Origin of the sequence: Rossellomorea sp. FM04394 (assembly GCF_041889765.1) — a bacterium.
In the GTDB taxonomy this organism is placed as follows: Bacteria; Bacillota; Bacilli; order Bacillales; family Bacillaceae_B; genus Rossellomorea; species Rossellomorea aquimaris_B.
In genome coordinates, this window is the sequence record NZ_CP168654.1 from 350,172 (window position 1) to 407,842 (window position 57,671).

The 57,671-nt window shown below is 42.1% G+C and carries 55 protein-coding genes, 1 pseudogene, 1 riboswitch and 1 other annotated feature (1 of these 58 only partly in view); of the genes and pseudogenes, 33 read left to right on the forward strand and 23 right to left on the reverse strand.

Translation table 11 applies throughout. From position 1 onward, the window contains the following. Positions 1-56 precede the first annotated feature (56 nt). Positions 57-241, reverse strand: a pseudogene (locus tag ACCB35_RS01875) (SDR family oxidoreductase); the annotation flags it as partial. Positions 242-555: 314 nt separating this feature from the next. Between ACCB35_RS01875 and ACCB35_RS01880 the strand changes: the two are divergent. The 5 genes from ACCB35_RS01880 to ACCB35_RS01900 all read left to right on the forward strand — a co-directional run bounded on the left by ACCB35_RS01880 (position 556) and on the right by ACCB35_RS01900 (position 3,242). Next, complete coding sequence (locus tag ACCB35_RS01880) at positions 556-861, forward strand: antibiotic biosynthesis monooxygenase (RefSeq protein ID WP_044339055.1); 306 nt, start codon at positions 556-558, stop codon at positions 859-861. Continuing rightward, positions 861-1,235, forward strand: a complete 375-nt coding sequence (locus ACCB35_RS01885; RefSeq protein ID WP_374055514.1) for a hypothetical protein — start codon at positions 861-863, stop codon at positions 1,233-1,235. The genes ACCB35_RS01880 and ACCB35_RS01885 overlap by 1 nt, the downstream gene beginning before the upstream one ends. A 134-nt stretch (positions 1,236-1,369) precedes the next feature. Continuing rightward, positions 1,370-2,746 carry a 23S rRNA (uracil(1939)-C(5))-methyltransferase RlmD gene (gene rlmD, locus ACCB35_RS01890; protein WP_374055515.1) on the forward strand — a complete coding sequence of 459 codons (1,377 nt, stop codon included), beginning with the start codon at positions 1,370-1,372 and terminating at the stop codon, positions 2,744-2,746. A gap of 16 nt (positions 2,747-2,762) precedes the next feature. Further along, positions 2,763-2,993 (forward strand): excisionase family DNA-binding protein, encoded by a 231-nt coding sequence (locus ACCB35_RS01895; protein ID WP_044339058.1) that lies wholly within the window; start codon positions 2,763-2,765, stop codon positions 2,991-2,993. A gap of 54 nt (positions 2,994-3,047) precedes the next feature. Further along, positions 3,048-3,242, forward strand: coding sequence for a YwbE family protein (locus tag ACCB35_RS01900; RefSeq protein ID WP_044339059.1), 195 nt, complete (start codon positions 3,048-3,050; stop codon positions 3,240-3,242). A gap of 186 nt (positions 3,243-3,428) precedes the next feature. Here the strand turns inward: ACCB35_RS01900 and ACCB35_RS01905 are convergent, their stop codons facing one another. The 3 genes from ACCB35_RS01905 to pxpB are packed head-to-tail and all read right to left on the reverse strand — an operon-like array spanning position 3,429 to position 6,371. Further along, positions 3,429-4,619 carry an NRAMP family divalent metal transporter gene (locus tag ACCB35_RS01905; RefSeq protein WP_374055516.1) on the reverse strand — a complete coding sequence of 397 codons (1,191 nt, stop codon included), beginning with the start codon at positions 4,617-4,619 and terminating at the stop codon, positions 3,429-3,431. A 31-nt stretch (positions 4,620-4,650) separates the two neighbouring features. Then, positions 4,651-5,655, reverse strand: coding sequence for a biotin-dependent carboxyltransferase family protein (locus tag ACCB35_RS01910; protein WP_374055517.1), 1,005 nt, complete (start codon positions 5,653-5,655; stop codon positions 4,651-4,653). After that, entirely contained in the window at positions 5,652-6,371 is a 720-nt protein-coding gene (gene pxpB / locus ACCB35_RS01915) for a 5-oxoprolinase subunit PxpB (RefSeq protein ID WP_374055518.1), read from the reverse strand. The genes ACCB35_RS01910 and pxpB overlap by 4 nt, the downstream gene beginning before the upstream one ends. A gap of 566 nt (positions 6,372-6,937) precedes the next feature. Between pxpB and ACCB35_RS01920 the strand changes: the two genes are divergently transcribed. Both ACCB35_RS01920 and ACCB35_RS01925 read left to right on the forward strand, forming a co-directional pair. Beyond that, complete coding sequence (locus ACCB35_RS01920; protein WP_374055519.1) at positions 6,938-8,131, forward strand: MFS transporter; 1,194 nt, start codon at positions 6,938-6,940, stop codon at positions 8,129-8,131. A gap of 246 nt (positions 8,132-8,377) precedes the next feature. Beyond that, positions 8,378-11,122: a GTP-binding protein gene (locus ACCB35_RS01925; protein ID WP_374055520.1), complete on the forward strand. Its 2,745-nt coding sequence runs from the start codon at positions 8,378-8,380 to the stop codon at positions 11,120-11,122. A 62-nt stretch (positions 11,123-11,184) separates the two neighbouring features. Here the strand turns inward: ACCB35_RS01925 and ACCB35_RS01930 are convergent, their stop codons facing one another. Continuing rightward, complete coding sequence (locus ACCB35_RS01930; RefSeq protein ID WP_374055521.1) at positions 11,185-12,048, reverse strand: STAS domain-containing protein; 864 nt, start codon at positions 12,046-12,048, stop codon at positions 11,185-11,187. Positions 12,049-12,307: 259 nt separating this feature from the next. On the opposite strand from ACCB35_RS01930, the gene ACCB35_RS01935 reads away from it, so the two are divergent. From ACCB35_RS01935 to ACCB35_RS01945, 3 genes are all read left to right on the forward strand, one after another. Beyond that, positions 12,308-13,123 (forward strand): basic amino acid ABC transporter substrate-binding protein, encoded by an 816-nt coding sequence (locus tag ACCB35_RS01935; RefSeq protein ID WP_044339066.1) that lies wholly within the window; start codon positions 12,308-12,310, stop codon positions 13,121-13,123. 159 nt (positions 13,124-13,282) lie between these two features. Continuing rightward, positions 13,283-13,939: an amino acid ABC transporter permease gene (locus ACCB35_RS01940; RefSeq protein WP_044339227.1), complete on the forward strand. Its 657-nt coding sequence runs from the start codon at positions 13,283-13,285 to the stop codon at positions 13,937-13,939. Next, entirely contained in the window at positions 13,936-14,658 is a 723-nt protein-coding gene (locus ACCB35_RS01945) for an amino acid ABC transporter ATP-binding protein (protein ID WP_374055522.1), read from the forward strand. Before ACCB35_RS01940 ends, ACCB35_RS01945 begins: the two co-directional genes overlap by 4 nt. A gap of 60 nt (positions 14,659-14,718) precedes the next feature. Here ACCB35_RS01945 and ACCB35_RS01950 read toward each other — a convergent pair whose 3' ends face one another. From ACCB35_RS01950 to ACCB35_RS01965, 4 genes are read right to left on the reverse strand one after another with little or no spacing between them, the layout of a single operon-like run. Continuing rightward, the gene (locus ACCB35_RS01950; protein ID WP_374055523.1) at positions 14,719-15,249 is read right to left on the reverse strand and encodes an RNA polymerase sigma factor; all 531 of its coding nucleotides are present in this window, start codon (positions 15,247-15,249) and stop codon (positions 14,719-14,721) included. A 19-nt stretch (positions 15,250-15,268) separates the two neighbouring features. Further along, positions 15,269-17,242, reverse strand: a complete 1,974-nt coding sequence (locus tag ACCB35_RS01955) for a DUF6449 domain-containing protein (protein ID WP_374055524.1) — start codon at positions 17,240-17,242, stop codon at positions 15,269-15,271. Next, on the reverse strand, positions 17,214-18,116 hold the full coding sequence (locus ACCB35_RS01960; RefSeq protein ID WP_374055525.1) for an ABC transporter ATP-binding protein: 903 nt from the start codon (positions 18,114-18,116) through the stop codon (positions 17,214-17,216). The genes ACCB35_RS01955 and ACCB35_RS01960 overlap by 29 nt, the downstream gene beginning before the upstream one ends. After that, complete coding sequence (locus ACCB35_RS01965) at positions 18,103-18,498, reverse strand: GntR family transcriptional regulator (protein WP_044339070.1); 396 nt, start codon at positions 18,496-18,498, stop codon at positions 18,103-18,105. Before ACCB35_RS01965 ends, ACCB35_RS01960 begins: the two co-directional genes overlap by 14 nt. A gap of 319 nt (positions 18,499-18,817) precedes the next feature. On the opposite strand from ACCB35_RS01965, the gene ACCB35_RS01970 reads away from it, so the two are divergent. Continuing rightward, complete coding sequence (locus ACCB35_RS01970) at positions 18,818-19,633, forward strand: ZIP family metal transporter (RefSeq protein ID WP_044339071.1); 816 nt, start codon at positions 18,818-18,820, stop codon at positions 19,631-19,633. A 79-nt stretch (positions 19,634-19,712) separates the two neighbouring features. Continuing rightward, positions 19,713-20,255: a histidine phosphatase family protein gene (locus tag ACCB35_RS01975; RefSeq protein WP_374055526.1), complete on the forward strand. Its 543-nt coding sequence runs from the start codon at positions 19,713-19,715 to the stop codon at positions 20,253-20,255. A gap of 36 nt (positions 20,256-20,291) precedes the next feature. Here the strand turns inward: ACCB35_RS01975 and ACCB35_RS01980 are convergent, their stop codons facing one another. Further along, positions 20,292-20,615, reverse strand: a complete 324-nt coding sequence (locus ACCB35_RS01980) for a general stress protein (protein WP_374055527.1) — start codon at positions 20,613-20,615, stop codon at positions 20,292-20,294. A gap of 128 nt (positions 20,616-20,743) precedes the next feature. Here ACCB35_RS01980 and ACCB35_RS01985 point away from each other — a divergent pair, with 128 nt between their 5' ends. From ACCB35_RS01985 to ACCB35_RS02020, 8 genes are all read left to right on the forward strand, one after another. Beyond that, positions 20,744-21,070 carry a thioredoxin family protein gene (locus ACCB35_RS01985; RefSeq protein ID WP_374055528.1) on the forward strand — a complete coding sequence of 109 codons (327 nt, stop codon included), beginning with the start codon at positions 20,744-20,746 and terminating at the stop codon, positions 21,068-21,070. Positions 21,071-21,289: 219 nt separating this feature from the next. Beyond that, a complete protein-coding gene (locus tag ACCB35_RS01990; protein WP_044339075.1) occupies positions 21,290-21,589 on the forward strand; it encodes a hypothetical protein in 300 nt (99 codons plus the stop codon). Between the two features lie 83 nt (positions 21,590-21,672). After that, positions 21,673-21,771: riboswitch (TPP riboswitch) on the forward strand. Between the two features lie 68 nt (positions 21,772-21,839). Next, complete coding sequence (gene thiT / locus ACCB35_RS01995) at positions 21,840-22,436, forward strand: energy-coupled thiamine transporter ThiT (protein ID WP_374055529.1); 597 nt, start codon at positions 21,840-21,842, stop codon at positions 22,434-22,436. Between the two features lie 150 nt (positions 22,437-22,586). After that, positions 22,587-23,177: a DedA family protein gene (locus tag ACCB35_RS02000; RefSeq protein WP_374055530.1), complete on the forward strand. Its 591-nt coding sequence runs from the start codon at positions 22,587-22,589 to the stop codon at positions 23,175-23,177. Positions 23,178-23,360: 183 nt separating this feature from the next. Beyond that, complete coding sequence (locus ACCB35_RS02005; protein ID WP_044339230.1) at positions 23,361-24,110, forward strand: threonine/serine exporter family protein; 750 nt, start codon at positions 23,361-23,363, stop codon at positions 24,108-24,110. 46 nt (positions 24,111-24,156) lie between these two features. Then, on the forward strand, positions 24,157-24,612 hold the full coding sequence (locus tag ACCB35_RS02010; protein ID WP_044339076.1) for a threonine/serine exporter family protein: 456 nt from the start codon (positions 24,157-24,159) through the stop codon (positions 24,610-24,612). 162 nt (positions 24,613-24,774) lie between these two features. Beyond that, entirely contained in the window at positions 24,775-26,964 is a 2,190-nt protein-coding gene (locus tag ACCB35_RS02015) for a beta-propeller domain-containing protein (RefSeq protein WP_374055531.1), read from the forward strand. Positions 26,965-27,123: 159 nt separating this feature from the next. Beyond that, on the forward strand, positions 27,124-28,692 hold the full coding sequence (locus tag ACCB35_RS02020) for a mechanosensitive ion channel (RefSeq protein WP_374055532.1): 1,569 nt from the start codon (positions 27,124-27,126) through the stop codon (positions 28,690-28,692). 74 nt (positions 28,693-28,766) lie between these two features. Here ACCB35_RS02020 and ACCB35_RS02025 read toward each other — a convergent pair whose 3' ends face one another. Together ACCB35_RS02025 and ACCB35_RS02030 are read right to left on the reverse strand one after the other, a co-directional pair. Next, entirely contained in the window at positions 28,767-29,657 is an 891-nt protein-coding gene (locus ACCB35_RS02025; protein ID WP_044339080.1) for a manganese catalase family protein, read from the reverse strand. A gap of 22 nt (positions 29,658-29,679) precedes the next feature. After that, complete coding sequence (locus ACCB35_RS02030; protein WP_044339081.1) at positions 29,680-29,904, reverse strand: YuzF family protein; 225 nt, start codon at positions 29,902-29,904, stop codon at positions 29,680-29,682. A gap of 221 nt (positions 29,905-30,125) precedes the next feature. On the opposite strand from ACCB35_RS02030, the gene ACCB35_RS02035 reads away from it, so the two are divergent. Beyond that, a complete protein-coding gene (locus ACCB35_RS02035; protein ID WP_374056926.1) occupies positions 30,126-31,814 on the forward strand; it encodes an ABC transporter ATP-binding protein in 1,689 nt (562 codons plus the stop codon). Beyond that, positions 31,807-33,588, forward strand: coding sequence for an ABC transporter ATP-binding protein (locus ACCB35_RS02040; RefSeq protein WP_374055533.1), 1,782 nt, complete (start codon positions 31,807-31,809; stop codon positions 33,586-33,588). Before ACCB35_RS02035 ends, ACCB35_RS02040 begins: the two co-directional genes overlap by 8 nt. A 570-nt stretch (positions 33,589-34,158) precedes the next feature. Here the strand turns inward: ACCB35_RS02040 and ACCB35_RS02045 are convergent. After that, complete coding sequence (locus ACCB35_RS02045; RefSeq protein ID WP_374055534.1) at positions 34,159-34,581, reverse strand: pyridoxamine 5'-phosphate oxidase family protein; 423 nt, start codon at positions 34,579-34,581, stop codon at positions 34,159-34,161. A 131-nt stretch (positions 34,582-34,712) separates the two neighbouring features. Between ACCB35_RS02045 and ACCB35_RS02050 the strand changes: the two genes are divergently transcribed. Beyond that, complete coding sequence (locus tag ACCB35_RS02050) at positions 34,713-35,372, forward strand: uracil-DNA glycosylase (protein WP_374056927.1); 660 nt, start codon at positions 34,713-34,715, stop codon at positions 35,370-35,372. Between the two features lie 28 nt (positions 35,373-35,400). Here ACCB35_RS02050 and ACCB35_RS02055 read toward each other — a convergent pair whose 3' ends face one another. After that, positions 35,401-35,649, reverse strand: coding sequence for an alpha/beta-type small acid-soluble spore protein (locus ACCB35_RS02055; protein WP_044339085.1), 249 nt, complete (start codon positions 35,647-35,649; stop codon positions 35,401-35,403). Positions 35,650-35,827: 178 nt separating this feature from the next. Between ACCB35_RS02055 and ACCB35_RS02060 the strand changes: the two genes are divergently transcribed. Together ACCB35_RS02060 and ACCB35_RS02065 are read left to right on the forward strand one after the other, a co-directional pair. Then, entirely contained in the window at positions 35,828-37,285 is a 1,458-nt protein-coding gene (locus ACCB35_RS02060; protein ID WP_374055535.1) for an alanine/glycine:cation symporter family protein, read from the forward strand. Between the two features lie 1,153 nt (positions 37,286-38,438). After that, positions 38,439-39,605: an acyl-CoA dehydrogenase family protein gene (locus ACCB35_RS02065; RefSeq protein ID WP_374055536.1), complete on the forward strand. Its 1,167-nt coding sequence runs from the start codon at positions 38,439-38,441 to the stop codon at positions 39,603-39,605. A gap of 52 nt (positions 39,606-39,657) precedes the next feature. Here the strand turns inward: ACCB35_RS02065 and ACCB35_RS02070 are convergent, their stop codons facing one another. The 3 genes from ACCB35_RS02070 to ACCB35_RS02080 form a co-directional block, all read right to left on the reverse strand. After that, complete coding sequence (locus tag ACCB35_RS02070; protein WP_374055537.1) at positions 39,658-40,731, reverse strand: aromatic acid exporter family protein; 1,074 nt, start codon at positions 40,729-40,731, stop codon at positions 39,658-39,660. 644 nt (positions 40,732-41,375) lie between these two features. Beyond that, positions 41,376-41,702, reverse strand: a complete 327-nt coding sequence (locus ACCB35_RS02075) for a cyclic-phosphate processing receiver domain-containing protein (RefSeq protein ID WP_374055538.1) — start codon at positions 41,700-41,702, stop codon at positions 41,376-41,378. A gap of 182 nt (positions 41,703-41,884) precedes the next feature. Continuing rightward, positions 41,885-42,826 carry a glycerophosphodiester phosphodiesterase gene (locus ACCB35_RS02080; RefSeq protein ID WP_374055539.1) on the reverse strand — a complete coding sequence of 314 codons (942 nt, stop codon included), beginning with the start codon at positions 42,824-42,826 and terminating at the stop codon, positions 41,885-41,887. Positions 42,827-43,133: 307 nt separating this feature from the next. On the opposite strand from ACCB35_RS02080, the gene ACCB35_RS02085 reads away from it, so the two are divergent. After that, positions 43,134-44,183, forward strand: coding sequence for a hypothetical protein (locus ACCB35_RS02085; RefSeq protein WP_374055540.1), 1,050 nt, complete (start codon positions 43,134-43,136; stop codon positions 44,181-44,183). A 182-nt stretch (positions 44,184-44,365) separates the two neighbouring features. Further along, positions 44,366-45,676, forward strand: a complete 1,311-nt coding sequence (locus tag ACCB35_RS02090; RefSeq protein ID WP_374055541.1) for an ATP-binding protein — start codon at positions 44,366-44,368, stop codon at positions 45,674-45,676. 54 nt (positions 45,677-45,730) lie between these two features. Here the strand turns inward: ACCB35_RS02090 and ACCB35_RS02095 are convergent, their stop codons facing one another. After that, entirely contained in the window at positions 45,731-46,330 is a 600-nt protein-coding gene (locus ACCB35_RS02095; protein ID WP_374055542.1) for a YitT family protein, read from the reverse strand. 100 nt (positions 46,331-46,430) lie between these two features. Here ACCB35_RS02095 and ACCB35_RS02100 point away from each other — a divergent pair, with 100 nt between their 5' ends. Then, positions 46,431-48,692: an ATP-dependent DNA helicase gene (locus ACCB35_RS02100; protein WP_374055543.1), complete on the forward strand. Its 2,262-nt coding sequence runs from the start codon at positions 46,431-46,433 to the stop codon at positions 48,690-48,692. A 35-nt stretch (positions 48,693-48,727) separates the two neighbouring features. Here ACCB35_RS02100 and ACCB35_RS02105 read toward each other — a convergent pair whose 3' ends face one another. Further along, positions 48,728-49,165, reverse strand: coding sequence for a ferritin-like domain-containing protein (locus tag ACCB35_RS02105; protein WP_044339095.1), 438 nt, complete (start codon positions 49,163-49,165; stop codon positions 48,728-48,730). A 148-nt stretch (positions 49,166-49,313) separates the two neighbouring features. On the opposite strand from ACCB35_RS02105, the gene ACCB35_RS02110 reads away from it, so the two are divergent. Further along, the gene (locus ACCB35_RS02110; RefSeq protein ID WP_172655736.1) at positions 49,314-49,469 is read left to right on the forward strand and encodes a hypothetical protein; all 156 of its coding nucleotides are present in this window, start codon (positions 49,314-49,316) and stop codon (positions 49,467-49,469) included. 61 nt (positions 49,470-49,530) lie between these two features. Next, positions 49,531-49,776, forward strand: a complete 246-nt coding sequence (locus ACCB35_RS02115) for a YkuS family protein (protein WP_044339096.1) — start codon at positions 49,531-49,533, stop codon at positions 49,774-49,776. Positions 49,777-50,016: 240 nt separating this feature from the next. On the opposite strand, the gene ACCB35_RS02120 is transcribed toward ACCB35_RS02115, so the two are convergent. Continuing rightward, positions 50,017-50,979, reverse strand: a complete 963-nt coding sequence (locus ACCB35_RS02120) for a S8 family peptidase (protein WP_374055544.1) — start codon at positions 50,977-50,979, stop codon at positions 50,017-50,019. Between the two features lie 384 nt (positions 50,980-51,363). On the opposite strand from ACCB35_RS02120, the gene ACCB35_RS02125 reads away from it, so the two are divergent. After that, entirely contained in the window at positions 51,364-51,885 is a 522-nt protein-coding gene (locus tag ACCB35_RS02125; RefSeq protein WP_044339098.1) for a superoxide dismutase family protein, read from the forward strand. Positions 51,886-51,934: 49 nt separating this feature from the next. Here the strand turns inward: ACCB35_RS02125 and ACCB35_RS02130 are convergent, their stop codons facing one another. After that, positions 51,935-53,278, reverse strand: a complete 1,344-nt coding sequence (locus ACCB35_RS02130; protein ID WP_374055545.1) for a sodium-dependent transporter — start codon at positions 53,276-53,278, stop codon at positions 51,935-51,937. Positions 53,279-53,356: 78 nt separating this feature from the next. Next, positions 53,357-53,566, reverse strand: a binding site (T-box leader). 209 nt (positions 53,567-53,775) lie between these two features. Here ACCB35_RS02130 and ACCB35_RS02135 point away from each other — a divergent pair. Both ACCB35_RS02135 and ACCB35_RS02140 read left to right on the forward strand, forming a co-directional pair. Continuing rightward, positions 53,776-54,933, forward strand: a complete 1,158-nt coding sequence (locus tag ACCB35_RS02135) for an NAD(P)/FAD-dependent oxidoreductase (protein ID WP_374055546.1) — start codon at positions 53,776-53,778, stop codon at positions 54,931-54,933. 62 nt (positions 54,934-54,995) lie between these two features. Next, positions 54,996-56,552: an ABC-F family ATP-binding cassette domain-containing protein gene (locus ACCB35_RS02140; protein WP_374055547.1), complete on the forward strand. Its 1,557-nt coding sequence runs from the start codon at positions 54,996-54,998 to the stop codon at positions 56,550-56,552. Positions 56,553-56,604: 52 nt separating this feature from the next. On the opposite strand, the gene ACCB35_RS02145 is transcribed toward ACCB35_RS02140, so the two are convergent. After that, a complete protein-coding gene (locus ACCB35_RS02145) occupies positions 56,605-57,297 on the reverse strand; it encodes a GntR family transcriptional regulator (protein WP_374055548.1) in 693 nt (230 codons plus the stop codon). 114 nt (positions 57,298-57,411) lie between these two features. Beyond that, positions 57,412-57,671 carry the 3' portion of a YitT family protein gene (locus tag ACCB35_RS02150; protein WP_374055549.1) on the reverse strand. It continues 586 nt past the right edge of the window, so only the last 260 of its 846 coding nucleotides appear in the window; the start codon falls outside the window, past its right edge; the stop codon is at positions 57,412-57,414.

Sequence of the window (57,671 nt, forward strand, 5' to 3'; positions counted from 1 at the left end):
TTAACATCATATCTAGTAAAATGAAGAATTACATGAACCTGTTAAAAGAATGGGTCTTATAGAATACTCTGGATGATTCCGCCTTCGATACGTTGAGCTGCACCGTTTATTGCCGGAGCTTTCTCGGAAGCCAGGAAAACAATTGTATCAGCCACTTCCTCCACTGTTGCATTGCGTTGTAAAAGGGAAGTTGGTTTTTAGAATATTCACTGATAAATATGTCCAGATCCTGACCGTTTTCGCTCGCTAAGTCTGTGATGAATGTGCGTCCATGTATCCAGGTCTCCTAGTTCGTTTACTCTCGAAATTAATTCGTCTGACTCATGTTTCTTCGAGACATCTGCGCGGATGCCATAAACGGTTCCAAAGACGGACAACTCTTTATGGGGAGAGAAGCATATCGAAAGAAATTTTGAAAATAAATATGACGTCTTAGAAGAAAGAATTCTCAATCGATAACTCCTGTTAAATTTTGTATTCCCCACCACTCCGCGACTATGTTACAGTGGATAAAAAGCATGTATGACAAACAGTGCCACTGGAAGGGTGAATTCAATGTATATCGTACATTCAACATTTATAGTTCCTGATGAGAAGGCTGATGAAGTGATTTCAATCTATCATTCCCGTTCAGGAATAGTCGACAAGGCTGAAGGGTTTCAACGCTTCCTGCTCTTGCAAAATGAGAAAAAACCGGGAGAGATCACAGTTCATATGGAGTGGGACACGAAGGAATATTTTATGACGTGGGTGCAGAGTGAAGACTATAAACGTATTCACGAATTGGAGAAGAAGTACCCTGACCAGGAGCTTGCTTCGATCATTCCTTCCATTCATCGTTTTAAGGTGGTGGCGTACTAATGGAAAATAAATATAAGAGTGTGATAGAAGATGCGGTGGCAAAACTGTACGAACAATATCCTGAATTGGATGAAAAGTATGGTGAGGTCGGACGGAAAAAATGCTATGAAGATAATATTCACCATTTCAACTATCTGGAATCGGCATCTGATGTTGGTGAATCAAAGGTTTTTTCTGACTATGCCCTTTGGCTCAACAGCGTGCTGGTGAGCAGAGGCATGAAATCAGACCATCTCATTGATAACTTCAAATGTATCAAGGAATCTATTAAAGAGAGCGATGTTGATAAAGGAGAAGAATTCAAACTTTATCTAAACGAAGCAATAGAGTCCATTCAAGCGGCAGATAGCGAAAATATGCCATTTCCTAAATGATAAAAGCATCGAACCACCGCGTTCGTTGCTTTTTTTACATAGAGAGGGACGGACCTTTATCCATTTCATTCTCGACCTCCATTTATGGTACAATCAGTAGAGTCTTAAAAAGGAATTCGTAAAGGAAGATATACGTGAGTAAAAATGCGCCAGTTCAAAAAAATGATTATATAGATGAAGCAGTATTTGAAGATCTGACCCATGACGGGAATGGGGTGACGAAGGTGGATGGATACCCGTTATTCGTTCCCAATGCCCTGCCAGGTGAGAAGGGCAAGGTCAAGGTCGTGAAAACGAGTAAAGGCTATGGGTTTGGGCGGCTGACAGAGCGTACCCAGGAAAGTCCGTTTCGCCAGGAGCCTCCATGTCCGATCTACAAAGAATGCGGGGGCTGCCAGATTCAGCACATGACCTATGAAGGGCAGCTGCGGGCAAAAGAAAAAAATGTCCGCGATGTGATGCAGCGCATCGGAAAGCTTCATGATGTACACGTTCACCAGGTTTTGGGAATGGAAGAACCTTGGCGCTACCGCAACAAAGCCCAAGTACCTGTAGGGGAAAAAGCCGGACGCTTTGTAGCAGGCTTCTATCAAAAACGAAGCCATGAAATCATCGATATGGACAAATGTATCATCCAGTATGAAAAAAATGATGAAGTGATTCAGCATGTAAAGGATATATGCGAGAAATTGGAGGTCCGTCCCTATGATGAGAAGAATCATAAGGGGACCCTCCGTCATATTATGACGCGGACGGCGTATACGACGGGAGAAGTAATGGTTGTGTTGGTCACTCGTACGCCGGAGCTTCCTCATAAGAATGCAATCATCGAAGCCCTCGTCGAGAATATTAAAGGGTTGAAATCGGTTGTTCATAATGTGAATCATAAGAAAACGAATGTGATAATGGGGGACACCACCCGCGTTCTTTGGGGAGAAGAAGTGATCTATGATTACATCGGAGACGTGAAATTTGCGATTTCCGCGAGATCCTTCTATCAGGTGAATCCTGAGCAAACGAAGGTGCTCTATGATAAAGCATTGGAATACGCTGATTTACAAGGGGAGGAAACCGTCATCGATGCGTATTGCGGAATTGGGACGATTTCCCTATTTCTTGCCCAAAAAGCAAAAAAAGTGTACGGGGTTGAAATTGTCCCGCAGGCGATAGAAGATGCGAAGAAAAATGCTGAGTTAAACGAAATGACCAATGTAGAGTTTAAAGCAGGACCTGCCGAGGTGGTCATTCCTGATTGGTATAAAGAAGGGATCAGAGCCGACGTGCTTGTCGTGGATCCTCCACGTAAGGGTTGTGATGAAGCACTTCTGAATACGATCCTGGCCATGAAGCCGAAGAGGGTCGTCTATGTATCCTGTAACCCCGGTACACTTGCACGGGACCTTAGAATTTTAGAAGATGGCGGGTATAAAACAAAAGAGGTACAGCCTGTTGATATGTTTCCGCAAACGATGCACTGTGAAGCCGTTGCGAAGATTGAGTTAGTAGAATAAGCGAGGAAGATAGCCGATGTATCTCACAATTGAAGAAACAGCCGAATATCTGTCTCTGCCCCAGTCGTATATTGAGAGCCTCATTCAGCAAAAGAAAATACGGGCAGTACATGACGGAGAGCAATATTTAGTATACAGGGACCAATTCAATCAGCACCTGGAGCAAATGGAAAAAATGAAGCGTCAGCTTGCTGAATATTTGAGTGAACCGATTCCGGAAGATATCGATGTGAAGGATGAAGACTAGCTTCTCCCTTGGCTAAAGACTTTCGGAAACCACCTTATGAAATGGAGAAATACAATGAGCGGACAACAGCGTTCCAATATTAAACAGGGTCTTGAAGTGGATATCGTCCTGAAAAAAGACCAAAGAACAAATAAACTTACACGTGGGATTGTTAAAGATATTTTAACCAACTCACCGAATCATCCCCACGGTATTAAAGTCCGTTTAGAAGATGGACAAGTCGGGCGAGTGAAGAATATTATTCAGTAGTGTTTGGAGAGAGGCCTTTAGTGGTCTCTTTTTTTATCTTTGGGTATTTTATTAATTTTGGTGCCAGGCACAAAAGTGTGGATCGGTGCCAGGCACCAATCAAAGGCACCAATCAAGACTCCGCCATCGAATCCCATAAACAAAAAAGACCTCGATCCAAAACGGATCGAGGTTCATCTTTTCCACTTAACTAAACAATTGAGGAATGCCCTTGATTAACGAGTAAACACCCATGTATGACATGGCCACGACAATCAACGCACCGAAAATGGTCATCCAGATCGGGTGCTTGTAATCACCGACGATTTTGGTTTTATGAGCGGCGATAAGCATAACACCTAATGCTATTGGCAAAATCAATCCGTTAAGTGCACCAACAAGGATTAAAATCGCGACAGGTTTACCTACAATGACGAATACTAGTGTTGAAACGGTAATGAATCCAATGATTAGCCACTTATGATATTTCTCGAGAAGCGGGCTGAACGTCCGAATAAAGGACACGGATGTATAGGCAGCGCCCACAACGGACGAAACAGCAGCGGACCACATGACGATCCCGAACATCTTGTACCCTATATCACCTGCAGCCAGTTGGAATACGGAGGCCGGCGGGTTGGACGGGTCCAATTGCAAGCCTTGCGAAACGATCCCCAAAGCAGCAAGGAAAAGGAAGATTCGCATGATGGACGCGATACCGATGGCAGATACTGAGCTTTTCGTGATCTCAGGAATGGCTTGTTTCCCTGTTATTCCGGCTTCTAATAACCGGTGACCACCAGCGAATGTGATATATCCGCCAACGGTTCCTCCTACCAGCGTAATGATAGCAAGAAAATCAATGGTGTCTGGTGCAAATGTTTTCGTAACGGCTTCTCCTACAGGAGGATTTGCTGTAAACATCACGTACACCGTAAGGATAATCATGAGTAACCCAAGGATCTGGGCGAACTTGTCCATTAATCTGCCGGCTTCTTTCACCAGGAAGATTCCTACGGCGACAATTCCACTGAATAATGCGCCCATTTCCGGCGAAATACCAAAAAGAACATTCGTACCTAATCCTGCTCCGGCAATATTTCCAATGTTGAAGGCCAATCCACCCAGGACGATGAGGATGGCAAGGAAGTAGCCTAATCCAGGTAAGACATCGTTGGCTATATCCTGAGCCCTTTTTTCAGAAATGGCAATGATGCGCCATATATTAAGCTGAGCACCAATATCAATGAGGATTGAAACAAGGATGACGAAACCAAAGCTTGCCGCCAAGGTTTGAGTAAAAACGGTTGTTTGAGTCAGGAAGCCTGGTCCGATGGCGGATGTGGCCATTAAGAACGCAGCCCCTAACAATACGCTGAAATTTGATTTTTTCTTCAAGACGTTCGCTCCTTTGCTGTCATGGGATGTACTACGTGTTGAATTTCAAAGCAATACCCTGCTTTAAATGCCTTAATTGGCGTTCACGGTCTATGTAGAGTTCCTGGGCTTTTTCATGAGAAATCATAGTAAAGGTCAATTCCTCTCCAGGCTTTGCTTGTGCAATCAGAGGAAGATCAACTGATGCGATATCACCGATCCTTGGATAGCCTCCCGTTGTTTGGCGGTCCGCTAACAGAACAATAGGCTTCCCATTCGAAGGAACCTGAATCGTTCCAAAGGCAACCGCTTCTGAAATCATATCAAATTCCTGCTCGAGATGGAGGGACGGACCTTCCAAACGGTAGCCCATTCGGTCTGATTGAGCAGACACTTTAAAGGGTTTATTGAAGAATTGTTCCCGGCTTTCTGGTGAAAAAAGATCATACTCGGTTCCCGGCATCACTCGAATGGTTTTCTTTTGATGATAAGCCGAGATAAATTCAGATGATATGGACCAATCAATTTCTGTGAAATCATTGTCCTCTAAAAAGGGAAGTAAATATTCGATCATATTTTCGGATTCTTCCTTGATCATTCCTGGTTCCAAGGTGTCACCTTCTTTTAATGAGCGACCATTCAATCCTCCAATCCCAGCTCTTGAGTAAGTTGATTTGCTATTCATGACCGTCGCTATATTGAATCCACCTGCAATCGCAAGGTAGCTGCGGCAGCCGCTCTTGCATGCCCCGAATTTAAGTACGCTTCCAGCTTTGATCAATAGTGACCTCCTTAAAGGAACCGGCTTCCCGTCAATGGTTGGAGATAAGTCTCCTCCACAAATTGATATAAGCGTAGTTTCCTGGAACTCAAGTGTTGGGCCCATAAGTGTCATTTCAAGGGTCGCCTCGTTTTCATCATTACCCACCAGCAGATTAGAGATTTTATGGGCGAGAGGATCCATACTCCCACTCACGATGACACCATATTTTTGATAGCCATACCTTCCCAGGTCTTGAATCGTTGAAAGGAGGCCCGGTTTCATTACATTAATCATTGTTCCTCCTCCAATGCTTTATATTCTTCGAGTGAAATGGGGGTGAAACGAATTCGATCCCCTGCTTTTAGTAAGCTTGGTGAGTCGTCGTCATTGGGTTTAAATAATTTTAAGGGGGTACGGCCAATCAGCTGCCATCCTCCAGGTGTTTCAATTGGATAAACGCCTGTTTGTTCTCCTGCAATCCCGACTGATCCTGCCGGGATTTTGAGGCGTGGTGATTCTCTTCGAGGGGTGGCAATCTCCGGGGACATGCCTCCGATATAAGGGAATCCCGGGGCGAATCCAATCATGTATACGAGGTAGTCACCATTCGTATGTTTCTCAATGACCTCTTCAGTAGACATATGATTGTGGTTCGCTACTTCTTCAAGATCCGGTCCGAATTCTCCTCCGTAGCAGACGGGAATGTCGACGATCCGGGCATCTGATTGTTCTAAGGTTGTAAGTTTGGAAAGCATTTGTTCAATTTCAGAGCAGACAATTGTGTAAGGTAATGTGTTTTGAAAAGGCTTGTGAGATTCTATGATTTTGATAGGGTCGTAATAAAGTGTGACGGTTGTAAATGCAGGGATGAGTTCAACAAGCCAGTCGATTGTCCGGTTTTCGAAAAATGTGGTGACGGCTTTGACCATTTCGTGTGTTTCTTGCTGAATGGACTTTCCTAATTGTATAACGATGGCATGATCGCCGAGGGGGCGTAACGAATAATTCAAAGAACTACCTCCAGTCGTAATTGTATGATTATAAGAAATATAAAATATTTATGTATGAGTAGGCGTGCAAATAAGATTATTCAGAAATTTAGGGCATGTTGTTATTATAGTATAATTCTTTGAGTTTTCAATAAAAGGTTGGGAAATAGATGGTTCTACCAAGGAGTTTTCTTCCAAAATCATGGTGTGTGTGGGTATGGTAATTCTGCATTCTTTTTTTGGCTCATTCGAGTGAAACGTTCGTTTCACTCGCCTTTCAGCCAGGGGCTGAAAGGCCGGGGATAGAAGGACAACCGCAGGTGCAAATGAATTTGCTTCTGCGGTTGTCCTTCTATCCCCGGAATGAGCCAAAAAATAGTTAGTACTACTATCCCTATATATACCTGGGTTCAATCATAAAATCGATCATTTTTCATTTCGCGATTTTTGTAAAAAACTAGCATATTTCATCAGGCTTAAATCGTATCGCAATTTTGTTTTATGTGCTATTATTTAGTAATCCGAAATATTATTCTTATTGAGTTTCAATTAGTGGTTAGTGATAGATATTGAAAGGAGGTTTTCTTATGGGTAAGGTAAAGGATCCTTTATGGACGAGGTCTTTTATTATGCTTATGGTAGGAAACTTGTTTGTGTTTATGTCGTTTCAGATGCTGATACCGACTCTTCCTCCTTATATAAAGTCGATAGGTGCTTCAGGTTTGGAAATTGGATTAGTGACGACGTTATTTTCGATAGGTGCTGTTTTAAGTCGGCCTTTTATTGGGTTTATGTTGGAATATAGAGACAGGAAACCTCTCGTTTTAATAGGGGGGATCTCGTTATTATTGATAACGGTGATTTATCCATTGTCCAGTGTGGTCTTCATCTTTCTTATATTCAGGTTTGTACACGGACTGGCGTGGGGATGGTCCACCACGGTTAATGGGACGGCAGCCGTGGATGTGGTGCCGAAATCCCGTCTGGGTGAAGGGATGGGGTATTACGGATTGTCGATTACGATTGGAATGATCATTGCTCCGAGTCTCGGAATTTATTTATTCCAGGTAACGACATTCACGAATCTGATCATTACTTCCAGCGCTCTGGGTGTCATTGCCATTATCTTGTTGGGAATCGTTCATTACCATACACCTCAAGTCGTCAAAGAAACGAAAAAGGAAGATTTGAAATTTTCATATCTTGGCTCTTTAGTTGAAAAATCCAGCTGGTTCCCGGCGTTCATTACGATTATGGTGACCTTTGGGTACGGATCGATCGTAACGTTCATCGTCATCTTTGGAGAAGAACGTGGAATACAGCATATCTTTTTATTCTATTTATGTAATGCGATCATGGCCTCTCTATCAAGACCGATTGCCGGGAAATGGTTCGATGAACGAGGACCTAAAGGTCTTGTGCTCTTTTGCATCATGATCACCTTTATAGGCATGTGGGTATTATCCTATGCTCATTCTGATTTTCTCATTGTCGTATCAGGTATTTTGTTTGGAGTTGGATTTGGTTCACTTATACCGACACTGCAATCCTGGACACTGTCGTTAACTCCCGACAATAGAAGGGGAGTAGCGAATGGGATGTTCTTCTCCTCCATTGATCTTGGAATCGGCTTAAGCGGGTTAGTATTCGGCGTGCTGGCTCAATATGTTGAGACGGGTGTTTTATTCCAGATCTCCAGCCTATTCCTGCTTATTGCTTTAGTCGTGGCGCTACTGGAAGGCCGTAAACAAAAAAAGTTTGTTCATCAGACATCCGCCTAGTTTGATGACTGAATAATGGTGGTAAGTAAAAAGGACTATTTGTTTTTGAAGGTGCAGGCCGCCTTTAGTAACGGATAGTCCTTTCTTCTGTAATGGAAGTGATTCCTATGAATCCCGGTAGAAAGTATCAATCGGAAATTGAAAAGGAAATGAAATTTTATCCCTATGAAATTCTGTTAGAATGATAGAAATAGACTAGTCTGTGAGGTTTCTCAAAAAGGAGATCCACATATAACGGAGGACATTATGACAGAAGAAAAATTACTAATGGAAAAGTCATTCTATGGAACTTTTTTAGTAGACCATGACGTGAACCTTCATCCAATTGAAGTCCTTGGACAAGCTTTTGTAGAAGAGCAGCAAAACGAACCGTATGATTTATCGTACATTCGATATGCTCAAGGTGAGGTCTACTTTCATAGCAAGGACTATGAAGCGGCTATTTTCAAATGGGAAAGCATCCAGAACGAGTTAGAACCTTGGGCCAAGAAGAATATCGCGGATTCTTACTATGAGCTCGGGATGTTATCTTCAGCGGAGGATGTATATACAGCGATCCAGTCGGAAAGCTCGATTTTAACGTTGGAAGTATCCCTTCAGTTATTCTCTCTTTATATCGAACGAAACAAGATCAAGTCAGCCTATCGTACGATTGAAAAAGCGTTGAAGATTGATCCGGACTATCCGAATGTGGCCGAACTTGCCAGGGCTTTTTATGAGGAACAAGAGGACTGGAATAAGGCTGTGGAACTCGCGGTACAGGAGTCGATTCGGACAAGGGAACCTGCGTGGTTCATGATTCTGAGAGACTATGCGGATCAAGGTCATACAACGTCATTTGCGCCTGACTATTTCTATGATATGTTGATTGCAGTTTATGAAAAGGATCGTAAACAGTTTAAGGACCTCGTGTCTTCCCTATGGACAAGCTACAGAAGGAATTCGGTGGCTCATATTGAATGGATGCTTACGGTCAATACGATCTTTGAATACGTGGAAGTACTTCCGAACGAATCATGGGAAGACATCTTATCACAATTCCAGGAAGCTTACATAGGGTTCTTGGAAGGTCATTACTTAGTGAAAGACCTGGAAGGCTTTATGCCTACTATGCTGAGCAATTGGCTGAAAGTGAGCAGGGACCATCAACCCCTTTTCCCGGCGGCGGCCGTTTTGGCCTGGAACGATGTCTTTTCGTACAGCATTGAACAGATGGTCACGGATGAGGCAGAAATGATCCTGCTGGAAGCAGACTCCTCTCAGGCGCGCTTTGAAGACATTATTCTGTTCTTAAACAAAATCATCGATTGGTCAGAACGAAATGATGCTTCTGTAGGCTATAAAACAAAATGGATTGCGGAGCAGTTAATGGATCTCTCCGAGCACCACTTATTAATTGCAGGGAGTGGCTCCAGCGGAAAGTCTTCCTTTGTTCAATCCGTTCTAGGTGAAAGCGTGGGAGAGGCTGAAGGCTCAACCATCATTTATGGCTATCATGATCAGCAGGTAGAAGTGAAGGAGATTCACGATCATGGAGTTCACAAGGTAGAGAGCATCGCTGACTTTGAAGAGCTGATGCAAAGAGAAGCATTCGTAGAGTATAAGCTCCCGTCTGAATTCCTTAAGAAAAATAGAAGCTCCATCATTGACGTTCAAACAGGCAAAAGGCATCTGGATGATTTGACAGCCTTTTATCCTGTAGCGGATGGTTTACTGTATGTCTTGAATGCCGATGCCCCGTTTAATGCAGAGGACCGACAGACTTTAAGGAAATTAACGGAAATCGGCCAGCCTGTGAACGTTCATTTCTTATTGAATAAGATGGACAAAGTATCTCATTCTGACCGTACAGAAGAGATCATTGAATCAGCACGAAACAAAGCCCGGGAATGGTTCCCGGACGCAGAGGTATTACCGTATTCATCCCTGGAAGCTGTTCATCTGCAACGACAGGATGTTCAGGCATTCATAAAGGAACAGTATGAGGTGAAAGGAAGTGCGCTCAAAGCGGAACGTGGGGCCAAACTATTTTATCTAGTCAGAAAAACATTAAGAGATCTTTACTCAAAGCGTAAGAATCGTGAAAACGAGTTGAAAGATACAATCGAGAAGAATGAAGATATCCTGTCGCGTTTGAATGGCTTTGAAAACTACCTGGGTGACATGCAAGCAGATAAAGTCTCAGTCATAAAGGATTCCTTCCATCAAAAGAAAGAAGCGATGAAGAAGGAAATCTCTGAGAAAATCCCTGGTATCCTTAGCGGCTGTTCGGAACTGATCAGTGAAGAAAGTGATTTCAGACAGATCCATACGGAACTGAATGAAGCGATGAATACGCGCATTCAAGCCTATATCCAAGAAGATCTCATGCCGCGTTATGTCAAATCTCTTGAGGAATGGCTTGCCTTCTCGAAGCAGGAGCTCCAAGACAGCCAGAACTATTTGACTGAAATGAGTGGAACCTTCAACGAGCTGTTCGGTAAGGACAAAGTCGTTTTACAATGTGATTTTCAAGTAATAGACGACTGGCGTCGGGATGTAAGCCGCATGGGAACGAGGGCTCAGATTGATAAAGAGAATATTTTATTGCGATTTAAACCGGCACAGTTCTTATTAAAGAGTGCAGGGAAGCTGTTAGGTGTTTTACCTCAGAATAAGTCGTTACTCTACAATCAATACAAACGCTATTTAGAGAACGAAGATTATCAAGATATCACAGCATCTGTTGTCAATAAATTCTTCCTTCAGTTTGATTTGTTCGAAAAATCACTGCAGCAGGATGTTCACTCTTTCTTCGCGGAGCCATTTAATCAACTGGAAATCACGATTAAAGATACAGAAACAGATATTGCATCAGACGAAGAAACACTAAAGAAAATGAAAGCCGATCCGGAACGATATTTCGATCCTATCACTCTATTCGAAGTAAAACTGCTTCAGCAAGAGTACATGGTGAAAGCCAGCTATAAAGCTTCTCATCATTATTCATAAGAAAAAAGACTGATTCCAAGAGGATTTCCCTTTTAGAATCAGTCTTTTTATTTATTACCTTTCTAAACTTGCAAGAATTCGCTATTTTCCCGAATCACATCCGCAATGATCCGTTCAAGAGAATTTTCAGTATGAATGGTAGAGAAATCTAATCCCAGATGAATGGCTGTCTGAGCTACCTCGGGACGGATGCCGGTGATAACCGATTTTACTCCAAGTAGATTCAAGGCATCGATGAGGTGAAAGATTTGCTGAGCGACCATGGTATCAACCAATACCACTCCTGATAAGTCGATGATCAACATGGATAAATGGGCCTCGGCACTTTGTTGAAGGGTTGCTTCTAATATCGTTCGGGCTCGTGTCGTATCAATATCCCCGATGATAGGCAGAAGTCCTACCTCTGAAGTTAAAGAAATGACTGGTGTACTTAATTCCTTGATCAGGGTAGACTGTGCCTGGAGCCGATTCATTAGTATGTTCAGGAACGTGGCAGTGAACGTTTCCAACACATAATCCAATGCGAAATTGATCTTTCGCTCCCACTCAAATACTTCTTTCAGCTGGATGTTTATATTCGATTCTTCCACAAACTTTTCAACATACGTCCAATACACTCTTCTGAACACACCTGAGTTACGAACAACCTCATCGAGCGTCGTACTGGATTTACTACGATCTGCAGCTGTTTGTAAAGTCCAGTTATAAATTAATTCCTTTGACTCTTCTTGAGAAAGTAACAGACACTTGGCGATGATCTTCACATAATTAGAGTTTTGTTCTTTTATTTTGTTCAGTACCTCTGGAGGAGAATCAGGCGAATAATGTGAGCCTGATTTAATATTCTGGAACTTTAACCAGTCTTCAGTGAAATCCAAGGCATGATCAACTAAGTATTCATATAAATCAGACGAATGTGTATCCATATATTCTCCCTTTAAACTTGGCTTATACTCTTATTCTGAAACCTAAAGAGGAGACTGTCAATGTTAAAGGTAGAAATGATAATAAAACTAGTAAATAATATACTTCTTTTATTATCCGGAAAAATATACAAAAAAATCCATGATAGCAGAAAGTGATTAGTCTGAATACTAGTAATATTCTAATACTTGTTGGTTTTATAGTAAAATATATGTATAATTATAATTATTAGAAAATACAAACTATTTTAGGGGGCCTACGATGAAGAAGAAAGTAAGAGGGTTATTTCTAGTATTTATGATTGGGATGGCAGGAATTATGACTGCCTGCGGAAGTGAAGAAGCGAGCTCAAGCGAAGATAAAAAAGAGAAGCTTGTAGTGGGTACCGATGCAGCCTTTGCTCCATTTGAGTATATGGATAAAGGGGAAATTGTCGGATTTGATATCGATTTCTTAGAGGCTGTCATGAAAGAGGCCGGCTATGAGTACGAAGTGAAGAACATTGGATGGGATCCATTGTTTGCAGCAGTACAAGGTGGTAAGGAAGTCGATATGGGGATCTCCGGAATTACTATAAATGATGATCGTAAAGAAACGTTTGATTTTTCCAATCCTTACTTCGAATCCACACACATGATCATGTTTGGTGAAGGTGTGGATATCAAGAGTGCCGATGACCTGAAAGGACTGAAGATCGGGGTCCAGAATGGAACGACCGGTCAGGCGGCAGCAGAGAAAATTGTCGGGCAAAACAGCCCTGATATTTCTAAATACGAAAACAATGTAGTAGCCATTACGGCATTAAAGCAAGGTCAAGTAGATGCTGTGGTAACCGATAATACCGTTGTAAATGAATATGTGAAAAATAATCCGGATGACAATTTCAATACAGTTGAAGATCCTGAAAACTTCGAATCTGAATTTTATGGCTTAATGTTCCCTAAAGACAGTGAGCTGAAAGCTGATTTTGATAAAGCGGTCAAAGAAGTGATTGAAAATGGTACTTATGCTGAGATTTACAAAGAATGGTTTGGTACAGAACCGAACACTGACGCTTTATTAGAGCAAGCAGAATAAGGGAACAAGGGGCGTAGTGAAAGGTATGGAAGATCTTCTTTATTGGGTGTAAAAGAAGATTGTTCCTTCTTCACCTGCCCCTTTTATTATAGTCTATTTACTACTATTGAAAAGGGAAGCGGCATAAGCCGCTACCGAGACAAAAGGAGTTATTATATGCTGGATTTCAGATGGGACATTATTGGAGAATACTTACCTTTTTTTCTAAAGGGAGCATTATTAACAATCGGTTTATCCGTGGGAGCCATCTTTTTAGGCTTAATCTTCGGACTGCTGATGGGGATATTCAGGATTTCGCCCTACCTGCTCGTTCGAACGCCCTTCATTTGGTACATAAACTTTTTTAGAGGTACGCCATTATTTGTACAGATTCTACTCATTCACTTTGGTGTAATGCCAATGATCATGACGGAAATTAATCCAGCCGTGTCTGCATTAGTGGCACTATCGTTGAACGCCACAGCATATATCGCCGAAATATTCCGCGGTGGTATCCAGTCCATTGACCGTGGACAGATGGAAGCTGCCAGGTCATTGGGGATGACCAATATCCAGGCGATGAGGCATATCATTATCCCTCAAGCATTTAAGCGGATGATTCCTCCACTTGGAAATGAATTTATCGTGTTATTGAAAGACTCTTCCCTGGCAGCGGTCATTGCTGCTCCTGAGCTCATGTACTGGGGACGTGCCATGCAGGGGCAGTATTATCGTGTATGGGAACCCTATTTAGCAGTCGCTATCATCTATTTAATCCTTACTCTATCTCTTACGTATCTACTAAACTATATTGAGCGGAGGATGGCAACCGAATGATTAAGGCAGTGAATCTTAAGAAGTCCTTTGGAGAATTAGAAGTATTGAAAGATATTAACGTTAATATCGAACCGCAAGAAGTGGTTGTAGTAATAGGGCCATCGGGTTCAGGAAAATCAACGTTTCTGCGTTGTTTGAACCTTTTAGAATCGATTACCGATGGTCATGTGTATATTAAAGACCGGGATCTAACGGCCAAACAAACAGACATCAATAAAGTACGTACGGATGTGGGAATGGTTTTTCAACAATTCAATCTTTTCCCTCATAAAACCGTGATCCAGAACATTATGCTCTCTCCGATGAAGGTAAGAAAGTGGCAAAAGGATAAGGCGGAAAAGAAAGCATTGGAGTTACTTGATAAGGTGGGACTCAGGGAAAAAGCGTATGTGTACCCGGACTCCTTATCTGGTGGGCAGAAGCAGCGGGTGGCTATTGCACGGGCTCTGGCCATGGAGCCTGAGATCATGCTGTTCGATGAGCCTACTTCAGCCCTTGATCCAGAAATGGTAGGAGAGGTGCTGGAGGTCATGAAACAGCTTGCGAAAGAGGGCATGACCATGGTCGTTGTCACCCATGAAATGGGATTTGCGAGAGAAGTAGGGGATCGTGTCATCTTTATGGACGGCGGGTATATCGTGGAAGAAAACAGACCGTCTGAACTCTTTGGGAACCCAAAACACGAAAGAACCCAGGCATTTTTAAGTAAAGTGTTGTAAGTTGGGGTACTAATCCTGAATTCCACAACAAAAGGAGCCTTCTCAACAAGGCTCCTTTTCCTATGCAGTCTTTGCATGAACAATTGAATATAGCTGCTTTCGTGCACGGTGAAATCGTGTTTTGACCGTGGAGGGAGACAGATTCAGCTTTAAGGCAATTTCCCCATCACTAAGATCCTGCGTCACTTTCAAGGACATGACCTCCTGCTGGGGCGGTGGCAGCCTCTTGATGTTTTCCTGGATGCTGTTCTTGAGGAATCGGGCTTCGATTTCCTCTTCCAAAGCGATATCATCCTGAATTGGATTGACTTCTTCATAATCTTCTATGCAGACTTCATTGCGTTTCGATTCTTTGCGGATAAAATCGATTGCCGTATATCTTGCGATAGAAGTGAGCCAGGACTTTGTTTTGGTCGTATCCAATAAAGTGTCGATTTTGATATACGCTTTAAGAAATGTTTCCTGGACGATGTCCTGTGATAAATGAACGTCCTTCGTCATGTTGTAAGCAATATGATAAATCAGCTTGTGAAATTGATCATACATCTCCTCTAAAGAGGGAGGAGATGCTGGGAACTGAAGTGTGTCCATGTGGATTCACCTCTACTTTCTATTCTAAATCGTCTAGTTTATTTTTTAGGAATGAAGGTGTATCTTTAGCTTTTAACCCTCGCACTTCGACATTTCCGTGGATTTTATACTTGATGATCACCATATATTCATTTGTCATCTGGTTGTATACGAGTTGATCCATGATGGCTTCAACGTGTTTGGAATCCTCTATTTCAATTCCTTTGTTTTCTTTCTTCAACTCCAGGGCTTCGGTATCTGGATCCATGACGTTGAACAGACGGTTACGGTAACGCTCTTGATCGATCACGTACATCCACTCAACGTCAGATGCAGTCACTCTTACATCTTCAAGGTATCCATTCTCCTGTAGCCAGGATTCGAATTTCTTATCGTTATTATGCACCCCGACATGGGTCCATTTGTTCTCTGAAAGAAGTAATTCAACGTTATAGAGGTTCACTCTATCGCGATCTTTTAACGTATCATTATAGGTTTCTTCTCTTAAAATTCCGATGGCTTCATTGATTTGTTCCGGGTCGACAATGCTTATACTCTGTCTGTTCCCCATATCAGCATAAATCGACAGCTTGTCTACACTGTTTGAATCTACGGCGAAAATCTCATTCGTTGTTTCTTTATAACTTTTCATTTTATATAAAGCAGCATATTGGGATTCAAACTCTTCTATATTCATACGGTAGTTCCTCACAAGCTTGCTTCCATCGTGCATCTTGTAATAAAAGAAGACCTGTTCACTATCCTCGTCTGGTACGGTACGATCGTGATTGTTGACGATTTCCTTATGAAGGTTAAGGACGGCTTTAATGGTTTGAGGGTCGTCTATAAAGTGATCCTTGATAAGGCTATCGGGATTGTCTCTCATGGAATAATAGCTGTTACTGACATGGACCTTTTCTATACCCTTCAAATCAGGAACCTTCTTTTCATACTGAAATAAATCAAATTGGATGAACACCCCGATAAGAGAGATGGTAATGGCAAACGCTGCATATCCTTTCCAGTGCCGGAATACTCTCCAATGTTTTTGTAACACCATCTCGGCAATATAGTAGCCAATGAAAGATCCAATAAAATATCCGAATATCGTCCAGATGGCCTCCTGATAGATCTCATGGAAGTACATCCCCCCAACCAGCATGAAACAAAAAGCGACTCCATATTTGAACAGGGGTCTCAGAACAGGAACCACGATGGCTTGAGATGCTGCTTCTACTTTTCTCGTTTTATACAATACATACGATAAAACATAGAGTAGGAGAGTGATAGCTATGAACAGCGCCACATCTAACCCGGAAAAGATTTTATTCTCAAGATATACGGCCTTGATGACAGGGGAATATTGTTCAATTTGGATATTGAAAAAATAATCTTCTGGAAATCCAAATAAAAGATTTTTCAAGCTAAAGCATATCAGCATAAACATGCCCGCCGGCAATAAGAGCAGGATGTAGGTAAGAGCACCTTGTACAGCCGTCAATCCCGTTATCATGGCCACAAAGGCAGCGGTTGTGAAGAGAAGAATATTCATCAGAATGGTAATGCCGCACCAGGTGAGAATATCCTGAACTTCAATGTATTGCTGTAAATCTGTCAATGAATAAAGGGAGATTAAAATAACTGTATTCAGTACAATCGGAATAATGAGTATTGCGAACCCAACCCCGGTAAAATGGAAAAATAATTTGCTGCGTGTAATGGGAAGACTGTGCATAAAGTCCGCAGCTTGTTTCACATGTAAATATCGAAACAGAAACAGGGATAAGATGACTGGAATAAACAGCATCAACCCCATTTGGATCGGGTATTGCATTTTAAACAGGTTCTCATAAATGGCTACCGGAAAAGGCTGGTTCTCGTTGGATAGTTTTCCGATAATGTCAATCGGTAAAGAAAAGAGAAGTCCGACAAAATAGACAATGCCTACCCATCCAACATTCCGAAGGCTTTGTAGGATGACTTCCTTATTGATCCATGATGTTTTGGATGGCATATCCGATGTCCTCCATTTCATAAACAAAAATTTCTTCAAGGGTCAACGGCAACAGATCAAAAATCACCGGATGATAAGGCTGGATCATGCTTCTCACCTGTTGTTCGTCACCTCTGACGATGCAGAGGGATATACTTCCCCGGGTCTCTTCATGTAGAATGTCAAGCTCAGTAAAGAGCTTCTGAGGAATCTCACCTCTGAATGCCAGCTGAACTTTATGAATCCCGCTCTTCAAATCATCAAGCTCTTTCTCAAGCAGAAATCTCCCTTGATGCAAAATTCCGATATGATCACAAATATCTTCCACTTCCCGTAGATTGTGAGAGGAAATCAGAATCGTCATCTCCCGGTTGGCAACTTCTGTGATTAGCACGTTTTTTACTTTCTTACGAACGACGGGGTCTAATCCGTCAAGGGGCTCATCCAGAATGAGTACATCTGGTTGCGTGGCTAATGCAAGAATAAAAGCTGCTTGACGCTGGACGCCTTTCGAAAATTTATGAAGCTTCTTATGAGGATCGATCCCGAAAAGGCTAGTGAGAGATTTATATTGATGAACATCCCACCGGCTATAAGTATGTTGATAAAATTGAGCCATTTGACTTAACGTATAGTGGGCAAAGAAAAAAGGTTGATCGGGAATGAAAAACAAGCTTTCCTTCGTCGGGATATTCTCAAATATCGGTTGCTCTCTTAAGAAAATGTCTCCTCTTTCCGGCTTAAACACTCCAGCGATGGACTTGAGTAATGTCGTCTTTCCTGCACCATTCGATCCGAGCAGTCCATAAATTGAACCTTTTTGAACTGAGAATGAAATATTATGGATGATTTCATTACCCTCAAAGGCTTTACTTACTCCTTTAATCTCTATCATCAGCACTCTTACCTCCTACCGATGCCTCGATATCAGCAATCATCTGCTTTAAATCTTCAGGCGTAATTCCTAAATAAAGAGCCTCAGACAAAAGTTTAGACAACTCTTCCTTTACTTTCATGATTTTCTCCGCGTTTTGAATGTGACTTGAAGGATTAACAAAGCTACCCCGTCCTTTCACCGAATAAATATACCCCTGGGTTTCTAATTCCCTATAAGCTTTTTGGATTGTGTTTGGATTTATGGTCAGCTGCTGAGCCAAGGTACGAACAGAAGGCAATTGTTCATCCGGCTTCAACACCTCATTAATGATTAACTCCTTTAATTTTTCGACTAATTGTTCATATATGGGCTTCCGACTTCTTAAATCAAGCTCAAACATATCCACCCTCCCAACTGTATAAAGTGTACTATGTGTCTTAATACAGTTAAAGTATATAACAAGTTCTACCAGTTTGGGAAGAGGGATGTTGAAAAAAATTTTGAGAAGCTGGTTGGAGTGATATCCACTTTGACTTTTGTGAATAAGGACTCCCTGGTTTGGGAGTAGAAACAATGATACAAACACAAACTAAAGATGAATAACATATATATAGAAAACTGATAAGGTATGGTAAATATGACATTTCCTTTGACAAAGAAAGTTTCCTTGAGGCAAAATGATGGTATTCAAAATTTTTGATCGGAGGAGAGGGTTGGTTATGTTCTTAGATTGGTTAAGTGGATTCAACCCAGCCGTCCAGGCACTTTTTGGCGGTACATTGACATGGGGATTAACCGCACTGGGGGCTGCAACGGTTTTTTTCTTTACCAAAATAGAAAAGCATACGTTGAATATGATGCTCGGGTTTGCTGCAGGTGTCATGATAGCAGCATCGTTTTGGTCACTTCTTGCTCCATCAATAGAGTTCAGTGAACAAAACGGTCAGATTCCATGGCTCGCTCCTGCAATCGGTTTTTTGCTTGGCGGCCTTTTCATAAGACTATTAGATTTTGTCGTACCTCATTTACACTTAGGGAACTCAGCGGAAAAAGCGGAGGGACCTCCGACTAAATTTAAGAAATCAACCCTTTTATTCCTGGCCATTACTCTTCATAATATTCCCGAAGGTCTAGCGATCGGTGTTGCTTTTGGGGCAGCATCCCTGGGACTTGGGGACGCAACTTTGGTAGGGGCAATCGGACTCGCGATAGGAATTGGTATTCAGAATATGCCTGAAGGGGCAGCACTTTCGATACCATTGCGTGGAGAAGGGATGTCGCGTTTGAAATCCTTCAACTATGGTCAGCTTTCAGCCATCGTTGAGCCCATTGCTGCCGTAATTGGTGCAGCTGCTGTCTTATTAGTGCAGCCACTGCTTCCTTACGCACTTGCTTTTGCTGCTGGGGCCATGATTTTCGTGGTAGTCGAAGAGCTGATCCCAGAGTCTCAATCCTCTGGAAGTACAGACCTGGCCACGCTGGGACTCATGTTGGGGTTTGTTGTAATGATGATTCTGGACGTATCGTTGGGTTAAAATAAGAAAGCATGCGGTTTAGATCGCATGCTTTTTTTATTGCCAAAAATAGTATAATGGTAGTGGAGGGGGCGAAAGTGTGAAGGTTGGTCTCGTGAGGCATTTTAAAGTAATAAGAGGATACCCTGATAGATTTGTGACATCCGAAGAACTGATGAAGTGGGTAGAAGAGTACGATGAGTCAGATGTAGAAGAGAATGAGGTTGATCTTCATGATATTGAATGGAAGAAGTGCTATGCAAGTGACTTAGCCAGGGCAGAAGCAACGGCTCGAAAAGTTTATGCCGGGGATATCGTATCATTGAAGGAGCTACGTGAAATCAGACTATCTCCCATATTCAGTTCGAAGAGAAAGCTTCCACTGTTTTTACATTTGTTTATGATCCGGGTAGCCTGGTGGTTTAATCATCGTTCTCAGCCTGAGAGTAAGAATGAAATCCTTAAAAGAATCAATAGGATTGTCGATGCGATCATACAAGAGGGGGAGGACGTTCTCATTGTAGGCCATGGCGGGATTATGATGTTTATGAGGAAAGAGCTGATAAAACGAGGATTTAGAGGTCCTAAGTTTAGAAGACCATTAAATGGGGAGCTCTATGTTTTTCAAGACAAAAAAGGATGATTCCGGGGAATCATCCTAAGCCATTTCTCTATAAGGTCAGTTTTTAACAATCAATAATATCTTTCCTTCGTCGAGCTTTTCTTCGTACTGATCCGCTTCTTCGTGGGAAAATCCAACTTCCATCAGTTTATTTCGGAGTTCGTCGCCTTTTTTCAGAATCATGTTCCCTACTGCAGTCCCTATGCCTGTCTCCTTGACACCAATCTCATTGGCGTCAGCGCGATCCGCGACTCTGTCCGTCCGGTCATCATCATGTGATAATACATAAAGATTATGTTTGTCCACGCCTCGAGAAGATAGCTTTTCAACTTCTGTAATTAATTCCTTATCGTCATAAAATTCCTTAACAGTCGGTTTCAATTCAGGTCTCCTCCATCCTTTATAATGTATTGTCGTTTATCTTTTCCCGTGGGTTCAGGGTGGTAAACCTATGGAGATGTGGGTATACCTATTAGTAATGTGTTATCAAAGAAAGGAGATCTCAAGATATGGAAGAAGTTCATTCTTTAGAATCCATAAATGCTACACTTGCTGCAGAAAAGCTGAGTTTACTATACATTTCAAGACCCAATTGCTCTGTTTGTCACGCACTTTTGCCACAAGTGAAAGAAGTATTGGAAGAGTTTCAAGATGTGAGGTCCATTCATGCCGATGCAGAGGAAATACCGGAAATAGCCGGTGGGTTCTCTATTTTTACTGTGCCGGTCATCATCGTATTTGTAGATGGAAAAGAAATGTTCAGGAAGGCCCGATTCGTTCCAATGGATGAGTTGCATACCCAAATGGCCCGTCTCGTGAAGATGTTAGACCACTAAACAAACGTTTGATTAAGAGAGAAAGTTGTTGGTCTGACAAGGTGGAAAGGGTTAAACGGTTGTTTAATACTTTAGAAACTTAATCTTGGGAGCCGTTTAATAGCAATAAAAAAAGAGCTGCTAAAAAAAGTAGCTCTTTTGTCATGGTTCGGTGAATAGGTATATAATAGAGAGTATACGAGTATAGTAGTCATGAAGAAATAAAAGGGGGCTTGATGAATGATCAGATTGTCCAGGACAAAGAAAGTCATTTTACTTGGTTTAGCAATCATCCTCATAATAGTAGCCAACCGGATTTCCAGTGTACAACAGCTGACAGCAAGAATTGCCACTAACCTGTATATCAGCATGAAGTATCAAGATCTGGATCTCGAATACCAGAACGTCGAATTCTCACCCCAGTTTGGAGATTATTCTGTAGCGTACAAGGACAAGGATGGAAAAGTCTATGGATTCATGGTTACCCCTAAGTCAATGCCCGTCATCATACTTCACGATCCTCTTAATGAGTCACCTTAAATAATAGCGAAATTAAAGAGTGAACCTATCTACCTTTCATCATTTCATTCTTCGTGTATAATAAAATATAACAACTTTATAAACGTTACCACAAGGGGAGCGAAAGCTGAGAGTGAACAATCTGTTCTGACCCTCTGAACCTGTTAGTTAGTACTAGCGTAGGGATGTGGATAATAAGCAGCATTGCTTATTTTGCTTTTACATTAAGCCCCCTTATGGTTTCGTTTCATCTAACAAGGGGGATTTTTTTATGAAAAACATACGTCTTGTGGTTTTACTCGAAGCCTCATTGATGGCGGCATTCGCCGTTATCCTTGATATGCTTCCGTCTATTAAGCTATCACCGAGTATCTCCATTTCGATAGCAATGGTTCCTATTTTTCTATTGTCATATCGAAGAGGATGGAAGGCGGGCATATTGGCTGGATTTGTATGGGGCCTATTGCAAATTGCCTTGGGAGATGCTTGGATTGCGACTCCAGTGCAGATGGTAATTGAATATTTCATCGCCTTTGCCTCTATCGGTCTTGCCGGATTCATTTCTGGTAAGATCCAATCCTCATTAAGAAATAACTGCCGAACGGAAGCGGTCATGTGGATAGTGGCTGCTACGTTTTTAGGTAGCCTGGCTCGATATGTTTGGCACTTCATCGCAGGATTTGTCTTCTTTGCAGAATATGCACCGAAAGGTATGTCGCCGCTACTTTTTTCATTAGCAGCAAACGGAATCACCATGCTGGGATCAGCACTCCTATGTTCAATCGCTCTGCTGATCGTACTCAACACAGCGCCAAGATTGATCAAAGTAAGGGTATCTCCTCAAGAAAGCAGAAGAAAGGCATCATAAAATTGTCTGGACCGGTCCCTATAAAGAGGCTGGTCTTTTTTTATGTAAAAATACACCCCAGGTCTTAGGAGCAATTACTTCTACGGCTACTGTTTGCATGTTGTCGATTTTTTTATACTTAAGATATTCGTACGTATAGGAGTGACCTGGATGGAAGAAATCATGGCAAATTATTCGGCTGAGTGGGGGATATGGGGTGTATTGCTTTCTCTATTTATTGAAGGAAGTGCTTTCCCTTTTGTGGGCACTTTTTTTATCGTAACAATGGGATTTATTTTAGAATTAACGTGGATGGAGATAGGAATCACTTCTTTAATAGGAAGTTTTCTTTATACAGTGGGGAGCTATATTCCTTATTTTATCAGTTTGAAACTAGGTGCGAAGCTGGAGGCAAGGCTCAAGCCTGAAAAACGGAAGAAGCTTAAAGAAGCCCAGGAAAGGTTCAACCGCTACGGAATCTGGAGCGTAGCGATCGCAAGCCCCCTTCACTTAGGAAATATCATTCCCTTCATGGCAGGCATGGCAAAAATGAATCTGAAAGTGTATTCCCTCCTAACTATGCTCGGGATTGCTCCGTCTACCTTTTTTTTCTTAGGTATAGGCAAGTTCTATGATGGGGATAAAGAAATGATCCTGGGAGTTGTAGAAGAATATCAAATGTTGGTTGTGGCAGGGTTTGTTCTGGTCACTGTTTTGTACACTCTTTTAAAAAGGAAGAGAGAAAAGGGAATAGGAGGATGAGTAGTGAAGATCCGGAGACTGGAGATTTTTTAACAAGTTGCTCAACATTGGCCCCTAAAACCCTCTACACATATTAAATCTACTAAAATCATCCCATTCCTCATTGCTTACACCCCTTCTTTCCTATAAACTAGACCTATTCAAAAAATAGCACGTGTGGAGAGATTGATATTGGAAGCAAAAATGATAAGAAGATATGACATTATGGAGGTAAGTCTGCTGGCGGGTAAGATCATGCTGCAAAGTGGTGCAGAAACGTATCGGGTAGAGGATACGATGATGAGGATCGCCGCTTCATATGGCATTTCAGAATCTCACAGCTATGTTACCCCGACAGGGATCATCTTCTCAATTGAAACGTCTGAACCAACTAAAACGAAGCTGATCCGAATAAACGAGAGGTCAACTGATCTTGAAAAAGTAACCCTCGTGAATAGTATTTCAAGGCAAATCAGTAAAGGGCATCTCACTCTTGAAGAAGCATACAATGCTTTGGAAAAGCTGGATCAATCTGATCTTTCCTATTCCTTTGTTATTCAAGTATTGGCCGCTTCGATTGCAAGCGGATGTTTTCTCATCATGTTCCAGGGAATGTGGAATGACTTCATTCCGGCGCTTTTCGCTGGTGGAGTCGGGTTTACGAGCTTGATTTATTTCCATCGACTCGTACCTATTAAATTCTTCGCCGAGTTTCTTGCTTCCTTTATTATCGGAATGCTTTCCTATGGGTTCGTCCAGCTGGGAGTCGGACAGGAGTTGGATAAGATTATTATCGGATCAGTGATGCCCCTGGTACCTGGGCTTCTTATAACCAATGCCGTCAGGGACTTAATGGCAGGGCATTTGGTGTCGGGTTTATCGAAGGGAGCAGAAGCTTTTTTAACGGCGTTTGCCATCGGGACGGGTATTGCCGTAGTTTTCACTCTGACATAGGGTGCATTTGATAAGTATAGAGAATAAAAGTTGAGGTGAAAAGGGAATGCTCATCATCGAACAATTAGTGACAAGCTTCATATCCGCAGCTGCATTCGGGATTATCTTCAACGCTCCAAAGCAGTCCCTTTTCAAATGCGGAATTGTTGGAATGTTAGGCTGGATCATCTACATAGGAATGAGTTTAAATGACGCGGATGCGGTGCTTGCGACGTTACTTGCATCCTTTGTCGTTGCCGTGATTAGTCAGGTATTCGCGAAAATGTATAGAACCCCGGTCATCATCTTTTCTGTAGCCGGAATTATCCCTCTTGTACCTGGAGGACTTGCGTACGATGCCATGAGGAATTTCGTTCAAAACGATTACAATGCCGCCATCAACCTGGCAGCAAAAGCCTTCATGATCTCAGGCTCCATCGCCATCGGACTCATCTTCTCGGAAGTCATCAACCAAGTCATCCGAAACGCACGGCTGAATGTAAGTGCAAGACGAATGAGATAGGGACGGACCTTACTTTTGTGGGGTCTTTTTTTATTGCTTCAGCAGAGCATAGAAACGAAACAAAGTTGGACGAAATGATCAAACTGCAGACTCCGTGCACATGTAACATTTTCTCCCTCCCAACGTCTAATCAACAAATAGAACATAGAGGAGGGTCATAGTATGAGTAAGAAATCTTATCTGCTCATCATTGCTGGAATTGTGTTGCTGGTGGCACTTGGAACGTTTGTGTATAGTCAAAGACCTGTTGTGAAGGCCGAGGGGAAGATGGAGGGCGACCTTCTCGTGATGGAGAATAACTCATGGAATCTGCAATTTTCAACAGCCCTGAATAAGGAAACGGTGACGCCCCGGAACATTTATGTAGAAAACTCCACTGGAGAGAGGATCAATGTCTCCATGAAGTTGGATGAAAATCGAAAGACCCTGCAGATTCAAGCACCGCCAGAAGGATATCCTTCTGATCCACACAAGTATACACTTCATATTTCTCCTAAAGTGAAAACCAAATGGGGTTTTTCTTATGATGGAGATACAGAAATACCCTTTTCTGTCACCTCTAAACTACCCAGTATTCAATCCAAGGAAGAACTAACGAACTATTTTAAACAAATTTTAAAGAAAAATAAGGAAGATACGGAGTTTTCTCTGTTCGGTAGAGAAGGGAATATGGAATCCAAATCATCAGAAGATAGTGCAGCTGGAGAATCGCCTCAATCGGAATCCCTTTTTTCTGAAACGAATAATCAGGTTCAAGGAGTTGATGAAGGGGATATAGTGAAGACTGATGGAAGCTATATATACCAATTAACAGACCGTAAGCTGCTGATTACAAAGGCAAATCCTGTGAAAGAAATGAAAGTGGTATCCTCTACAAGCTATAAAGAAAATATGCAGCCCCATCATCTATTTTTACAGAATGATAAGCTGCTCGTCATCGGGAATAGCTGGTCGCCTGCACATCTTCAAGAGAATAAACAAGAATCAATTGCTTCCACTATGCCTGTAGAAGGGACGACCGTTGCGATTTTGTATGATATCTCAGATAGAGCAAAACCATCTCTTCTCAGGTATGTTGAGCTAGAAGGTCAATATGTAACGTCCAGGAAGATTGCTTCCACGGTATATTTGATTTCGAATTTGTATCCAAACTACTGGATGCTTGAACAGGGGGGGAATCCTGATCTGAGACCCCGGGTGAAAGATAGTTTAACAGGTGATGAAGCGACACCAATTCCAATAGAAGATATTAAGTATTTTCCACAGTCCCATTCCCCAAACTATACCTTATTGACGGGAATGAATATGGAAGATCCCAAGGCTTCTCTAATCGTTCAATCCTATCTTGGAAGCGGCGATAAAGTGTATATGTCTAAAAACAACCTTTATGTGGCTGTAGAAAAATACAATGAAGATGCTATGAAAAGTTGGATCTCTTCAAACACTGAAATTTATAAATTTTCCGTAAGTGATGGAAAGATTGAATATGCTTCATCAGGTCAGGTAGAAGGAAGAGCTTTAAATCAATTTTCCATGGATGAACATAAAGGTAACTTTCGGATCGCAACGACGAAAGGGGAGGTGTGGAACAGTGATTCTCCTTCAACCAATGCTCTCTATATTCTGGATGAGAACATGAAGAATGTTGGGGAAGTAACGGATTTAGCCAGGGGAGAACAAATCTATTCTGTCAGGTTTATGGGAGATAAGGCATATATGGTGACCTTTAAACAAGTCGATCCCCTTTTTGTCATCGATACGGCAGATCCGGAAGCTCCAAAGGTTTTGGGGGAGCTGAAAATTCCAGGTTTCAGCACCTATCTTCACCCTTTAGACGAACATCACCTCATAGGGTTTGGTTTTGATACGAAAGTGGTGGGTGATGACAAAGCAACTAATGAGGAACCCAGAGTCGTTCGACAGGGGATGAAGATTTCATTATTCGATATTACAGACTTTCAGCATCCAAAGGAAACGGACACTGAAATAATAGGCGGGCAGGGTACACACTCTTTTTTGTTAGACGATCACAAAGCACTGCTCCATGAGCCTTCAAGAAATCTATATGGCTTTCCCATTTCTGTTTATCATGAAAAAGAGGGAAGCCGGCATGAACTGGATTTTGACTATCAAGGTGCCCTCCTGTATGAAATCACACCTGAAAAAGGAATCGTTTTAAAGTCTCAGCTCACAGAAGAAGAAAACAGCAACAAAGAATATTACGAACAGTGGGAAGACCAGATTCAAAGACTCCTATATATTGATGATCAGCTTTATACATTATCACATAATAGAGTGACTGCTTACTCATTAGATGATTTTAAAAAAGAAAACGCAATTGATCTCCCATGATGAAAACCCTTAAGGTGCTTCGCCTTAAGGGTTTTCTATTACTTAAGACTCCCTGATGAATCAATTAGACTATCTTTTTTTGTCAGGTTTTGAAAAAAAATCTTTGGGTAGATAACTATTAGCTTTATACAATTTCCATAATTGAAGGGAGAACATCGAATGAACAATGATATAACGCAAGAATGGTACGGGTACTTAGGGAAGCTTCCTGATCTGTTATTAGCTTTATTAGTGTTATTGATCGGGTGGATCATAGCAAAGGCTGTTGAAAAAGCCGTTTACGGAATTTTAAAACGGGTGAAGATCGATGATAACCTTTATTTTGGCAGCAGGAATGGAGAAAGGAAATGGACATCGGAGAAAGTCATTAGTAAAATTGTGTACTTTATCCTTCTTGTGTTCGTGTTTATTGCCTTCTTCAATATGCTTGACTTGAACTTTATTGCTTCACCTTTGGTCGGTATGTTGAGCACGATGGCAGCAGCGATTCCAAATGTATTAAAGGCAGCACTTATTCTATTATTTGCATGGATAGTTGCTTCTGTACTGAAGGTATTGATAGAGAAACTGGGTACGCGACCTGCGGTTAAAAGCACGCTGGTAAGATCTAAATTAGCGAAAGATGAGAACGATGTACATCGTTATGTCTATACGGCTGCTAGAATTGTATTCTATCTCGTGCTTCTCATATTCTTGCCGGGAGTGTTAGCGGCTCTTAATATCACAGGGGTTTCAGGGCCTTTCACGGAAATGCTCCAAAACTTCCTAGGGTTTATTCCTAAATTGTTTGCTGCAGCTATCATTTTCCTTGTCGGCTGGTTTGTAGCCAAAGTCGTCCGCGATATCGTCACGAACTTTTTACAGGCGATCGGAACAGAGAGAGTAGCTGAACGATTCGGCATTGGCAAGCTCTTTCAAGGAACAACGGTTTCATCGGTCATTGGTACGATTGTATTCGTACTCATCATGATACCGGTTACCATTTCTGCATTGGATCAGCTGGACATTCGCGGGATTTCAGAACCGGCGATAAACATGCTGAATCAGGTCCTGGTGATGCTTCCGAATATTGCGATTGCGATCCTGCTCATTCTTGCAGGAATCTGGGTTGGTAAATGGGTTGGAGCCATGGTGGCACGTTTATTGAACCGGGTAGGATTCAATTCTCTATTACGTAATATGGGTATAGGACGTATGAACGTCAATAGGAATCCCTATGAACCAACGGGCTCATCCTATATGAATCTATCAGGACTTGTAGGTAGAGTCGTTCAGATTATCATTGTTTTCCTCTTTGTTGTAGAAGCCCTGGAAATTGTGCGATTGGAATTCCTGGTCGCCCTGGCAACGGGTGTCCTTGCTTACTTACCGCATGTATTGGCAGCCATCGTCATTCTTGGGGCAGGCTTATACTTAGGTAACTTGGTCAAGAGCATCATATCCAATGTATTGAGTGATAACTTCCAAGTGCTTTCGACCATCACGAAATATGCAATCATTGCCTTAAGCTTCTTTATGGCCTTGGATCAATTAAAAGTGGCTGATTCCATCGTCAATATTGCATTCATGCTGATTCTGGGTGGACTGGCACTAGCCTTCGGTTTGGCATTTGGTCTGGGTGGAAAGGACTTTGCGCAAAAATATCTTTCTAAACTGGATCGAAAAATTGAAGAAGAAAAGAACAGACCTGATAATGGCGGAACTGATACTCCACCTTTTAATCAATAAAAGTAAAACACCGCATGGTCCTTATGGGACCATGTGGTGTTTTTTATATTCTTGTTGAGGAGGAGAAATCAGCTTTATAAGTTCCTCAACAATCTCTTCGCAATGAGTTCATAATCATCCTTCGAGATACCAGGTGCAAATTCTTCCGGCAGGTCATCCAGGTTAGGGATCGGGGCTCCTTCAGGTGTGCCTTCGATAACCCTTAGTGGCTGCCCGTTCTCAGGATTTGTTCCCTTCCATATTTGTGCGATATCCTTGTAGTCGTTGTCACTCCAAGTATAAAGTACATTATTAATCCCTTTCTCTTCGAATTTTACAGCTGTATCGAATTTGGAATTATCAAGGTCAGGGATCGGAAGCATCTTGGTAAGGTCCACACCCGTCGCGATTTCCAATGCCTTTGCATAGGCCAATACATGGGTGCCGCCCCGAACTAGTAAGTACCCGATCATTTCTCTGGCGGTAGGATGGTCGGTCATCTCGTATACCCGCATTTTATGGGTTCTGGCTCCCACTTCCAAGAAGAAATTATGAAGCAGATCCAACACTAAATTTCCAGAGCTGAACACATTATCTCCCGTCCATGCCCTTCCCATGGAATCACCGGCTAAAGCCGTTTGGGCAGTGGCAATGTATTGATACGTGTTTCTGGCATCCAATCCATTTTGGAGAGGGGCGATATTAGGGTCACCGGGGAAGGTATTCCCGACAGACAACAGGTTGATCGTATTGGTTACAAGCTCCACGTGACCGAATTCTTCCGCGGTAATACTGGCTACAATATCATAAAAGGGTTTAAGCTTCTTTTTCTGGCGGAAATTAAAGGACTGGAACATATAATTATTTAAAGTGGACATTTCTCCAAACTTACCACCGAGTAATTCCTGAACGGCAGCCGCGGCATTTTTGTCACCGTGTTCAGGGATGGGGAGTTCAATGAGCAGCTTATTCATTCGTTTAAACATGTCTTACCCTCCTTTTTGAATTCTATCGGTCAGCATCTTCAGAACTGGGGAAGAACCATACAATTTGTTGAGATCGAACATAGAATGGCGTTCCACTCACTTCCATGACAATGTGGTCAGGTAAAACACTTGAAAGCTTACCCCGTACAGAGCCTTCACTCGTCTGTATCACCAGAAATTCATCCATCATGCTCATCAATGCTTGATACAAATATGGATCGGTAAAAGTAGACATTTGAATATCCATCACGTCAACTCCTTATCTTTCGATTAATCGTCCCCGTCAGTATATGAAAGGGGCTTGGGCATGGTTAATCGTCCAATTGGCAGAGTGTCGAATATAATGCTTCCAACTACCACCCGGCATAAAAAAACGATATGATGATACATATATACATAATGGAAGCTTTTTGTCAGAGGGGTGTTCATTTGAAGGTCATACATTTTTTAAAGCCTTACCGTGTTGCCATGGCGGTTGCCTGGAGTTTAATGCTGGTAGAGCTTGCTGTAGAACTATTGAATCCGCTGTTTATGGCGCGGATCATCGATGAAGGTATTATGAATGGAGACTTGGACGTAGTGATGAAATGGGGCTTCATCATGGTTGGGATGTCGCTCCTTGCGTTTATTTCCGGCTTGACGAATTCATTTTTTGCCGCCCATACGAGTCAGGGATTTGGTTATGATGTGCGGGAAAGCTTATATAAAAAGGTTCAGTCGTTTTCCTTTGCAAGCTTTCATAAGCTCCCGACATCATCCCTCATCACCAGGATGACCAATGACGTGAGGCAGCTGCAGAATACGATCTTCATGAGTTTGCGCATTATGCTGAGAGCGCCGCTGCTAGTTGTGGGATCAACAATCATGGCACTCATCGTGAATGTTCGTCTTGCCCTTATTTTATTAATCGTGATTCCGGTATTATGGGTGTTCCTGTTATGGGTTTTGAAACGTGGATGGAGCCTTTTTGAAAGAGTTCAATCCCGACTCGACAAAGTAAACGAGGTCATGAAGGAAAACCTCTCAGGGATGAGGTTAATTAAAGCTTATACTCGAAGCAAGTATGAAGAAGGCCGATTTCATGGAGCAAATGAAGATTTGAAGGACCGGACTGTCCGGGCTCTTCGTTTTATGGAAATCATCATGCCCCTTCTTATGCTCGTGATGAATCTGGCCCTCCTATCCGTTTTGTGGTTCGGGAGTATAGATGTTGCCTCAGGTGGGGCGAGTGTTGGGGAAGTCGTAGCGATCGTGACATATGTTACGAGAATCTCCTCCGTTTTTTCAATTTTCTCATTTATCATTACGAGTTTTTCTAGAGCAAGGGCCTCCGCCGGAAGGGTAGAAGAGGTTCTGCAAACCGAGATTGATTTGAAAGACGGAGAGGAAGTACGACAGGAAAACACAGTGATGAACGGAGAGATTACATTCAAAGATGTGTCGTTTCAATACCCTTCAACCCGTGGGAAGGTGCTTGAAGGTGTATCGTTTAAAGTGGAGGCTGGCGAAACGGTTTCGATCCTGGGGGCAACGGGATCTGGGAAAACATCCCTCTTCCAGCTCATTCCCCGCCTATACGATGCGACGGAAGGGTCTGTTGAACTGGATGGTCAATGCATACGGTCCATCCCTTTGACTCATGTAAGGAAAAATATTGGGTACGTGCCCCAGGAAGCGGTATTGTTTTCTGGATCCGTATCCGAAAACCTCCTATGGGGAAAAGAAGATGCCACCAGGGAAGAAATGATCCAGGCAGCAAAGAATGCCCAGATCCATGAGACCATCCTGAATCTTCCCCATGGATATGACACAGTTCTCGGTCAAAAAGGGGTCAATCTTTCAGGAGGACAAAAACAGCGTCTATCGATTGCGAGAGCACTCATTCGAAAACCAAAGATTTTATTACTGGACGATAGCACGAGTGCTTTGGACTTAAAAACAGAATCGAAATTGCTCCAAGCTCTGAAGCAATACGAATGTACGACGATGATCATTACACAAAAAATAAGTACCGCGATGGAATCTGATACGATTCTGCTCCTTGAAGATGGAGTGTTAATCGGAGAAGGGACACATACATCCCTATTAGAAGATTCCTCCCTCTATCAGGCGATTTTCCAATCTCAATTCGGAGAGGAGGAAATACATCATGTCTAGGCATGTGCGAAAGAAACTGGGGAAAAACGATAAAGCGAAAGATGCAAGAGGGACGCTGCGTCGTCTTTGGAACTATCTTTCGGAAATGAAAGTGATCCTGTATCTCGTCATTCTAATGGTGTTCATCAGTTCGGCAGCTTCTTTACTGGGACCTTTCCTAGTGGGAAAAGCGATTGATGAATACATTGTAACGAAAGAGACTTCCGGATTGATTGGGCTTGTATTAGGTTTAATAGCCGTGTACATCTTTCATTCCCTGTCCGTATGGTTCCAAAATTATTGGATGATCGGTGTGGCTCAGGATACGGTCTATCGCTTGCGGAAGGACCTTTTTCATCAATTGCATCAGCTATCGATCCCCTTCTTTGATAAACGAAAGCATGGGGAGTTAATGAGCAGGGTGACAAATGATATCGATAATGTAAGTGCCACGTTGAATAGCTCGTTCATTCAAATCATATCCAGTGTCCTGACGTTAGTAGGGACCGTCACGATCATGCTCTGGCTAAGTCCGTTGCTTACCTTGATCACATTGACCATCGTACCTCTCATGGCTCTCGGTATGAAGTGGATAACGAATCGGACAGGACGTTTGTTTAAACAATATCAACAAAATATCGGAGAGCTGAACGGCTATATCGAAGAGACGATTTCGGGGCATAGCATCATCAAAACCTTTTCCCGTGAGGATACTGCCATAAAGGATTTTGGAGAAAAAAATCAACGATTACGAACGGCAGCTTATTGGGCGGATACCTATTCCGGGTTTATCCCGAAACTTATGAATGTGCTGAACAATTTGAGTTTTGCCGTCATTGCCGGAGTCGGAGGGATCTTTGCCTTAAATGGTATGATAACCATTGGAGTCATTGTGATATTTGCTGAGTATGCCCGTCAGTTCACCCGTCCGTTGAATGAGCTCGCGAACCAATATAACACGTTATTATCTGCCATTGCCGGTGCAGAGAGAGTATTTCAAATTTTAGACGAAGAGGAAGAAGCCAAGGATGAAGGTGATGCCGTGGAGATCGATTCCGTTGAAGGGAAAGTGGAGTTTCGGCATGTATCCTTCTCGTATGAAAAAGGGGATCAAACGCTTCAGGATGTATCCTTCACCATTAGACCGGGTGAGACCGTTGCTTTGGTCGGACCGACAGGAGCAGGTAAAACGACGATTACCAATTTGCTGTCTCGTTTTTATGAACTGAATGAAGGCAGCATCGAGATTGACGATCAGAACATCCAAAGCATTAAACGAAAGAGTCTTCGTCAGCAGATGGGATTTGTCCTGCAGGATAGCTTCCTGTTTCAAGGAACGATTGCAGACAATATCCGTTACGGCAGACTCGATGCGGACGATGAAGAAGTAAGGGAAGCGGCGAAATTGGCCAATGCACATTCCTTCATCGAGAAAATGCCTGAGGGCTACGATACTTTATTAAGACATGATGGCAGTGGGATCAGCCAGGGACAGAAACAATTATTATCCATAGCACGAGCAATCCTTTCAAATCCGTCCATCCTTATTCTTGATGAAGCTACGAGCAGCATCGATACGATTACAGAGCTGAAGATTCAGGAAGCACTCAAACGATTGATGAAGGGGAGGACAAGTGTAGTGGTGGCCCACCGTCTTAACACCATCCGCCAGGCCGATCAAATACTGGTCCTTGATCAAGGAAAGATCATTGAACGGGGATCTCATGATGAGCTTTTGAAGCAGAAAGGGTTTTATCATGGGCTGTATCATAGTCAGTTGAAGGAGAGCGGCTGATGGGTTGTGTGAATCTTCGCGGGAATTCCGGTTTTGAAAATAAATCCTGAGATTTGAAAATAAAATCGTGGAATTGAAAATAAAATGCGAGATTTGAAAATAAAAGTAGAGATATTGAAAATAAAATGAAATTCGACTGGGGAACAGAGGGGAATACGAACGTCATTCATACAGAACATAAAAAAACACCTCAAAAGTCAGCACTTTTGAGGTGTTTTTAGCTTGTAGAGGGGCTAAATCATCCCGTTAGCGATCCCTCTGGTATTGCCTTAATCGGATAAAGGCAACTCTGTAACTTGCAACATCACAAGTAATATATTTATATCTTGAACGTTGTTTGCAGATAATAAACAGCCGCGGGCAATTCCTTGAGTCGTTTGATATACCTAAACGACGTAAGCCCTACCTCTCTTACATCCTAACGGCTCCGAAGCCGATCCAGTGTGAATAAGTTGTTAAATCAAAACAGAATAGAATTACGAATTATCTTCTCTATCGTTTCAATGTATGTTACAAGATTACAATAATTAAATATAACATCCATACTAAAACGTGTCAAGGGAATCTTGATTATAATTCAAGTGACTGCGGCGAATCCTCATCATCGTTCATTAAGCGGATGGCGGTGGGCTGAATTTTTAAGACGATGTAATTCGGATCGTCCGGCCCTTCAAACCATCTCTTCATATGGTCATTCCATACTTTTTCCTTGTAATGGGCAGAATCCTCTATTGAAGCGCGCCCCTCAACTTCGACAAAGGTATCCCCGTAGCCTTCTCCTTCGTAACCAAGAAGGATATGAACGTTGGGGTTGTCCTCGATTTCATCTGTCTTATGCGTTTCCTTGCTTGTTGGCGTATACAGGGTCAGATCTTCATGTAAAAAGGTCATATAACGGGAATGAGGCTTATTATTTTTAACCGTTGCCAGCGTCCCGACTTTACTATCATCAAGGACCTTTAAGATTTGCTGTTTCAGTTCAGCTTGTGACACACAATCCATCTCCTTTAAATGTTCATTTATATATATCCATACTATTCCTTTTCTATAGATGAAATAAACATGGGAATGTGTACTTCTGGTGCTATCCGGGAATAACGGAAATAACAAGGAAACAAAGGATGATGAGCGTGATACCGGAAGAATTAGTCGATATCTGCAAGAAAAGGATGGAACCATATGCCTGTGAAGGATTTGTCTACGGTCGTGGTCCCGGGCACCCGACGATTATGATTGTGGGAGAAGCTCCCGGAGAAACCGAGATTCACAATGGAATTCCATTTAGCGGGAGGGCCGGAAAAGTCCTGGATGAGTTCTTTCGTTATTTAGAGGTTCCACGGGAAGACATTTATTTTACCTCGACGGTCAGAAGCAGACCTTACAAGGTTATCCCTAAGAAAGTAGGGGAGAACGAGGTCATAGAGAAGAAGTACAATAGGGCCCCGAATATGAAGGAACAGTTGGCTCATGCACCCATTCTGGATTATGAACTGCAGCATATTAAGCCGAAACAGCTTGTGACATTGGGGAACATCGGGTTACAGAGGCTGCTGGGGAAACAATATACCATTTCTCAAGTACACGGCCAATTCATTCAATCGAAAGTCAGACGCTTGAAAAATCTCCAGTCCAATGAATGGATCATGAGTGATGAAAGCTATTCCATATTTCCAACCTTCCATCCCGCCTCGATATTCTACAATCGCTCTTTAGAAAAAGAAATATACAAAGACCTGGATAAATTGAAAGAAGCTCTGTGGGGGAATCATTCAAAAGGAGGCTGACATTTCGGGAGTGTCAGCCTCCTTTACGCTACTTCTTGTTTAAATTCTCCTGAGCCATTCTCACAAGCTCCTTCACCATATTACCGCCGATCCTTCCGCCCACTTTTCCTGCTTGCTCCGATGTTAACTTTCCGTTATATCCTCTTTGAAGAGGAATGCCTTGCTCTCTCGCCATTTCATATTTCGCTTCTTTGGGATCTTGCGTACCAGAAACTTTGGCTTTTAATTGATCCATTGCAGCTCTGGATTCAGGTACAAGAAGTTTTCGTTTCGACATATTTTCACCCCTTTTTTAGATTGCCCAAATATTTTTTTATAAGTATAGAGTCTTGGCATATAAGGGTTTTTCCACGTTTAAGAAATTTTCGTCACAAAAAAAGATTGTCTAATTTGTGTCAAATAAAATATAATTCTTAATAGTTAGTTTATTTTTACAAAGAAAAGGGGGAAATGCCATGGAAGAATTAGTTGGCAAGTTGGTAGGAATACTTTGGTCTCCGGTCATGATTTACTTTTGTTTGGGTGTAGGCTTATTATTTTCTATTTTAACGAAGTTTTTACAAGTCAGGCTCTTTAAAGATATGGTTGTTCAAATGTTTAAGGGTGGAAGCTCCAGTGCAGGGGTATCCTCATTCCAGGCCTTGGCGCTTTCGTTATCTGGACGTGTCGGGACAGGTAACATCGCCGGGACAGCAACAGCAATTGCTTTCGGTGGTCCAGGAGCGGTTTTCTGGATGTGGACGATTGCGTTTATAGGTGCAAGCAGTGCCTTCATCGAATCCACTCTGGCTCAAATTTACAAAGTGAAGCAGGACGGGGAATACCGTGGAGGACCAGCCTACTATATTGAAAAAGGGATCGGTTGGAAATGGTATGCCGTACTATTCTCACTTGCTACATTGCTCGCAATGAGTATTTTAATGCCTGGGATTCAATCGAACTCCATCGCATTAGGACTTGAAAATGCATTTGGTCTCAGCACAACAGTAACAGGCATCGGTCTTGTGGTGTTAATCGGGGTCATCATTTTCGGCGGGGTCAAACGTATCGCTGGGGTAGCTTCTTACGTAGTACCATTTATGGCCATTGCATATATTCTTCTATCTCTTATCATTGTAGGAATGAACATTACTGAAATCCCTGCAGTTTTTGCTCTTATTTTCAAGAGTGCCTTCGGTTTTGATTCAGCATTCGGAGGAATCATCGGGATGGCCGTATCTTGGGGAGTAAAACGTGGAATTTATTCCAACGAAGCAGGTCAGGGTACAGGACCACATGCCGCAGCGGCAGCTGAAGTGTCCCACCCTGCCAAACAAGGGCTGGTTCAAGCCTTTTCCGTTTATATCGATACCCTTCTTGTTTGTTCGGCAACAGCGTTCATGATTTTGTTTACGGGCTCATTCAATACAGAAGCTCCTGATGGAACGATGCTTGCAAACAACTTGGAAGGAATTGAAGCCGGTCCTGGTTATACACAGGCAGCCATAGAATCAGTCATTCCTGGATTCGGAGCATCATTCGTCGCGATTGCATTATTTTTCTTTGCTTTTACCACAATCATGGCTTACTATTACATGGCTGAAACGAATGTCGCTTACTTAATGAGAGGGAAGAATTCAAAAGTGGCGATGGCCATCTTAAAGGTTGTCCTGCTTGCGGCCACATTCTATGGAGCAGTAAGAGAAGCCGCTTTAGCATGGGCACTTGGTGATATCGGTCTTGGAATCATGGTCTGGTTGAACTTAATCGCCATCCTTATCCTGGCCAAACCTGCCTTGAAGGCCCTCAAGGATTATGAGGAACAGAAGAAACAAGGTCTTGACCCAGTCTTTAACTCTACAAAGCTTGGTATCAAAAATGCAGAGTTCTGGGAGCAAGAGTACAAAGTAGAAGATAAAGAAAATGCATCTTAATCTAAAAAAGAAACCTGTTGCCTATACGGCAGCAGGTTTTTTTATCGTTTTTTTTGTAGGGGATTATTGTTATAAAAACAAGGTCTGCCAAAGCTTTGTCATCCAAAATGTGCTTAAATGATGAGGGAACCTGCTCTGCTTGCAACTAGCGTTCTACAGGAGATAATTGTAAGAACAAAATCCCTACTATAGAAGTCAATATCGACCAATGAACACACAAAAACTGCTGACTATTAGGATGTTAGGTATTTAAACTTGTCTTCCTTAAGAAGCTCAACCATAGAGTTGATTGTAGCGGAAGGTGCTCGACTCCTGCGGGAATAGCGGGAAAGTTGAGACCCCACAGGGCAAAGCCCGAGGAGGCTCAACTCACGCCCCGCGGAAAGCGAGCACCTGTAGCGGAAATCAACCAGCACTTTCCTTTTACAGCAACAAAGTTTACCAAAACAGCCTTTTCCACAACAGTCATATTATTTAGAAACAGGACTCTCAATCCTGGAATAAAGCCGGTCACCGACGTATTTCTGAAATGCATACATAAGCAATGATTTTATGAAAAACAGGACAGTTAACTGGTATTGCTTTAAACGGATCAGATTCCACACACCAAGTTTTTTGAATAAGGAGTAAAATGGGTATGTAAAGAACGTATCGACCAGAAAATTGACTAGCACATAAAGATAAAAATTTTTATAGGTGAATTTGAGGATCCAAACAGAACCACTCAAAAAAACCCCAATCACAAAAGGCATGATACCATTCACTTTGGGGAAAAGCCTGGTGGTTATGGTCCACCATTTCATCCTTTCTGCAAAAACATTTTCTGAATAAACGAGTAATGACATAAACATAGAGGCAGGTAAATATTTTTTTAAGCTCTCTTTTCCTGATAATAAGAGGAATACCCAAGAAACGAGCATCAGAATAATTATATAAAGCTTATTTCTTTTTTTAACCACAGTGATTCCCTCCTAAAAAGGATGACGAGATATCTTACGATTAGATTGGTTTAATAAAAATAGATTTATACAGAAAAAAGTAAAAATGTATTCCCATCTGATTAGTAGACAATATCTTTGAGTTAGACTTCTAAATTGATTATGATAATTAAAAGAAGTAAAAAAAGTGATTTTTATCAGGAGGTGCTATTTCAATGGATTTATATGAACCGTATATACAAAGTGATCGTCAAAGAAAGCTGGTAGATTTAGCTGGTGAGCTGGCTGATGCGTTTGATGAACGGGGTGAAGCGTATGACCGTGAAGATGCCTTTCCTTATGAAAATTTCAACGACCTGAAGAAAAAGGGATTTGGAACATTATCTCTTCCTAAAGAGTACGGAGGGGAAGAAATCAGCTTATATGAGCTGGTGATGATTCAAGAAAGGCTTGCTACAGGGGACGCAGCAACGGCTTTGTCCATTGGCTGGCATCTCGGGGGATTGATGGAACTGACGGAAACCCGGACGTGGAATGAAGAGGTGTTTAAGGAACTTTGTGAGGAGATTGTAGTAAACAATGCTCTTATTAACCGGGCAGCATCTGAACCGGCAACGGGTAGCCCCACTCGTGGAGGACTTCCCGAAACTAAAGCCGTGAAAACGGAAGAGGGATGGAAAATAAGCGGAAGGAAATCCTTTACTTCTATGGCAAGGGTCCTGGATTATTCTTTAGTATCAGCAACAATCGATGATACAGAAGAGAAAGGATTCTTCCTGGTGCAACATGACCTGGAAGGAGTAAGCGTTGAGGAAACATGGGATACGATTTCAATGAAGGGAACGGGCAGTGATGATCTCGTTCTGACAGATGTCCAACTCCCATCTTCTGCCCTTGTAGAGCGTGATAGTGAAAATCAAAGAGGGGAGAATGATCTTCCTAAAGCATGGCTCCTGCACATTCCAGCATGCTATATAGGAGTTGCGATTGCAGCACGCAACCATGCCATCCAATTTGCAAAGGACTACTCACCAAACAGTTTACCGGGGCCTATCAAGGATGTACCTGAAGTTCAACGGAAAATCGGTGAAATCGAATTAGAACTATTTAAGGCAAGGCAGATTCTTTATTCAGTAGCTGATAAGTGGGTAAGGGAGCCTGAAAAACGGGTAAATATGGGACCAGAGCTTGCTTCTGTAAAACATGTTGTGACGAACAGCGCATTCCGAATTGTCGACATCGCCATGAGAATCGTTGGAGCAAAAAGCCTTTTCCGTTCCAATCCAATGCAGCGTTATTATCGTGATGTCAGGGCCGGTCTTCACAATCCACCAATGGATGATATGGTGATTGGAATGTTAGCGAATAACGCATTAAAATAAGTTTTCAATAGAAAAGGTATAGACAGTATTCTGTCTATACCTTTATTAGTATCTATGAGTGTAACGTTTTCTCCAAGACGGTTTGATGCTGAGCTTCTAACACATGTATTTCACTCAGCTCCTCTATCAGGTCATGAATGGATAGTAGTTCGTATAGCATGACTGTTTCACAGGAAAAATGGTGCTTCATGGATTGAAAAGGTTTCGTATGAAGCTCCTCTTGATCTTCCCAGAATTCCTCCAGGAGATCTTTCATGAGGGTGAAATGCTGTTCAGGTATGTGAAACGATGGATGATGCATGATTCCTTTCAACGATTGAGTCGCATGCAGGATCCGATCTTTTTCCTCTTCACTGAATGTGTACTGAACAGGTAGATAAATCAAGTTTCCGATATGGAAAAGGATTTGTCTCAACAGGTTAAGCTTTTTGTACTCATAATGGAAATACCTCAACTCCTGACGACTGGAGCGGTGAAGCTTCCATTCTTCCTTTTGATATTCGCAAAGAGTTTCCGTCGATTCAATCTCTCTTAAAATGTCATTGAAGATTAATTTTGTATCCCGGTGAAGAGAGTGGTTTTGAAGAACTTCAGATCCTCTTTTTTCTAATAAATTGCCCGTTTTGAAATAGAGATTATGAATCTTGTTTGTAATGGTGTTCGAGTATTTTGGTGGAAGGATCCACAAGTTCACTAGTGTAGACACAATCAGCCCGATGGTAGTCGTGCCCAGACGAATGAAAAAGGTAGCTACATAGTGATCATGTATGGTGGGAATCATGGCAATCCCTGTTAATGTGGCGACCAGGATGCCTGCCCCTAAATGAAGTTTGTGGCAGGTGATGATTGTGAGCAGTGCGACCAGTGCATATGTAATGGGGTGATCCCCGAACGTGGAAGCAATGATTACTGCAAATAGTGCTCCTATCGCCGAAGCGGGAAAACGAATGAATGCTTTTTTGATTGAATTGGCTGCTGTTGGCTCGATGGTGACTATGGCTGTAATGACGGCAAAGGTCGCTGGCCAATTTAAAAGTTCGCAAACAATAGCCGTTAAAAAAACGGCGATACCGGTTTTGGCTATTCTTCCTCCGACAAATTGAAATTTTTTCAGAAACTCCATCATTTAACCCTCTTTTTATAATGCTCTTTTCGCAAAGATTGTTGCTTTTTAACATAAGCACTGTTAAGGCTCTGTCAATTAGTGAGTGCCGGATGGTGAGGGGAACTGCTTCGCTTGCAGCTAGCGTTCGGCCGAGCCTCCTCAGCTTAGCCGAACGGGGTCTCGGCACGCCAAAAATCCGCCGGAGTCTCCGCAGTTCCCCCTCACCATCTTTTACAGGTTTTTTGTGACAGATCTTTAACGTGTCCTAGAAAACAAAATTACTTGAAAGATACTCCCTTAGGACAAACAATATCTCTTTAACTTAATTGAGATTGTTTGCTAGAAAGCTTCTCTTAATTGTTTTCAATTAAGGATTCATGCTCAGAAAGTTGATTGAAGCGGAAGGATGATCGACTCCTGCGGGAATAGCTGGACAGGTGAGACCCCGGAGGCGCAGCCGAGGAGGCTCACCGCCAGCCCCGCGGAAAGCGAGCATCCTGGAGCGGAAATCAACTAATACTTTCTCTTCTACAATAACAACAAACTTTACGAAAAGAGCCTTTTATAAATCGCTGTCCCCTTTATTATAAAGTAAGAAAAAACCAATTGAAATGAATGAACAAAAAAAGAACCGTTCTGGGAACAGTTCTTTTTTATATGATAACTCATCTGAGAGGTAAAGGACGTAATAAAATCTTAATTGACTTAGGCATCTTGTGTTCACTCTGAGCCTCTTTTAAATACCTGAACATTGCTTTGCCTGCAACAGAGTTAGCGGAATGAATCGTGATCCGTTCTGCGAACAGCTGTTTTTCCACCATGTAGTGAACGAGCATTAATCCATTACGGGTCTTACTTTCTAAGTCATGATCTAATGAAAGATGAGCGATAGAAAAATTCAGAAGCAGGTCAATACATTCATCGATGTCTTTCGCGAGAATGTACCCTTGTGGACAGTGGCGATAATCGTCTAAAAATACATTTACTGTCATATTAATTCTTCTTTCGTCATTTGACTTAATTTAAGCCTAACAGAGATTGACTTTTTTCTATATAGGTAAATAGTATGATTAATACAAATATATTTGTAATTTTTTTGTTGGTTTATGGGGGTTAATCTTTATGCGTTTTATGAATGATAGAGGGAAATGACTATTTTCCGTTAATGGAATATTCACCTTTTATCTAGTACTTCCATCAAAAGATCCGGGCGATCTGTGATTATACCGTCTGCTCCCCTTGTTACGAGCATTTTCATAGTGTCTTTGTCATTAATCGTCCAATAATGAATGTGAATGCCTTTACGGTGGGCTCCTTGGATCAGTGTTGACCGGGTTAAGTCAATATTCCGTTCTTGAAGAGGAAGCTGGAAGGCATCGACAGTGGGCTTGTAAAGATTCCTAAGAAAAAAAGTATGGAGGAGGACGAATTTTTTCGCTTCTTGTTTTCCTCCTTCAGTGGCCACTCTTCCTTTTGAATATGTTTCAAATAGATTAATAATGTTCTGATCGAAAGAAGCGATAAGCACTTTTTCTTCCATATCATATTCTTCGATGAGCCCCATTAACTTTTGTACGATTTCCTCCATCCTTGTATCAGGATTGTCGTCTTTAATTTCAATGTTCATTCTCATGTTGGGGAATCTTTGAAACACTTCTTCAAGAGTAGGAACGTATACATTCTTTCCGCGGAATGAGTATCCACCATTTAAGTCTTGAAAGGTGTAAGCAGCATCAAGTCTCTGAAGCTCTTTCAGCGTATAATCTTTAACAAATCCACGGCCGTCCGTTGTGGCATCAACGGTCGGATCATGAATCGTCACCAAATGACCGTCTTTCGTAATATGTATATCGGTTTCGATTACGTCCACTCCCAAATTTACGGCAGTCTGAAATGCCTCGATTGTGTTTCCGGGAGCTAGATGTTTTCCTCCCTGGTGAGCAATTACAAGGGGCACGCCATTTTCTTTTTGCAGGAATGGGGGTGGATTCACTTTTTTGACTGGGAGCCAGTACACAAAAGTAGAAAACATCATAAGGAAAGCAATGACCATCGCGATCATCATCAGCCGTTGTTTTCTGGGAGGTTTCGATACTTCGAGATTTGAATTTTTCATGGACTGTCATCCTTTTATAGGGAAGATTCTTATCTTCTATTATAATTATGACTTTGTTTATTTAGGACAATAAATTACGGTATTTTTGTTCGAGTTTCCTGGAGCGTGAATCAACCACTGCTTTTTTCCTTAAGGTAGCCAAAAACTTTGAAAGAGTGCCGTACGAAAAGAGGAATCTTTAGAAGGGAAGGATCGAGATTGTGAGTTTTTTACCTTTTGAAGTAAAAAAATTACGTTTTAATGTTAAAACATATTGTTTTTTGAAGTAAAATAGATTACTCTATAAAGTAAGGAGGGGATATTTACCATGGAAAATAATATAAGGTTGAATGTATCTTTGCTGCGCCGCCGTGTACCCAATCTAACGTCAGCTGCCAAAACGGTGGGGCTAAGGCCTGCGACGGTATCAAACTTGTGTACCGGAAAAATTTCTGTAGGTCGCGCCGAAGTGAAAACGATGGTAACGTTAGCGAATTTGGCCAACTGTACGCTGGATGAATTAATTATTCAAGGAGGGAAATTAAGTATGATTGAAACGGGGATTAAACCGCTTGATTTGTTTGCTCCAATTGTTCAAGGTGGTACGAATGGATTCGTGGCCAGATCACAAGTTGGTCAATTTGTTGTACTGGCAGAATTGACGAAAGTACTAAAAGACAAAGGCTACCAATCGATTTTATTGACCTCAAATAAGACGTTCCCTGGGGTGAGTGATCTTGAGGTTTTTGTCGATTCGAAATGCCATACGATAGAAGATGCATTTGCAGAAGTTGCCCTTGTTGAGAACAAAGAGAGTATTCTTCTATATGTTGATCGTTCCTTTATCTTGTCAGGTGACCTGTATGAATTAAGAGAACGATTCGAAGCAGAGAGTTACCCTGAAATCACCACCATTTTGTTTGACCCAAGTGGAGAAGCGGTTGATGAAGATGACCCGTTCGGTCCACTCGATACCTTATGCTACTTCGACATTGATCTGGCTACCCGGGGCATTTACCCAGCTATACATCCCGTACAATCTACATCGATTTTAATTGAAGACGATACTCTGGATGCAACCCACACGACTATTCACAAGAAAGCAAAGAAGCTACTAAGGCGTTACAAAGAAATACGCGTACTGATGAACACGATTGGTAAAGACAAAATACCTGAAGCAGATCTCGAACTATTTCATATCGGAGAACGATTGGAAGCCTACTTGAGTCAGCCATTCTACGTAGCAGAAGAATTCACCAAAACCAAAGGCCAAACAGTCCATATCCAACACACCATCCAAGACATCCAAAAGATACTCCAAGGCAACTACAACCACATCAAACCAACAGATATGACCTACAAAGGGAAACTGAACTGAGGGACGGACCTTCAAATCACATTAGTGTAAATACAAATCGGATAGGGGCGGACCACGACAGAAAGTCGAGGTCCGTCCCTTGACCGTTACTTTTTTCTTAATTTTGTGTAAGGTGAAAGAGGATTTCCGAGGAATTTGTCGTATGTGTAAAGTAATGACTTTATTTAGTAGGAGACAATTCGATGATTATCGAGAAATTATTATTACATGTGTTGATTATATTGGCTCCTGTTCTTATTCAAACCTCACTTCTTGAAAACCATAGGTTAGGTAAATCTCCTGTTTTTATCGGTGTATTACACGGGGTCGCCGCGTTTATGTGCTTGATTTTTGCTTATGAAAGCTTCGGATTGTACTGGGATTTCCGTTACATTCCATTGGTTCTTTCGATGTTATATGGAGGGCGAAAAGCCGGGGTCATTGTTCTCTTCTTTATTTTAACCGCACGGGTGATTAACGGCGGAGATGCCATCGTTTTCGGTTTTGTCAGTGCATTTTTAGCAGGAACCCTGCCTTTTCTTATTTCAAACCGCTTCTGGACGTTTCCTCCAAAGAAACGGGTGACTTTTGCCGTGTTACTTGGATTCTGGCCTGCCCTGGTGATGTTAGGGATTCTTCTTTCCTTCGCTTTCATCTCTGGTGTTCCTGTTTCGGGTAATAAAGAAATGGGCATCTATGTTCTTATATTCGGTGGGATTCAGGTGTTAGGGGTAGGAGTTGCAGCGCAGCTCAATGAGTGGATGATCGAGAAAAGATTGCTGCGAGAAGAAATTTTGAAATCTGAAAAGCTCAATACATTGGGAGAGCTCGCTGCTTCGATTGCTCATGAAGTCAGGAACCCTCTAACCGTCGTCAAGGGGTTTCTACAATTAATGAAGAAACAGGTGACAGGGGATCATGATGAATATTTGAAGATTGTATTAAGTGAGTTAGGCAGGGCAGAAGAGATCATTAATGATTACTTGAATTTTGCAAAGCCTGAGTTCGAAAAGTTAGAGAAAGTAAATGTGAAAGACGTTCTCTCAGATGTCACAGTTCTCCTGAATGCCTATGCCCTGAAGGATGGTGTATTCCTTGAGGCTTGCCTGAAAGAGGATGGTTTTCTATTAACGGATCGGAATAAATTAAAGCAGGCATTCGTCAACATCATAAAGAATGCCATTGAGGCCACTCCACCTCAAGGAAAAGTAACCGTAAATTTGGAAGTCACCCATACCCAAGCGGTCATTACGGTAGAAGACACAGGAAAAGGGATGACAAAAGAACAAATCGCCAGACTTGGAACGCTATTCTTTACAACAAAAGACCATGGTACCGGTTTAGGAACCTCAGTGTCCCTGAGGATAATTGAAGCCATGGGTGGTCATATTCATTATTCAAGCATTGTGAATAAGGGAACAGTCGTCACAATCAATCTTCCTTTGAACAAAGACAAGGTTGCAAAATTCGATTCGAATCTTGCAAACACGCATATGAATAATCAAAACGCTTAGGTGATTGTCTAAGTGTTTTTTATTTTATCTAGAAAGTGGAGAAAATAAAATCACTCAACTCCATTTCCCGTACATACGTTCCATGATAGGATAGAAGATATGAATGATAAAACCTAACGTACAGGCGACAATCACCGTTCCAATGCCAACAGCCCCATGAAACACCATGGCGAGAGTGATGGCGATCGCTTCGTTTAATAAACGTGAATTGCGCAAATTCAAACCGAATCTGCGGTGAATCGCCACCATGAAGGTATCCATCGGACTTGAAGGAAGCTTGGCTTGAAGGTAAATGGATATTCCGATACCCAATAGTAAAATGCCAGTCAGAACGAGAGACAACTGTTGAGTAAACCCTACCGGTTCAAGTGTTTTAAGACCAACCGAAATCCAATAATCAACCATCATTCCAATCACAAAGATCGAGAGGGCAGCTAACCATTGAATGGGTTCTTTTAATAACAATGCGTTTATACAAATGAGAATACATCCATTGATGAATATGCATGTCCCGATCGAGAGGTGGAACAAGGCAGACTCCCCTACGGCAAGTGCATCCCACGGAGCCGCTCCCATATCTCCTTTAATAATCAGGGAAACACCTAATGATAGCGATAGTAATCCTATACAGTAAAAGATGAATCTTGCCTTCATTCCCGAATCCTCCGTTCAAAAAAGCTTGTCTAATATATATGTTCACTGAAAAAAAGTTAGAATGATAATTTATGCGGGAAAGCCCGAGGTGAAACGTTACATGATGAAAATCGTCAAGATCTCAATCAGGGAATTAGTTGAGTTTGTGTATAAAGAAGGGAGCATAGATGCCAGGTTTCAAGCCCGCTCCTCCATGACCATCGGAACGAAGCTTCATCAAAAACTGCAGAAAGAATACAAAGAAGGTGATGAGAAAGAAGTCTTTCTGAAGGGAGAAAGAGAGGTTGAAGATATTCTCTATCAACTGGAGGGCCGGTGTGATGGAATCCATTATGAAAATGAAGAAGTCATTGTCGAAGAAATAAAGTCAACAGCAAGAAGACTGTCCCAGATGGAGGAAGGATCCCGTGTCCACTGGGCACAGGGGGAATGCTACGCATACTTATTGGCTAAAGAAAAGCAACTCACCCATATTAGCGTTCAGCTCACGTACATAGAGGTTGAATCGGAAGAAACGAAGTCATTCATCCGCACTTACACCCTTGAAGAGCTGGAACATATGGTTGACGAGACCCTGGCTGCCTATAGTCCATTCGCCTACGTGATACTGGCAAACCAGGATAGTCGACTAAAGAGCATTCCAGACCTAGGTTTTCCGTATCCTGTGTATCGAAAAGGCCAGAAAAAGCTTGCTGGTGCTGTTTATAAAACGGTCGCTGAATCCAAATCCCTGTATGCGAATGCACCGACGGGAACAGGGAAAACCATTTCAACCTTATTCCCGACCATTAAAGCAATGAGCGGCAAATGGTTTTATGTCACAGCAAAAACGATTACCCGTACGGTGGCAGAAGAAGCGCTACTCCTATTAGAAAGGAAAGGTTTGTCGCAGCGTACCATTACGATTACGGCAAAAGACAAAATCTGCTTTAAAGAAGAAACGATTTGTCAGAAAGAGTACTGTGAATTTGCCAATGGCTATTATGATCGAATTAATGGGGCGCTCCTTGATATATTGACCCATGAGACCACCATCACACGTCCAATCGTTGAATCCTATGCCAGGAAGCACAAGGTGTGCCCATTCGAATATTCTATCGATCTCTCCTATTTGGTAGACGGTGTCATATGTGATTATAACTACATCTTCGACCCTAAGGTTTCGTTAAAAAGAATGAGCGGGGAAAGTAAGAAAAAGACGACTCTTCTTATTGATGAAGCACATAATCTTGTTGGGCGGGGACGGGAAATGTATTCAGCCATCCTGAAAAAATCCGCTTTTTTAGAAATAAAAAGAATGTATCCTGAGCAATCTGCATTAAAGCAAAGCTTGACAACGGTTAACAAACAATTTCTCCGCCTGAAAAAAGAACAAGAAGGAGACATGCGGATTGAACTGGATGCACAATTAGTTGATGCGGTGGAAGGTTTTGTTAAGGCAGCCGAAAAATGCTTGGGAGAAGCAGATGGAGATTGGTCTGAAGGCTTTCTTCAGTTATACTTCGATGCGTTAAGCTTTATGAGAATCGCCAACATCTATTCTGACGAGCACCGCTTTGTAATTACTCAAAGCTCTAATGAACTAGAAGTGAAACTCTTTTGCATCGATCCTTCAAAGCTTATTAAACATATAACCAAATCTTTTCAATCATCGGTATTTTTCTCAGCTACCCTTCATCCCTTTTCATATTATTTTCAGCAATTAGGTGGAAGTGAAGGCGATTATCGATTTCTCATTCCTTCCCCATTTGAAAGAGAACAATGGCAGGTGGGGATCCATCCGATTTCAACTCGATTTAAGGACAGAAATCGGACCCTTTCCTCGATTACACGTTCCATTACAGAAGCGTTCAATGAATATAGAGGTAATTACCTGGTCTTCTTTTCATCTTACATCTATATGCAGGAAGCATTTGAGGAGATGGAGCAGGAATCAATGAACGCAGATTTCATCATCCAGGAACCCAATATGAAAGAAGCAGCCAGAGAGGAGTTTCTTAACCACTATCAAGGTGATAGAGAGCGTCCGGTCATTGGATTTGCCGTGTTGGGAGGGATTTTCTCAGAGGGGATCGATCTTAAAGGTGATCGACTAAAGGGTGTGATCGTTGTAGGAGTGGGGTTGCCTCAACCGAATAGGCAACAGGAAATCATAAAGGACTATTTTAATGAACGGGGGTTGAATGGATTTGACTATGCCTATGTATACCCGGGTTTAAATAAAGTATTTCAATCCGGAGGGAGGCTCATCCGTTCAGAGGAGGATACGGGGGTCATCAGATTGATTGATGACCGTTATCTATCACCAAAATATCAGTCACTACTGCTTGAAGAATGGATGGATTATCAAATCATCACATGAAAAAAGACCGCTCATACAGCGGCCTTTTTCGTATATTAGTTAAAGGAAGGATCTTTGAGTAAGCGATCGAATTCTTCAAGATGATGGGTTTCATCTGCAATCATATCGTCAAGCTTGATGCTAAGTTCGACGAGACCCAACTCTTCTGCTTGTTCTTTACGCTTCTTATAACGCTCGATTGTATCAGCTTCAGCTTTACGGCCTTCCTCTAACATTTCCTTCACATTATCTGTTTGCTTAACAGAAGCCGGAGTTGTTGTAGGCTCTCCGCCTAATGTTTTAATTTTTTCAGCTAAGTATAAAGCATGTCCCTGCTCATCAGGGATTTCCTCTTCGAAGAACGGTTTTAGTATCTGACGATATAAACCGCTCACAACAGCAGCGTAGTTTGTATATAGAATAACTGCAGCATACTCATTAGCTAAATCTTCATTTAATCCATCGATTAACTCTTTTAATTTTGCTTCATCCATTAAAATACCACCCTTTTGTTTGTTGTTATATAGACTATTTACCCAGGCAGGAGTAAAAATAAACATTCATAAAGGAATCGAATGCTCTTCAAATATTTTGCCTGAAAATGGGGATTCTAATTCTATAAAAGTCAGAGGAGGGATGAGAATGTCTAAACAAGGAAAGAAGAGCATGGACCAAACATCTGAACAGTTGGCTAAGCAAAAGGCTAAGAATGACGTGGAGTTCGGATCCGATATCCAGGTAGGGAATTCAAAAAGTCAAAGTCAGAAAAAAAGTGGCAAACAAGTAAATAAAAAATAAATGACGAATATCTTTTTCCCTGAAAGAAAAACCTATATGTAGAACCAGGAGGTGTAAAGGCATGACAAGAAGAATCGGTGTTGAACAATCCCTTCAGAACGTTGTACAAGCCTTACGTGAAAAGGGGCATGACGTTGTAGAACTTAAGCAGGAATCAGATGCAAATGGCTGTGACTGCTGCGTAGTGACAGGAATGGATTCCAATGTAATGGGTATTCAAAACGTGGCTACCCAAGGATCTGTTATTGAAGCTAGCGGATTAAGTGCTGATGAAGTGTGTCAGCAAGTTGAAAGCAGACTACAATAGTAGAAAAGCTGTGTATCAGAAAAAGAACAGTCATTGATGACTGTTCTTTTTCTGTAGAATAATAATAAGAAAAGTGAGTGCACGATTTTTGGCTCATTCGATTGAAATAACGTTTCGATTGCTTTCAGCAAAGCAGAAAGGTCCCATGATTGGAAAGAACCCCCTGCACAAATGCATTTTGAGCAGGGGGTTCTTCCAATCATGCAGAAATGAACCGAAAATCAACTAGTCTAAAATCCATCACCCAATCTGAGCAAGCGGCTGATTTCTTAAATGTTCCCTCAGGAGGTCGGGTGCCGTTAAAAACAACAATCCATTTCCTTCTAGTGTTTTCGGGAATCCAAGTGGAACGGTACGCTTAATAAGTTGTGCATACACTTCAGCTTCCGATAGTTTACGGTCAAAGGCTGCCTGTTCGAATTCTTTAATGAGGGCCAGTGCTCCGGACACATGTGGCGCAGACATGGAGGTACCGCTGAGCTTAGCGTATTTTTCACCAGGGATGGTCGACAAGATTTGTTCGCCTGGTGCGACTAAGTCAACTTCATTATTGGAGTTAGTAAAGTAAGAAGACTTCCTCTGAAGGTCGATGGCTCCAACAGAAATCACTTCATTATAGCAAGCTGGAAAAGAGAACTCATCGGTGCTGCTGTTTGAGTCACCTTCATTTCCTGCAGCGCAAACCACTAATATATTTGCATCTACCGCTTTCTGAATCGCTTCGTGTAGGGGTTTGTAGTCTGTGGGGCCTCCCAATGACATGGAGATGATGTCCGCCTTTTGTTCAATCGCATACAAGATGCCGTTCACAATCCAATCGTACTTTCCACTTCCACGGCTTCCTGCCAGCACTTTAATAACCAATAAATCAGCCAGGGGAGCAACCCCGATAACCCCATCACCATTTTCACTTGCAGCAATCGTCCCTGCAACATGGGTACCGTGCCCGCTGTAATCAGTAACGTTATCTTCAGCACCGTTGTCATCATCCGTGAAATTGCGGAACCCCTTCACTTTCCCTGTAAGATCCGGATGGTTCATATCGCAGCCTGTATCCAGGACGGCAATCGTCGTACCTTTTCCTTTGTACCCATTCTTCCACATACTAGGAGCTTGGATTAAATCAACGCCTTTAGGAATTTCATTCGCATCAACAACCATTTCGTCCATGAAATATGGAATTAACCTAATTTCACCTTGCATATCAATCCCTCCTAAAATGGTACTGCATATTAGAAATCTGAAGTTTCTGAAAATATAACATTTTTTGGACAAAATGAAAAGTGATAATAGTAATAGGAAAATAAAACCAATCATATTTCCGCTTTCTTCAGCATAGGTGAGGAGTTTTTTTGATCTTCAAAGGTGGTTTCCAATGGAAGAATGGGGGAAACCCGCGTAAAAGCGGTAAATGTATCAATCTCATTGGCAGAAATTTAAACAAACGTTTGACTGACAGGATGAACCATTGAATAGACAAGGTTTTCAAAGGTTAAACAAACGTTTGGTTAAAAAGTGAAGTTCTTTTTTTCATCATGTCAACCAGACTATCAACATAAAATGTCTTGAAGGAAGGGGGGACTGCTGATGAATTATTATCAATATGGCTATCCTGCTTATTCATATTATCGTAATGCTCCTGCCATGGCATACGCTCATATACAAGGAGGTCCATTAGCACAAGGATTGCAGGGATATGTTTTTTTTCGTGAAGTGCAAAATGGGGTGGAAGTTTATGCAGAGATAACAGGTTTACCGGCATATAAGGAAGGCAAAGGAGATCAAAATCCGATCGGTCCACATGGGTTTCACTTACACGAAAAGGGAGTCTGTGAAATTGGCGATCCAAAGGAACCCTTCTCTACTGCGGGAGGTCATTGGAATCCGACGAATCAGCCTCATGGAAATCATGCGGGGGACTTTCCTGTACTATTTTCCAATGATGGATATGCTAAAATGTCTTTTTTTACAAATAAATTTAAAGTGAAAGATGTGATCGGCAAAGGGGTCATCATCCATCAAAGCCCGGATGACTACAGGTCACAGCCCTCAGGAGATGCAGGGAAACGGCTGGCATGCGGAGTGGTCATGGGGTACGGGATGTCATGATCCCAAATGAAAAGGTTGACCTAGTGGATAAGGTCAACCTTTTTATCGTTTATAAGACTCCTAAGACATCCAGCATAACCGCAAGTATTAGCAATGGTGCCACAAATCGAATTAAAAAGAACCACGTTTCAAACAATCCACGCTTCAATCCGCTTCCTTGCTTCAGCTCTTCATAAAGGGCTGTTTTCTTCATTTTCATAGGTACGAATAGTGAAATCAGTAATGACCCAATCGGAAGTAACACATTGCTGACAGCAAAATCAGCCAAGTCAAAAATGGTCTTATCGAATAGCGTGATATCCCCTAGTATTCCAAATGATAATGCCGATGGAATACCGAAAATAAAGATGGCAAGTCCGATGATCCAGGACCATTTTCTGCGCTTTTCAGGTTCTCCTTTAGAAATGACCGAAACAATGATTTCGAGCATGGAGAACGCGGATGTTAATGCTGCGAACAAGAACAGAATAAGGAACGCAATAAAGAAGAACATCCCAAAAGGAAGCTGGCTGAAAACGGTTGGTAAAACATTAAACAGTAGTACAGGGCCTGCCCCAGGCTCTAAATCAAAGGCAAAGACTGCCGGAAAAATGGCCAAGCCCGCTAACAGTACAATGAAAATATTCATAGCCACAATCGAAATGGCCGATCTTGGAAGACTTTGTGTTTTCGGCAGGTAGGAACTATATGTCACCATCACCGATACACCTACACTTAGCGTGAAGAACGATTGTCCCATCGCTTCCAAAATCGTTTGTGATGTCACCTTTGAAAAATCAGGTTGCAGCAGGAATGTGATTCCATCCATGGCATTATCAAGGGTTACAGCACGTACGACCAAGAGAATAAATAAAATAAATAAAGCCGGCATCATAATTTTACTGGCCAGTTCAATACCCTTTTGAACCCCTTTAGCAACCACGATGATGGTCATCAAGATGAAAAGGAATTGAACAAATACACTTGTAACAGGATTAGAGATCGTTGCACCAAATACTTCTGCATACTGGTCAGAGGAAAGATTGTTCAATTGACCCGTAACGGCTTTGAATAGATAAACAACTATCCACCCGCCAATCACGCTGTAGAAGGAAAGTAAGATAAAGGATGTGACCATCCCAAGAATTCCGACCCAGTGCCAGCGTGTACCTGGAGCGATTTTCCGATACGAATCAACGGCGTTACTTTGTGCCGTTCGTCCGATGGAGAATTCTGCTAATAATAATGGAAGTCCGAGTAATAAAGTAAATAGAATGAAGATCAGGAAGAATGCTCCGCCTCCATTTTGCCCAGCGATATAAGGGAATTTCCAAATTGCCCCCAATCCAATCGCAGACCCTGCTGCCGCTAAAATAAAGCCAATCTTTGATGACCATTGTTCGCGTTGACTCATACTCATTCTCCTTTCTGTTTATTATTGACGTGTGGAGGGCCGCTTTTTTAAAAAAATAAAAAAATCGCCCCTACATATCGTAGGGACGATTTGGATATCGCGGTACCACCCTAGTTATGAGAAAACGATTCTCATCACTCTTCACACATAACGGCCTTAACCGTCTTTTGATCTCGTCAAAAGAAGCTCCGGAATCGAAATTCGCTTAACCTTTGTACCGGTTCACACCAACCACCGGCTCTCTTTAACAGGGAAATGTCCGCTACTTGTTTCCATCAAAGCTTATTCAATATTAGGTTATACAATTTTTATCATGAAACAAAACAACTTGTCAATCTATTTTGAAAAATGTAGTGAGAATTGTCTGGAATTGTTGGTGGTTTTTGGTGTTGTACCAGGTACAAACAAGATCACCTTCCTTGAAAACCGCACCTCCATTGAGTTCCATTTACTTCTCAAGTAAAATAAAGAAAAAATGAAATGAAAAGGTGTTTTAAATGAAATCATATATTGTTGTCGGAGCTGGGATTCTTGGTGCTTCTACGGCGTATCATCTTGCTAAGGCCGGGGCAGAGGTCACAGTAATAGACCGTCAGGATCCTGGACAAGCAACGGATGCAGCGGCGGGGATTGTTTGTCCATGGCTGTCGCAGCGTCGGAATAAAGTGTGGTATCGACTGGCGAGAGGTGGGGCGAAGTATTATCCGAGTATCATTCAGCAGCTGGAAGCAGACGGAGAATCAGAAACAGGGTATAAGCGTGTAGGAGCGATCAGTCTGCATACAGATGAAAATAAGCTTCGGAAAATGGTGGAGAGAGCGGAAAAACGCAGGGAGGATGCACCTGAAATCGGTGAACTCACCATTCTTACTGCTGAGGAAACACGTCAACGTTTCCCGCTTTTATCTGAAGAGTATCAAGCTGTTCATGTAAGTGGGGCTGCACGAGTTGATGGAAGAGCGATGCGCCAGGCGCTTATTAATGGAGCCAAAAAGAACGGGGCAATATTCCGACAAGGGGATGCCAAGCTTCTGAAAGAACATAACAGGATCACAGGCGTCACAATAGATGAAGAAAAGCTTGGAGCAGATGAAGTGATTGTCACAGCAGGTGTCTGGGCGAAGGCGCTTTTTGAACCCCTGGGAATAGACTTCTTAGTATCTTCGCAAAAAGCGCAAATTCTTCATTTAGAAGTAAGGGGGGAAGGAACGAGTGAATGGCCTGTCGTCATGCCTCCGAACGACCAATACCTTCTCGCGTTTCCCCAGGGAAGAGTTGTCGCAGGTGCGACCCATGAAAATGCAGTCGGCTTCGACCGCCGGGTGACGGCAGGTGGTTTACATGAAGTCCTTCACAAGGCGATGGAAGTAGCACCGGGCATTCATGATGGTACGGTGATCGAAACGAGAGTGGGGTTTCGTCCCTTCACCCCTGGATTCCTCCCTGTTTTCGGTGCTATGCCAGGAGTAGATGGGGTGCTGGTGGCGAATGGACTTGGGGCATCGGGCCTGACGGTCGGTCCATATCTTGGATCTGAGCTTGCGAAGCTCGCCCTTGGGGAACCTACTGAACTGGATCCTGCCGACTACGATGTAGCGGGTGCCACCCGAGTAAAGGAAGAAAAAAACACCAGCTCATTTCCCTCTATCTTCTAAGCAAAATGACCCTTATAATAGAGAGAGCGAATTTTAGTATATAAAGAAAAGGTGTTTACTATATGAGTTTATTAACAGTCAAAAATTTAACTCACGGGTTCGGTGACCGTGCGATTTTTAATGACGTTTCTTTCCGCTTGTTAAAGGGTGAGCATATCGGCTTGATCGGTGCCAATGGAGAAGGAAAGTCTACATTTATGAATATTATTACAGGTAAGCTTGAGCCCGATGAAGGAAAAGTGGAGTGGGCGAAGCGGATCCGTATCGGTTATCTGGATCAACATGCACAGTTAAAGCAGGGCATGACGATCCGGGATGTGTTGAAGACAGCCTTTCAATACCTTTTTGATATGGAAACAGAAATGAATGAACTGTTTGCCAAGATGGGGGAGGCATCTCCTGAAGAACTGGAAGAACTGCTTGAGGAAACAGGGACACTCCAGGATGCCCTGACAAATAATGATTTTTATATCATTGACGCAAAAGTAGAAGAAATCGGCCGCGGCCTTGGATTAGATGATATAGGGCTGGATAAGGATGTACACGATTTAAGTGGAGGACAACGGACGAAAGTCTTACTGGCCAAGCTATTACTTGAAAAGCCGGACATCCTGTTACTCGATGAGCCTACCAACTACCTTGATGAGCAGCATATCAATTGGTTGAGACGCTACCTTCAGGAATATGAAAATGCGTTTATATTGATCTCACATGATATTCCATTCTTAAATAGTGTTATTAATCTTATTTATCATATGGAAAACCAGGAACTGAATCGTTACGCGGGAGATTATCATGAATTCAAACGGGTTCATGAAATGAAGAAGCAGCAGCTTGAGTCAGCTTTTAAGAGACAGCAGCAGGAAATCTCCGAGCTGAAGGATTTCGTTGCCCGCAATAAAGCTCGTGTGTCGACTCGTAACATGGCGATGTCACGTCAGAAGAAGCTGGATAAGATGGATATGATTGAACTGGCTGCCGAAAAGCCGAAGCCGGAGTTTCATTTTAAACAAGCGAGAACCGCAGGCAGGGTCATTTTTGAAACGAAAGATCTTGTAATTGGATATGACGAACCACTGTCGAAGCCACTTAATCTCAAGATGGAGCGCGGTCAGAAGATTGCCCTATCTGGAGCGAACGGGATCGGAAAGACGACTCTTCTACGCAGTATTTTAGGAGAAATCAAACCAATATCAGGTTCAGTGGAATTGGGAGACTATCTTCATATTGGTTATTTTGAGCAGGAAATCAAGTCAAAGAATAATAATACGTGCATAGAAGAGGTGTGGAATGAGTTCCCATCCTTTAATCAAGCGGAAGTGCGTGCCGCCCTGGCGAAATGCGGCCTGACGACAAAGCATATCGAAAGCAAGGTAGAAGTGCTGAGCGGGGGAGAAAAAGCGAAGGTCCGCCTATGTAAATTGATGAACAAAGAATCGAACGTCCTTGTATTCGACGAACCGACCAACCACTTGGACGTCGAGGCTAAAGAAGAATTGAAACGAGCCCTTAAAGAATATAAAGGCACCGTTCTCTTAATCAGTCACGAACCTGATTTCTATCAGGATGTGGCGACGGAAGTATGGAACTGCGAAAACTGGACGACGAAGTTATTCTAAATAAAAAAGCGGATTCACAAGAATTAAAAGCTTGAGAATCCGCTTTTTTATATTAGTCCTCCAAAACATCTTCCAACGACGAATATCCATTATCCTCTAAACGTAAGTCATCAAAACTATGCTTCAAATGAAGGTCGATTAATTCCAGCAGGGTTTGTTGATCGCGGTTTTCAATGGCATTGACCATTTCTTCGTGTTCTCTGAAACGGACATTTTCACCGGGTTCTACGTGATAAAATACATCAAATAAGAATAGATAGACGTTGGACTGAGTAAGCATTTCATCCATGTATCGCATCAGGAATTTATTTCCGCTGACTTCGGCAAGGAATAAATGAAACTGCTTATTGAGCTCTACATATTTTAACAGGTCCTTTTGTCTATAGGTTTCCTGTTCTTCCTTAAGAAAGGTATAGAGCCTCGGCATGTCGTTTTTTTTAACCTTAGGCAGACCATACTTAACAGTAAGGTATTCAAGTTCCTTCCTTAACTCAAAAAAAGAGGTGATTTCTTCTCTTGTGGGATGGACGACAAAAGCTCCCCGGTTTGGGATGATTTGAACCAGTCCTTCTAATTCAAGTCTTTTCAACGCATGCCGAATGGGGGTTCTACTAACAGTCAACTTTTCAGAGATGACTTGTTCGACAAGCTGGGTTCCCGGAGCGATCTTTCTGGCCAGTAAGGCATCCTTCAGTTGCCTATATACTCTAAACTCTGCGGTTTGTCTCTTCTTCACGATCATCATCCATTCAATCTAATAGTTCATAATGTCTATCATATACGAAAAAGAGGCTGATCCAAAATCAGGTGTCTTCAAAATCTCATCAGATTTGTGAAAACGCCTGACTGGATCATCCTCTTAAGCGAATGATTTAAAATTCTGTCCCCATATTTCGTTCATGCTGTGTACGGTGATGAATGCTTTTTCATCGGTTAATTGAATATATGATTTTAATTTCGAGAAGTCTTTGCGATCAAGGATGGTTGTGATGACTTCTTTTTGATCATCTGAAAATGCGCCTTTGGCTGAATGCAGTGTTGCACCTTTTTCCAGGTCTCCTACGATAAACTGCTTAATTTCCTCACTGTGCTCGCTGATGATCACCACTTCTTTGTTTT

Bases quoted from the DNA above. Each gene is read 5' to 3' on its own strand.
- ACCB35_RS01910 (WP_374055517.1), bottom strand. From the start codon at position 5,655: ATGATTAATGTAATGAAACCGGGCCTCCTTTCAACGATTCAAGACCTG.
- ACCB35_RS01965 (WP_044339070.1), bottom strand. From the start codon at position 18,498: ATGTTTGAGCTTGATTTAAGAAGTCGGAAGCCCATATATGAACAATTA.
- ACCB35_RS01950 (WP_374055523.1), bottom strand. From the start codon at position 15,249: ATGGACACACTTCAGTTCCCAGCATCTCCTCCCTCTTTAGAGGAGATG.
- ACCB35_RS01900 (WP_044339059.1), top strand. From the start codon at position 3,048: ATGAGCGGACAACAGCGTTCCAATATTAAACAGGGTCTTGAAGTGGAT.
- ACCB35_RS02005 (WP_044339230.1), top strand. From the start codon at position 23,361: ATGATAAGAAGATATGACATTATGGAGGTAAGTCTGCTGGCGGGTAAG.
- ACCB35_RS01970 (WP_044339071.1), top strand. From the start codon at position 18,818: ATGTTCTTAGATTGGTTAAGTGGATTCAACCCAGCCGTCCAGGCACTT.
- ACCB35_RS01935 (WP_044339066.1), top strand. From the start codon at position 12,308: ATGAAGAAGAAAGTAAGAGGGTTATTTCTAGTATTTATGATTGGGATG.
- ACCB35_RS01945 (WP_374055522.1), top strand. From the start codon at position 13,936: ATGATTAAGGCAGTGAATCTTAAGAAGTCCTTTGGAGAATTAGAAGTA.
- ACCB35_RS01920 (WP_374055519.1), top strand. From the start codon at position 6,938: ATGGGTAAGGTAAAGGATCCTTTATGGACGAGGTCTTTTATTATGCTT.
- ACCB35_RS02125 (WP_044339098.1), top strand. From the start codon at position 51,364: ATGAATTATTATCAATATGGCTATCCTGCTTATTCATATTATCGTAAT.
- ACCB35_RS02145 (WP_374055548.1), bottom strand. From the start codon at position 57,297: ATGATGATCGTGAAGAAGAGACAAACCGCAGAGTTTAGAGTATATAGG.
- ACCB35_RS02140 (WP_374055547.1), top strand. From the start codon at position 54,996: ATGAGTTTATTAACAGTCAAAAATTTAACTCACGGGTTCGGTGACCGT.
- ACCB35_RS02010 (WP_044339076.1), top strand. From the start codon at position 24,157: ATGCTCATCATCGAACAATTAGTGACAAGCTTCATATCCGCAGCTGCA.
- ACCB35_RS02070 (WP_374055537.1), bottom strand. From the start codon at position 40,731: ATGATGGAGTTTCTGAAAAAATTTCAATTTGTCGGAGGAAGAATAGCC.
- ACCB35_RS02060 (WP_374055535.1), top strand. From the start codon at position 35,828: ATGGAAGAATTAGTTGGCAAGTTGGTAGGAATACTTTGGTCTCCGGTC.
- ACCB35_RS02115 (WP_044339096.1), top strand. From the start codon at position 49,531: ATGACAAGAAGAATCGGTGTTGAACAATCCCTTCAGAACGTTGTACAA.
- ACCB35_RS02085 (WP_374055540.1), top strand. From the start codon at position 43,134: ATGGAAAATAATATAAGGTTGAATGTATCTTTGCTGCGCCGCCGTGTA.
- ACCB35_RS02095 (WP_374055542.1), bottom strand. From the start codon at position 46,330: ATGAAGGCAAGATTCATCTTTTACTGTATAGGATTACTATCGCTATCA.
- ACCB35_RS01960 (WP_374055525.1), bottom strand. From the start codon at position 18,116: ATGATAGAGATTAAAGGAGTAAGTAAAGCCTTTGAGGGTAATGAAATC.
- ACCB35_RS02050 (WP_374056927.1), top strand. From the start codon at position 34,713: ATGAGCGTGATACCGGAAGAATTAGTCGATATCTGCAAGAAAAGGATG.
- ACCB35_RS02015 (WP_374055531.1), top strand. From the start codon at position 24,775: ATGAGTAAGAAATCTTATCTGCTCATCATTGCTGGAATTGTGTTGCTG.
- ACCB35_RS02110 (WP_172655736.1), top strand. From the start codon at position 49,314: ATGTCTAAACAAGGAAAGAAGAGCATGGACCAAACATCTGAACAGTTG.
- ACCB35_RS01895 (WP_044339058.1), top strand. From the start codon at position 2,763: ATGTATCTCACAATTGAAGAAACAGCCGAATATCTGTCTCTGCCCCAG.
- ACCB35_RS02020 (WP_374055532.1), top strand. From the start codon at position 27,124: ATGAACAATGATATAACGCAAGAATGGTACGGGTACTTAGGGAAGCTT.
- ACCB35_RS02055 (WP_044339085.1), bottom strand. From the start codon at position 35,649: ATGTCGAAACGAAAACTTCTTGTACCTGAATCCAGAGCTGCAATGGAT.
- ACCB35_RS02120 (WP_374055544.1), bottom strand. From the start codon at position 50,979: ATGCAAGGTGAAATTAGGTTAATTCCATATTTCATGGACGAAATGGTT.
- ACCB35_RS02075 (WP_374055538.1), bottom strand. From the start codon at position 41,702: ATGACAGTAAATGTATTTTTAGACGATTATCGCCACTGTCCACAAGGG.
- ACCB35_RS01885 (WP_374055514.1), top strand. From the start codon at position 861: ATGGAAAATAAATATAAGAGTGTGATAGAAGATGCGGTGGCAAAACTG.
- ACCB35_RS02040 (WP_374055533.1), top strand. From the start codon at position 31,807: ATGTCTAGGCATGTGCGAAAGAAACTGGGGAAAAACGATAAAGCGAAA.
- ACCB35_RS02100 (WP_374055543.1), top strand. From the start codon at position 46,431: ATGATGAAAATCGTCAAGATCTCAATCAGGGAATTAGTTGAGTTTGTG.
- ACCB35_RS02035 (WP_374056926.1), top strand. From the start codon at position 30,126: ATGGCGGTTGCCTGGAGTTTAATGCTGGTAGAGCTTGCTGTAGAACTA.
- ACCB35_RS02065 (WP_374055536.1), top strand. From the start codon at position 38,439: ATGGATTTATATGAACCGTATATACAAAGTGATCGTCAAAGAAAGCTG.
- ACCB35_RS01925 (WP_374055520.1), top strand. From the start codon at position 8,378: ATGACAGAAGAAAAATTACTAATGGAAAAGTCATTCTATGGAACTTTT.
- ACCB35_RS01880 (WP_044339055.1), top strand. From the start codon at position 556: ATGTATATCGTACATTCAACATTTATAGTTCCTGATGAGAAGGCTGAT.
- ACCB35_RS02030 (WP_044339081.1), bottom strand. From the start codon at position 29,904: ATGGATATTCAAATGTCTACTTTTACCGATCCATATTTGTATCAAGCA.
- ACCB35_RS02130 (WP_374055545.1), bottom strand. From the start codon at position 53,278: ATGAGTCAACGCGAACAATGGTCATCAAAGATTGGCTTTATTTTAGCG.
- ACCB35_RS01990 (WP_044339075.1), top strand. From the start codon at position 21,290: ATGATCAGATTGTCCAGGACAAAGAAAGTCATTTTACTTGGTTTAGCA.
- ACCB35_RS02080 (WP_374055539.1), bottom strand. From the start codon at position 42,826: ATGAAAAATTCAAATCTCGAAGTATCGAAACCTCCCAGAAAACAACGG.
- ACCB35_RS01985 (WP_374055528.1), top strand. From the start codon at position 20,744: ATGGAAGAAGTTCATTCTTTAGAATCCATAAATGCTACACTTGCTGCA.
- ACCB35_RS02105 (WP_044339095.1), bottom strand. From the start codon at position 49,165: ATGGATGAAGCAAAATTAAAAGAGTTAATCGATGGATTAAATGAAGAT.
- ACCB35_RS01930 (WP_374055521.1), bottom strand. From the start codon at position 12,048: ATGGATACACATTCGTCTGATTTATATGAATACTTAGTTGATCATGCC.
- ACCB35_RS02025 (WP_044339080.1), bottom strand. From the start codon at position 29,657: ATGTTTAAACGAATGAATAAGCTGCTCATTGAACTCCCCATCCCTGAA.
- ACCB35_RS02135 (WP_374055546.1), top strand. From the start codon at position 53,776: ATGAAATCATATATTGTTGTCGGAGCTGGGATTCTTGGTGCTTCTACG.
- ACCB35_RS02000 (WP_374055530.1), top strand. From the start codon at position 22,587: ATGGAAGAAATCATGGCAAATTATTCGGCTGAGTGGGGGATATGGGGT.
- ACCB35_RS01955 (WP_374055524.1), bottom strand. From the start codon at position 17,242: ATGCCATCCAAAACATCATGGATCAATAAGGAAGTCATCCTACAAAGC.
- thiT (WP_374055529.1), top strand. From the start codon at position 21,840: ATGAAAAACATACGTCTTGTGGTTTTACTCGAAGCCTCATTGATGGCG.
- ACCB35_RS02090 (WP_374055541.1), top strand. From the start codon at position 44,366: ATGATTATCGAGAAATTATTATTACATGTGTTGATTATATTGGCTCCT.